Origin of the sequence: Metabacillus niabensis, assembly GCF_020524345.1 — a bacterium.
In the GTDB taxonomy this organism is placed as follows: Bacteria; Bacillota; Bacilli; order Bacillales; family Bacillaceae; genus Metabacillus; species Metabacillus niabensis_B.
Genome location: NZ_JAIVLH010000016.1, coordinates 1 through 57,671, shown reverse-complemented (window position 1 = coordinate 57,671; position 57,671 = coordinate 1). Strand labels below are relative to the sequence as shown.

At 35.5% G+C, this 57,671-nt stretch carries 58 protein-coding genes; 21 read left to right on the top strand and 37 right to left on the bottom strand.

Annotated elements, in window-relative coordinates; all coding sequences use genetic code 11:
- Nucleotides 1-54: 54 nt before the first annotated feature.
- The 17 genes from LC095_RS17480 to LC095_RS17400 form a co-directional block, all read right to left on the bottom strand.
- A complete protein-coding gene (locus LC095_RS17480; protein ID WP_226529359.1) occupies nucleotides 55-1,125 on the bottom strand; it encodes an AbrB family transcriptional regulator in 1,071 nt (356 codons plus the stop codon).
- Between the two features lie 135 nt (nucleotides 1,126-1,260).
- Nucleotides 1,261-1,416: a hypothetical protein gene (locus LC095_RS17475; RefSeq protein ID WP_226529358.1), complete on the bottom strand. Its 156-nt coding sequence runs from the start codon at nucleotides 1,414-1,416 to the stop codon at nucleotides 1,261-1,263.
- A gap of 156 nt (nucleotides 1,417-1,572) precedes the next feature.
- Entirely contained in the window at nucleotides 1,573-2,532 is a 960-nt protein-coding gene (locus LC095_RS17470) for a tripartite tricarboxylate transporter substrate binding protein (RefSeq protein WP_226529357.1), read from the bottom strand.
- 17 nt (nucleotides 2,533-2,549) lie between these two features.
- Nucleotides 2,550-3,230 (bottom strand): response regulator, encoded by a 681-nt coding sequence (locus tag LC095_RS17465; RefSeq protein WP_226529356.1) that lies wholly within the window; start codon nucleotides 3,228-3,230, stop codon nucleotides 2,550-2,552.
- Nucleotides 3,223-4,848: a sensor histidine kinase gene (locus LC095_RS17460; protein ID WP_226529355.1), complete on the bottom strand. Its 1,626-nt coding sequence runs from the start codon at nucleotides 4,846-4,848 to the stop codon at nucleotides 3,223-3,225. Before LC095_RS17460 ends, LC095_RS17465 begins: the two co-directional genes overlap by 8 nt.
- An 89-nt stretch (nucleotides 4,849-4,937) precedes the next feature.
- Nucleotides 4,938-6,248, bottom strand: coding sequence for a CitMHS family transporter (locus LC095_RS17455; protein WP_226529354.1), 1,311 nt, complete (start codon nucleotides 6,246-6,248; stop codon nucleotides 4,938-4,940).
- Nucleotides 6,249-6,519: 271 nt separating this feature from the next.
- The gene (locus tag LC095_RS17450; RefSeq protein ID WP_226529353.1) at nucleotides 6,520-7,287 is read right to left on the bottom strand and encodes a hypothetical protein; all 768 of its coding nucleotides are present in this window, start codon (nucleotides 7,285-7,287) and stop codon (nucleotides 6,520-6,522) included.
- A gap of 22 nt (nucleotides 7,288-7,309) precedes the next feature.
- Nucleotides 7,310-8,071, bottom strand: coding sequence for a methyltransferase domain-containing protein (locus LC095_RS17445; protein ID WP_226529352.1), 762 nt, complete (start codon nucleotides 8,069-8,071; stop codon nucleotides 7,310-7,312).
- 24 nt (nucleotides 8,072-8,095) lie between these two features.
- A complete protein-coding gene (locus LC095_RS17440; protein WP_226529351.1) occupies nucleotides 8,096-9,589 on the bottom strand; it encodes a YcdB/YcdC domain-containing protein in 1,494 nt (497 codons plus the stop codon).
- A gap of 221 nt (nucleotides 9,590-9,810) precedes the next feature.
- The gene (locus LC095_RS17435) at nucleotides 9,811-10,989 is read right to left on the bottom strand and encodes an MFS transporter (protein WP_226529350.1); all 1,179 of its coding nucleotides are present in this window, start codon (nucleotides 10,987-10,989) and stop codon (nucleotides 9,811-9,813) included.
- Nucleotides 10,979-11,395 (bottom strand): MarR family winged helix-turn-helix transcriptional regulator, encoded by a 417-nt coding sequence (locus tag LC095_RS17430; protein WP_226529349.1) that lies wholly within the window; start codon nucleotides 11,393-11,395, stop codon nucleotides 10,979-10,981. Before LC095_RS17430 ends, LC095_RS17435 begins: the two co-directional genes overlap by 11 nt.
- Before the next feature lie 213 nt (nucleotides 11,396-11,608).
- Nucleotides 11,609-11,863, bottom strand: a complete 255-nt coding sequence (locus LC095_RS17425) for a DUF4190 domain-containing protein (RefSeq protein WP_226529348.1) — start codon at nucleotides 11,861-11,863, stop codon at nucleotides 11,609-11,611.
- Between the two features lie 10 nt (nucleotides 11,864-11,873).
- Complete coding sequence (locus LC095_RS17420; protein WP_226529347.1) at nucleotides 11,874-12,311, bottom strand: DUF4275 family protein; 438 nt, start codon at nucleotides 12,309-12,311, stop codon at nucleotides 11,874-11,876.
- A 25-nt stretch (nucleotides 12,312-12,336) separates the two neighbouring features.
- Entirely contained in the window at nucleotides 12,337-13,500 is a 1,164-nt protein-coding gene (locus tag LC095_RS17415) for an FtsW/RodA/SpoVE family cell cycle protein (protein ID WP_226529346.1), read from the bottom strand.
- Between the two features lie 176 nt (nucleotides 13,501-13,676).
- Nucleotides 13,677-14,570 carry a carbohydrate ABC transporter permease gene (locus LC095_RS17410; protein WP_226529345.1) on the bottom strand — a complete coding sequence of 298 codons (894 nt, stop codon included), beginning with the start codon at nucleotides 14,568-14,570 and terminating at the stop codon, nucleotides 13,677-13,679.
- A gap of 14 nt (nucleotides 14,571-14,584) precedes the next feature.
- Nucleotides 14,585-15,439: an ABC transporter permease gene (locus LC095_RS17405; RefSeq protein ID WP_226529450.1), complete on the bottom strand. Its 855-nt coding sequence runs from the start codon at nucleotides 15,437-15,439 to the stop codon at nucleotides 14,585-14,587.
- A 154-nt stretch (nucleotides 15,440-15,593) separates the two neighbouring features.
- A complete protein-coding gene (locus LC095_RS17400; RefSeq protein WP_226529344.1) occupies nucleotides 15,594-17,276 on the bottom strand; it encodes an extracellular solute-binding protein in 1,683 nt (560 codons plus the stop codon).
- Nucleotides 17,277-17,470: 194 nt separating this feature from the next.
- On the opposite strand from LC095_RS17400, the gene LC095_RS17395 reads away from it, so the two are divergent.
- Nucleotides 17,471-19,027, top strand: coding sequence for a response regulator transcription factor (locus tag LC095_RS17395; RefSeq protein ID WP_226529343.1), 1,557 nt, complete (start codon nucleotides 17,471-17,473; stop codon nucleotides 19,025-19,027).
- Nucleotides 19,027-20,754, top strand: coding sequence for a sensor histidine kinase (locus LC095_RS17390; protein ID WP_226529342.1), 1,728 nt, complete (start codon nucleotides 19,027-19,029; stop codon nucleotides 20,752-20,754). The genes LC095_RS17395 and LC095_RS17390 overlap by 1 nt, the downstream gene beginning before the upstream one ends.
- A gap of 56 nt (nucleotides 20,755-20,810) precedes the next feature.
- Here LC095_RS17390 and LC095_RS17385 read toward each other — a convergent pair whose 3' ends face one another.
- Nucleotides 20,811-22,247 carry a glycoside hydrolase family 1 protein gene (locus LC095_RS17385; RefSeq protein WP_226529341.1) on the bottom strand — a complete coding sequence of 479 codons (1,437 nt, stop codon included), beginning with the start codon at nucleotides 22,245-22,247 and terminating at the stop codon, nucleotides 20,811-20,813.
- Between the two features lie 306 nt (nucleotides 22,248-22,553).
- On the opposite strand from LC095_RS17385, the gene LC095_RS17380 reads away from it, so the two are divergent.
- The 3 genes from LC095_RS17380 (at nucleotide 22,554) to LC095_RS17370 (ending at nucleotide 25,246) form a co-directional block, all read left to right on the top strand.
- Nucleotides 22,554-23,693 (top strand): YibE/F family protein, encoded by a 1,140-nt coding sequence (locus tag LC095_RS17380; RefSeq protein WP_226529340.1) that lies wholly within the window; start codon nucleotides 22,554-22,556, stop codon nucleotides 23,691-23,693.
- A complete protein-coding gene (locus tag LC095_RS17375; RefSeq protein WP_226529339.1) occupies nucleotides 23,690-24,454 on the top strand; it encodes a YibE/F family protein in 765 nt (254 codons plus the stop codon). Before LC095_RS17380 ends, LC095_RS17375 begins: the two co-directional genes overlap by 4 nt.
- 138 nt (nucleotides 24,455-24,592) lie before the next feature.
- A complete protein-coding gene (locus LC095_RS17370; RefSeq protein WP_226529338.1) occupies nucleotides 24,593-25,246 on the top strand; it encodes a hypothetical protein in 654 nt (217 codons plus the stop codon).
- A 56-nt stretch (nucleotides 25,247-25,302) separates the two neighbouring features.
- On the opposite strand, the gene LC095_RS17365 is transcribed toward LC095_RS17370, so the two are convergent.
- From LC095_RS17365 to LC095_RS17355, 3 genes are all read right to left on the bottom strand, one after another.
- The gene (locus LC095_RS17365; RefSeq protein WP_226529337.1) at nucleotides 25,303-26,217 is read right to left on the bottom strand and encodes an NAD(P)/FAD-dependent oxidoreductase; all 915 of its coding nucleotides are present in this window, start codon (nucleotides 26,215-26,217) and stop codon (nucleotides 25,303-25,305) included.
- A 78-nt stretch (nucleotides 26,218-26,295) separates the two neighbouring features.
- Entirely contained in the window at nucleotides 26,296-26,736 is a 441-nt protein-coding gene (locus tag LC095_RS17360) for an Rrf2 family transcriptional regulator (protein ID WP_226529336.1), read from the bottom strand.
- A gap of 88 nt (nucleotides 26,737-26,824) precedes the next feature.
- Complete coding sequence (locus tag LC095_RS17355) at nucleotides 26,825-27,376, bottom strand: PadR family transcriptional regulator (RefSeq protein ID WP_226529335.1); 552 nt, start codon at nucleotides 27,374-27,376, stop codon at nucleotides 26,825-26,827.
- A gap of 266 nt (nucleotides 27,377-27,642) precedes the next feature.
- Here LC095_RS17355 and LC095_RS17350 point away from each other — a divergent pair, with 266 nt between their 5' ends.
- The 4 genes from LC095_RS17350 to LC095_RS17335 all read left to right on the top strand — a co-directional run bounded on the left by LC095_RS17350 (nucleotide 27,643) and on the right by LC095_RS17335 (nucleotide 31,120).
- The gene (locus tag LC095_RS17350) at nucleotides 27,643-28,875 is read left to right on the top strand and encodes a cytochrome P450 (RefSeq protein ID WP_226529334.1); all 1,233 of its coding nucleotides are present in this window, start codon (nucleotides 27,643-27,645) and stop codon (nucleotides 28,873-28,875) included.
- Nucleotides 28,876-28,982: 107 nt separating this feature from the next.
- Nucleotides 28,983-29,450 carry a hypothetical protein gene (locus LC095_RS17345; RefSeq protein ID WP_226529333.1) on the top strand — a complete coding sequence of 156 codons (468 nt, stop codon included), beginning with the start codon at nucleotides 28,983-28,985 and terminating at the stop codon, nucleotides 29,448-29,450.
- A 155-nt stretch (nucleotides 29,451-29,605) separates the two neighbouring features.
- Nucleotides 29,606-30,262 carry a GntR family transcriptional regulator gene (locus LC095_RS17340; RefSeq protein WP_226529332.1) on the top strand — a complete coding sequence of 219 codons (657 nt, stop codon included), beginning with the start codon at nucleotides 29,606-29,608 and terminating at the stop codon, nucleotides 30,260-30,262.
- 87 nt (nucleotides 30,263-30,349) lie between these two features.
- Complete coding sequence (locus tag LC095_RS17335) at nucleotides 30,350-31,120, top strand: SDR family NAD(P)-dependent oxidoreductase (protein ID WP_226529331.1); 771 nt, start codon at nucleotides 30,350-30,352, stop codon at nucleotides 31,118-31,120.
- A 52-nt stretch (nucleotides 31,121-31,172) separates the two neighbouring features.
- On the opposite strand, the gene LC095_RS17330 is transcribed toward LC095_RS17335, so the two are convergent.
- Genes LC095_RS17330 through LC095_RS17320 form a run of 3 tightly spaced genes read right to left on the bottom strand, consistent with a single transcriptional unit; the run spans nucleotide 31,173 to nucleotide 33,099 of the window.
- Complete coding sequence (locus LC095_RS17330) at nucleotides 31,173-31,961, bottom strand: ABC transporter permease (protein WP_226529330.1); 789 nt, start codon at nucleotides 31,959-31,961, stop codon at nucleotides 31,173-31,175.
- Nucleotides 31,958-32,863: an ABC transporter ATP-binding protein gene (locus LC095_RS17325; RefSeq protein WP_226529329.1), complete on the bottom strand. Its 906-nt coding sequence runs from the start codon at nucleotides 32,861-32,863 to the stop codon at nucleotides 31,958-31,960. The genes LC095_RS17330 and LC095_RS17325 overlap by 4 nt, the downstream gene beginning before the upstream one ends.
- Nucleotides 32,860-33,099, bottom strand: a complete 240-nt coding sequence (locus LC095_RS17320) for a PLD nuclease N-terminal domain-containing protein (RefSeq protein ID WP_226529328.1) — start codon at nucleotides 33,097-33,099, stop codon at nucleotides 32,860-32,862. Before LC095_RS17320 ends, LC095_RS17325 begins: the two co-directional genes overlap by 4 nt.
- Before the next feature lie 124 nt (nucleotides 33,100-33,223).
- Here LC095_RS17320 and LC095_RS17315 point away from each other — a divergent pair, with 124 nt between their 5' ends.
- Nucleotides 33,224-33,766: a helix-turn-helix domain-containing protein gene (locus tag LC095_RS17315; RefSeq protein ID WP_226529327.1), complete on the top strand. Its 543-nt coding sequence runs from the start codon at nucleotides 33,224-33,226 to the stop codon at nucleotides 33,764-33,766.
- 794 nt (nucleotides 33,767-34,560) lie between these two features.
- Nucleotides 34,561-35,550 carry a glycerophosphodiester phosphodiesterase family protein gene (locus LC095_RS17305; RefSeq protein WP_226529326.1) on the top strand — a complete coding sequence of 330 codons (990 nt, stop codon included), beginning with the start codon at nucleotides 34,561-34,563 and terminating at the stop codon, nucleotides 35,548-35,550.
- 202 nt (nucleotides 35,551-35,752) lie between these two features.
- Here the strand turns inward: LC095_RS17305 and hxlA are convergent, their stop codons facing one another.
- The 9 genes from hxlA to LC095_RS17260 all read right to left on the bottom strand — a co-directional run bounded on the left by hxlA (nucleotide 35,753) and on the right by LC095_RS17260 (nucleotide 43,228).
- Nucleotides 35,753-36,364: a 3-hexulose-6-phosphate synthase gene (gene hxlA, locus LC095_RS17300; protein ID WP_226529325.1), complete on the bottom strand. Its 612-nt coding sequence runs from the start codon at nucleotides 36,362-36,364 to the stop codon at nucleotides 35,753-35,755.
- Between the two features lie 71 nt (nucleotides 36,365-36,435).
- Nucleotides 36,436-37,386 (bottom strand): sugar kinase, encoded by a 951-nt coding sequence (locus tag LC095_RS17295; protein WP_226529324.1) that lies wholly within the window; start codon nucleotides 37,384-37,386, stop codon nucleotides 36,436-36,438.
- An 85-nt stretch (nucleotides 37,387-37,471) separates the two neighbouring features.
- Nucleotides 37,472-38,143: a ribose-5-phosphate isomerase RpiA gene (gene rpiA, locus LC095_RS17290; protein ID WP_226529323.1), complete on the bottom strand. Its 672-nt coding sequence runs from the start codon at nucleotides 38,141-38,143 to the stop codon at nucleotides 37,472-37,474.
- 17 nt (nucleotides 38,144-38,160) lie between these two features.
- A complete protein-coding gene (locus LC095_RS17285) occupies nucleotides 38,161-39,447 on the bottom strand; it encodes a TRAP transporter large permease (protein ID WP_226529322.1) in 1,287 nt (428 codons plus the stop codon).
- Nucleotides 39,447-39,932, bottom strand: coding sequence for a TRAP transporter small permease (locus LC095_RS17280; RefSeq protein WP_226529321.1), 486 nt, complete (start codon nucleotides 39,930-39,932; stop codon nucleotides 39,447-39,449). Before LC095_RS17280 ends, LC095_RS17285 begins: the two co-directional genes overlap by 1 nt.
- A 17-nt stretch (nucleotides 39,933-39,949) precedes the next feature.
- Nucleotides 39,950-40,972, bottom strand: coding sequence for a TRAP transporter substrate-binding protein (locus tag LC095_RS17275; protein WP_226529320.1), 1,023 nt, complete (start codon nucleotides 40,970-40,972; stop codon nucleotides 39,950-39,952).
- Between the two features lie 20 nt (nucleotides 40,973-40,992).
- On the bottom strand, nucleotides 40,993-41,625 hold the full coding sequence (locus tag LC095_RS17270; protein WP_226529319.1) for a bifunctional 4-hydroxy-2-oxoglutarate aldolase/2-dehydro-3-deoxy-phosphogluconate aldolase: 633 nt from the start codon (nucleotides 41,623-41,625) through the stop codon (nucleotides 40,993-40,995).
- Between the two features lie 16 nt (nucleotides 41,626-41,641).
- A complete protein-coding gene (gene hxlB / locus LC095_RS17265; protein ID WP_226529318.1) occupies nucleotides 41,642-42,199 on the bottom strand; it encodes a 6-phospho-3-hexuloisomerase in 558 nt (185 codons plus the stop codon).
- Between the two features lie 24 nt (nucleotides 42,200-42,223).
- The gene (locus LC095_RS17260; protein ID WP_226529317.1) at nucleotides 42,224-43,228 is read right to left on the bottom strand and encodes a LacI family DNA-binding transcriptional regulator; all 1,005 of its coding nucleotides are present in this window, start codon (nucleotides 43,226-43,228) and stop codon (nucleotides 42,224-42,226) included.
- 250 nt (nucleotides 43,229-43,478) lie between these two features.
- Here LC095_RS17260 and LC095_RS17255 point away from each other — a divergent pair, with 250 nt between their 5' ends.
- The 3 genes from LC095_RS17255 to LC095_RS17245 all read left to right on the top strand — a co-directional run bounded on the left by LC095_RS17255 (nucleotide 43,479) and on the right by LC095_RS17245 (nucleotide 45,692).
- Entirely contained in the window at nucleotides 43,479-44,189 is a 711-nt protein-coding gene (locus LC095_RS17255; protein WP_226529316.1) for a sugar phosphate isomerase/epimerase family protein, read from the top strand.
- Nucleotides 44,190-44,484: 295 nt separating this feature from the next.
- The gene (locus LC095_RS17250) at nucleotides 44,485-44,820 is read left to right on the top strand and encodes a PadR family transcriptional regulator (protein ID WP_226529315.1); all 336 of its coding nucleotides are present in this window, start codon (nucleotides 44,485-44,487) and stop codon (nucleotides 44,818-44,820) included.
- Between the two features lie 2 nt (nucleotides 44,821-44,822).
- Nucleotides 44,823-45,692 carry a permease prefix domain 1-containing protein gene (locus LC095_RS17245; protein ID WP_226529314.1) on the top strand — a complete coding sequence of 290 codons (870 nt, stop codon included), beginning with the start codon at nucleotides 44,823-44,825 and terminating at the stop codon, nucleotides 45,690-45,692.
- A 242-nt stretch (nucleotides 45,693-45,934) separates the two neighbouring features.
- Here the strand turns inward: LC095_RS17245 and LC095_RS17240 are convergent, their stop codons facing one another.
- A complete protein-coding gene (locus tag LC095_RS17240) occupies nucleotides 45,935-46,816 on the bottom strand; it encodes an aldose 1-epimerase family protein (protein ID WP_226529313.1) in 882 nt (293 codons plus the stop codon).
- Nucleotides 46,817-46,961: 145 nt separating this feature from the next.
- Between LC095_RS17240 and LC095_RS17235 the strand changes: the two genes are divergently transcribed.
- From LC095_RS17235 to LC095_RS17220, 4 genes are all read left to right on the top strand, one after another.
- Nucleotides 46,962-47,342, top strand: a complete 381-nt coding sequence (locus LC095_RS17235; protein WP_308222715.1) for a group-specific protein — start codon at nucleotides 46,962-46,964, stop codon at nucleotides 47,340-47,342.
- Nucleotides 47,343-47,358: 16 nt separating this feature from the next.
- Nucleotides 47,359-47,874, top strand: coding sequence for an RNA polymerase sigma factor (locus LC095_RS17230; RefSeq protein WP_226529449.1), 516 nt, complete (start codon nucleotides 47,359-47,361; stop codon nucleotides 47,872-47,874).
- Nucleotides 47,855-48,097, top strand: a complete 243-nt coding sequence (locus LC095_RS17225; RefSeq protein ID WP_226529312.1) for a hypothetical protein — start codon at nucleotides 47,855-47,857, stop codon at nucleotides 48,095-48,097. The genes LC095_RS17230 and LC095_RS17225 overlap by 20 nt, the downstream gene beginning before the upstream one ends.
- A gap of 272 nt (nucleotides 48,098-48,369) precedes the next feature.
- The gene (locus LC095_RS17220; protein ID WP_226529311.1) at nucleotides 48,370-48,633 is read left to right on the top strand and encodes a DNA polymerase V family protein; all 264 of its coding nucleotides are present in this window, start codon (nucleotides 48,370-48,372) and stop codon (nucleotides 48,631-48,633) included.
- A gap of 63 nt (nucleotides 48,634-48,696) precedes the next feature.
- Here the strand turns inward: LC095_RS17220 and LC095_RS17215 are convergent, their stop codons facing one another.
- Nucleotides 48,697-49,068 carry an iron chaperone gene (locus LC095_RS17215; protein ID WP_226529310.1) on the bottom strand — a complete coding sequence of 124 codons (372 nt, stop codon included), beginning with the start codon at nucleotides 49,066-49,068 and terminating at the stop codon, nucleotides 48,697-48,699.
- A 470-nt stretch (nucleotides 49,069-49,538) separates the two neighbouring features.
- Here LC095_RS17215 and LC095_RS17210 point away from each other — a divergent pair, with 470 nt between their 5' ends.
- Entirely contained in the window at nucleotides 49,539-51,287 is a 1,749-nt protein-coding gene (locus LC095_RS17210; RefSeq protein WP_226529309.1) for a dihydroorotate dehydrogenase, read from the top strand.
- Nucleotides 51,288-51,392: 105 nt separating this feature from the next.
- Here LC095_RS17210 and LC095_RS17205 read toward each other — a convergent pair whose 3' ends face one another.
- Together LC095_RS17205 and LC095_RS17200 are read right to left on the bottom strand one after the other, a co-directional pair.
- Entirely contained in the window at nucleotides 51,393-52,181 is a 789-nt protein-coding gene (locus tag LC095_RS17205; protein WP_226529308.1) for a MerR family transcriptional regulator, read from the bottom strand.
- A gap of 226 nt (nucleotides 52,182-52,407) precedes the next feature.
- Nucleotides 52,408-55,494 carry an efflux RND transporter permease subunit gene (locus LC095_RS17200; protein ID WP_226529307.1) on the bottom strand — a complete coding sequence of 1,029 codons (3,087 nt, stop codon included), beginning with the start codon at nucleotides 55,492-55,494 and terminating at the stop codon, nucleotides 52,408-52,410.
- A 228-nt stretch (nucleotides 55,495-55,722) separates the two neighbouring features.
- On the opposite strand from LC095_RS17200, the gene LC095_RS17195 reads away from it, so the two are divergent.
- Both LC095_RS17195 and LC095_RS17190 read left to right on the top strand, forming a co-directional pair.
- Nucleotides 55,723-56,574 (top strand): TetR/AcrR family transcriptional regulator, encoded by an 852-nt coding sequence (locus tag LC095_RS17195; RefSeq protein ID WP_226529306.1) that lies wholly within the window; start codon nucleotides 55,723-55,725, stop codon nucleotides 56,572-56,574.
- Between the two features lie 367 nt (nucleotides 56,575-56,941).
- Nucleotides 56,942-57,508, top strand: coding sequence for a VanZ family protein (locus LC095_RS17190; protein WP_226529305.1), 567 nt, complete (start codon nucleotides 56,942-56,944; stop codon nucleotides 57,506-57,508).
- Nucleotides 57,509-57,671 lie beyond the last annotated feature (163 nt).

Genomic DNA, 57,671 nt, shown 5'->3' with positions numbered 1-57,671 from the left:
TTGTTTTTAATTTATTTCAGATATTTTGTTCATTTTGTTTATGAAGTTTCATTTTCAGCCAACATTTGCCTCTTTATGCTGATGTTCATCTTTACCGAAGTATCCTCTTAGAAAAATCGGAACAATAAATAAGATAAAAAACACCCGAAATAACTGATAAGCAGCTACTAATGACACATCTGCTTTGACAGTATGAGCGGTGACACCCATTTCAGGCAAGCCGCCTGGAGCAATACATAGAAAAGCAGTAGCCATTGTCATCGGATAAAAAATTTGTAACACATAGGCAAGGAAAAAGGCGAATCCTACAATTGAAAGACCTGATAATAGTGTAATAGGTAGTAGCCTTTTCCAATCTCCCAGCATATTTACCTTCATACTCAAGCCCAGGTAAATCCCTAAACAGAGCTGAGCTATAAGGTTTACAGAAGCAGGTAATATTGACGGTTCCATACCTGTTATTGATAAAATTGCTACTGATAGGAGTGGTCCAATAATCCATGGAGTTGGGCATTTATAGTGTACGGCTATTTTTGTCACGATAAGTATGAGAGAGAGATAAAATAGCGTCCCCAAACCCACAATAGACTGCTCTGCTCCTGCAATCTCTTCCATAGGTAAAACTGCTTCTGCACTTGAGAACGTATGAATAGCCAAGGTTGGAACAATAAATATGACCGTCAGCATTCTAATCGTTTGCATGAACGTGACAATGGTAGGTTCTGCCCCTTTTATTTCTTCACTTAACACCACCATTTGTGATAAACCACCTGGGGTTGTCCCCATTACAGCACTTGGAAAAGAGGTAGTGGTGAATTTTGAAATGAGCGTTGCCATGACTAGCCCAAAACCGACCATAAGTGTCGTACTAAGCACCATCGATGGAAACTGATGGAGAATTTGTCTTGCACTTTCCGCTGTAAATGATAAACCCATACTATATCCCAGAACGAACTGACCTCCATTTTTGAATCCAACCGGCCAATTCAACTCCCGTTTGGTAAAAACTCTCCATACTATCACAGCTGTAAGTGGACCTAACATCCATGCCAAAGGAAGCTGAAGCATATGAAATAAAAAGCCTCCGACCATCCCGATGATGACTGTTTCTAAAAACTTGAACAACTATATCTACCTCCGCACAAAAACAATTCTAATCTTTTAACGTACAAAAAAGCCGACTCCAAGAGATAAGTCTCCCTTTGAATGAATGGAGGAGAATTGACAATCTCTTTAAAGAGTCAGCCTATGGCTCAATATTTAACTAGCTTCTTCTATAAACTGGTCATTGAAATAGATAACATGTGAGAGAATTTTACTGCCTTTTATCTTTTTGATTGATTCTTTTGCTTCTTTCTCATCTTCAAATTCAAACATTTTAATACGATCATCAGCATAAACAGTTATAACCCACATTTACCATTTCTCCCTTTGTAAGAATCATTAAAAGTCTGCATGGAAAGATAGCCCTCCAAAGACTTTCATCCATATCATAAGTCCTTCTCATTCCAATGTAAATAATACAACTAATTATTTCATTTTGTTCATTTCGTTCATAAAGACGACTTTTACCTATTGAACGCCCATGAGCTGCTCATACATCATACTTTGCTCCTCAAGATACTTATATGTTTCTTCACTATCTTTATAAAAGTCTTCCCACATATAATGTTCCAACGTTTTTTTCCATGCTTCTGTTTTCATCATTTCCCCAAATACATGGTCCCAAAATTCAATTTCTTCTTTTGACATATTAGGGGGACCCATAATGCCCCTCCAATGTTGAAATACATTATCGATTCCTTCTTCTTTCCAAGTTGGGAGTTCGGGTAATTCCCTTAGTCGTTTATCTGATGAAATAACGAGCAGCTTTACTTGATCGCGATCATAAAATTTTTTCGCTTCGGAAATGGACATTGTCGCTACTTCTATTTCCTTGGATATGAGCGCCTTGACAACCTCGTCACTATTTTCATAGATTCGAAAATGTAAGTTTTTTGGTTGAATTCCATATTGTTTGCTTGCTAAAACAAAGGAGAGCTGATCATCATTTCCCAGTCGCGGAGATATCCCGATTTTATACAGCTCAGGAGCTTGTTTTATTTCAGATAATAATGTTTTCGCACGATTAATACTGGAGTCTTTTGAAACGATGACGACTTCCCATTCTTTTGCTAAAGTGGCAATAGGGGTAAAATCTTTAAACGTTAATTTGCTTTGACCTAATAAATGATTTGTAATAATTAAGCTTGAATTCATTGCCAATACATTTTCTTGTTGTTGATAGGTATATTTCCAACCTACCTCTCCTCCGGCGCCAACCTTATTGATGACTTCTATATCATCTACTATGTTTTCCTGTAGAAGAATCTTCTTAATGGCTCTTGCCGTCACATCCCAGCCTCCCCCTGTAGAACTGGGTGCAATGATTGTGACCTCTTTATCAAATTCACGTTTTACACCTTCTTCATTTGCACAACCGATTAAGAGCAAGAAAATGAATGTGGATACAAGCAACGGTTTTACCTTCATGTTAGTACCTCAATCATCTATTTTTTTAAATAGTATTTCCTCTCAGGTCTACCTACAATGCCATATTCATGCTTTGCAATACAAATATTAATAGAGACAAGATATTCCAGATATCTCCTTGCGGTTGTTCTAGAAGCACCCATTTTTTCTCCCATCTCCTCAATTGAGATTCCAGAATCAAGAGTATGTAACACCTCTTTTACTTTTTGAAGTGTTAAACGGTCAACTCCGGATGGAAGGTCTTTTTGATTGATTGACAACTGATTTACTGAAGTACCAAAGTACTGATCTATAATAGATTGATCTACTTCTTCACGATTATGAAGCAGGTTTTTTCTCTTTTTATAGCTTTCAATTGTTTCGATAAATTTTTCCATTGTGACCGGTTTTAACAAATAATGAAATACTCCTTGGCGAATCGATGTTTCAAGCATTGCCTTTTCGGTTGCTGCCGTTATCATAATAATATCAATTTCCGGGTAATTCTCCCGTATATAAGGTAATAAATCAGTACCAAGACGATCCGGCAAATAAATATCTAATAATATAAGATCAACTGTTTGTTTTTTTAACGAGTTGATCGTATCCTCTGCATTCAACGCTTTGCCGACTACTTGAACGTCTGGTATTTTTTGTAGAAACCCTTCTTGTACTTGAGCAATACGAAAATCATCCTCTACAATTAACACCTTAATCATGTAGATTGTCTCCTTCTCTATTTTGTATCTTTTTTGGCAGAAACACAGTAAAAATCGCTCCACCATGTTTACGATTCGTTACTTCAATTGTTCCATTTAATGCTCTCACAATTCGCATGACATTAAATAGCCCAAACCCTCTATGACTGCCTTTTGTGGAGGACCCTATCGTGAACAACCTTTCAAACTGTTCAGAAGATATGCCGGGACCATTATCCGTCACCTCAATAATAATTTCATTACCAATGCCCATTATAGAGAATGTAACCATTTTTTCTTTTTGTGACATAACAGCTTCAAACGCATTGTCAATTAGATTTCCTATAATGGTTATACTATCTGTTATTTCAATATGATCTGGAAGTGGGTCCACATAACTATCAACATCTATGTTCAGCTCTATTTTCTTCTCTGATGCTTTTCCGAGCTTACCCAATAAAATAGCCTGTACATTAGGATCTTGTATCTGATTGAATAAAATTTTGGTCTGGTATTGATGGACAAATGACTCTTTCTGAATAAAATCAAGGGCATCTTGATATCTTTCTAATTGCATAAGACCAGATAATAAATATAATTTATTTGAGTACTCATGAGTTTGAGCCCGTAATCCATCGGAATATTCCCGTACTTCTGAAAGAGTTTCAACCAATTTTTTCAGTTCTGTTTTATCTGTGAAGCTTGCTACAACACCACTGACCTGTCCGTTTTCTAAAATAGGAATAAAATTAAAAATAAACACCTTATCATTAATCGCAACCTCAGCATGATGAACGATTTCACCTGTTTCAAGACCTTGGTCAATTTGTAATGAAGGCAGGACTTCACTAATATGTTTGTGAATGTAATTTGAATCATCTAAATTCAGCATATTCTTTGCTGAATGATTAATCATTGTAAGAAATCCCTGCCTGTTGATAGCAACAATACCTTCTTTTATTGAAAGTAAAATCGCATTTCTTTCTCTGTACAGGGAGGCAATTTCATGTGGTTCTAGCCCTAATGTATCTTTCCGAATATTTTTTGTTAAATATACTCCACCAATGATTCCCAAACATAGCACAACCAAAGATGTAAACAAGATAGTCTTCAGTTTTTGGTACAAATTTTTATAAATATTTTCCTCCGGAAATTCAACAGCCACTGTTCCAATCACTGAATCATACTGTTCAAAACTTGCGATAATTGGTACTTTTCCGACAAGTACATCACCATTTTCACGAGCGACCTCAAAGTTATAAGATCCCCCAAAAGTAAGCACCTGTTCATTTGCATCATGATGATTTCCAGTACCAACCTCACTTGGATCAATATGAGAATAGATGATCGTTTCACGATCTTCTACTATGATATTTGATGCATGGATCTGATCTTTTACCTGTTCGGCAATGGGCCTAAAAGTCTCCTCTAATTCTTTTTTTTCAATGGCTTCATGAAGTTCAGGCATCAGCGCGATTGTTTTAGCTGTTTGAAGAACAAGCTGTTCCACCTGATTTCTGGAATCAACGAACAATACATAAGAAGAGATTCCGACTAATAAAAGGATGATCATGATGATTAATCCTGTAATTAATGACAGTATTTTAAATTGTAAAGGAATTTTTTTGTGCGTTCTCATCTTTCGCAACCTTTTTTTGATGTTGTCTAAAAGAGCAAAGGGTCAGACTCCGTATTATGAGCCAAACCCCTCAAGTAATTATTTATATATTATATGGAAATGACTCCAATTAGTATAGATACAACTAACATGACAAGAGACGTACCAACTGTCCACTTAATTGTGAATTTTTGAAAGTCACCAAATTCGACCTTTGACATTCCTACAAGTAAATATGTTGAAGCAACTAACGGGCTTAATAAGTGGACCGGCTGACCTAATAAGGATGCTCTGGCAATCTCAACCGGGTTGATTCCATAGGCTGTTGCTGCTTCAGCGATGATCGGAAGCATACCAAAGTAATACGCATCATTGGACATAAAAAAAGTAAATGGCATACTTGTTAAAGCAGTGATAATTGGAAGATAAGAACCTAAAGCATCCGGTATTAATGCAACTAAACTATTTGCCATCGCATCGACCATTTCCGTTCCTGACAGGATACCTGTAAATGCACCAGCTGCGAAAACAAGAGACACTACAGCTAAAACATTGCCGGCATGTGCTTTAATTCGTTCTTTTTGTTCATCTAAATTAGGATAGTTGATCACGATAGCAATTGCAAATCCGATCATAAATAAAGCAGGCAATGGCATCACACCTAAAATAAGTCCGATGAGAAGGAGAACTGTCAAAGCAAAGTTTACCCAAATCAGCTTTGGCCTTTTTTCACTCGGTACCTCCAATGTTGCTGCATGTTGAGTAAATGGTGAGCTTTGGTGACCCGGCAGCTTATCCAGTTCCAGGATACCTACTCTTTTTCTTTCTTTTATACCAAATAAATAGGCAACAAAAATAACCCACAGTGCCCCACCAACCATTGCCGGGATCAAAGGTACAAACACATCAGACATATCAAGACTTAATGCGCTTACAGCTCTAGCCGTTGGACCACCCCATGGTGTTAGATTTGTTACTCCAACACCCATGATCGCAACACATGGAAGAATTAACGGATTCATTTTTAACCTCTGATAAAGAGGAAGCATTGCCGAAATGGTAATCATATAAGTAGTCGTCCCATCTCCATCAAGTGACACAACTAATGCAAGGACAGCCGTTCCAACAACGATTTTCATCGGGTCTCCTTTTACGGCCTTTAAGATGGTTCCTACAACAGGATCAAATAAACCCGCATCTATCATTATACCAAAATACAAAATAGCAAACATTAGCATTACGCCGGTTGGAGCTAACTGATTAATTCCGTCGATTAACATAGGACCCAAATCAGCCCCAAACCCGCCTATAATCGCAAACAATACAGGAATAATGATCAATGCAATTAATGCAGATAGCCTTCCTGTCATAATCAGAAACATAAATACAAACACCATGAGAAAACCTAATATCGCTAACATAATAGCCCCCTTTATTGAACACGCTTACAAAGTTAATTGTTAGAATAATTAAAATGTTATTTCAACTATAAAGGAAGGGCTACTAAGCGTAAATATTACGTATTATTTAGACTTAAAAAACTATATGAATGTATTATTCTTTTTGTCTCTTTTATTCTTTTTGAACATTTTGTTCATGAAGATTTTACTATCTATGACTACAGATACTAAAAAGCCTATAGGGGATCCTATAAGCTTAAAAAGATACTCAATTATCAATTTAGACCGTTATTTAAAGTTTACTTTGTATATCCCTATACCTGTTCAATGCATCAAACAAAAAACCCTTATGATATCCTGTCTTTTGATGAATTTTTTCTACCCACTCTTCTATTCCAGTTAATTTAGGCTCTTCTTCTAAGCCTTCAGTTGTACTTAAAAAGCTTTCCCAATTGTAAAATTCCCAATGAGCAGTTTCAGATTTAAGAGGTATTCTACATTCAAGCAAAGGGTTAGGATGAATGAGATTTTGACAATACTCCGCTGCTTTTAAGAAGGAAGGAATATCTATTGGCACTGTCTGAAACATTTGTGATGAAACCTTGCCATTTGGTCGATGGTAATGAATTTGAAGATGATGATATTTCTCTTGAACTTGTACCTTTGCTGCCGGAAAAAAGCCTTCTACTTTTTCATTCGTATAATCCTGGCTATTTGTATCAATTAAAATAGGACAAAGCCATTGATCACCTAAATCACAAAAATATCGGTTACCATGCTCATTGACTGCGATCACTGCCACATGTGCATGTTCAGAATTTATATCATGACCAATTGGATATGCTTCAACACCATCTCTTTTAAATTCATCCAGTAGCCAAAGAGCCAGATCAAAGCAATTGCCTGTTATTCCATACTCATGGCGATGCTCCCGCATAAGAGATACATCCCGTTGCTTCTTATCAAGTCCTTTAGCGTTATACCAAACTTTTGTTAATGTTTCCATCGGAAAATCCTGAAACTTATCCCAAGTTGAAAGAATACTTTGTGTTGGTTGCATATGAACACCTTCTTTTCAAAATTTAAGTAGCTCTGGCTTTTAAAATAAAACGATGTTGTTTCACATCAAAGAAACCGTTTGTTTGAATAGACTTGTGAATATCTAATAATCTCTTTTCATATGTTAATACATCAAAATCCGGTATTTGCCAGGGTATTGCCTTTAAGTAGTAAACAAGTGCTCCAACATCATAAAAACGCTGAATCGGGTATTCCTCTTTACTAAACAATATTTCAAATCCACTGTTCTCAAGCTCTTCCTTTGCAGTCATTACATTCCAGTTTTCAAACTCATGGTTGTAAGGTGCCTCTAATCCTTCGTTGATCCCCAAACAATCTGTACCCCCAACTTGTTGTGTTAAAAACACACCATTTGTACTCACCACTCTTCTAACTTCTTTCGGGGAATATGATTCATGTTTGTTTAATAGTAGATCGAATTGATCATTAGCAAAGGGCAGGCTGTTGTCATCTTCAATAGCTACCACCTTTACCCCCAAAGGTTCTAAACGTTTTTTCGCGATTTTTACATTAGGCTTGTAACCCTCAGTTGCGAAAATTGTTCTAGGAAATGGTCTCAGCAAAGATAAAAATTCGCCTCCACCAGTTCCCATATCCAACATTGAACTAGCAGCCCCGATTAAATGCTTTGCCATACTCCCGTAAGACCATGAAAGTAAATCACTTTTCACACGGTCTGTGTCCGTTATATATGAAAAATCCCATCCTGAAAAAGACTCACTTCCATCTTGTATTAATTTTGAAAATTGAAGATCTTTATTCATCACTTTTCCCCTTATATCTATATTCTACAAAAAAGTCGCATCACCAACATCCACAAACATAGCTTCTCCTGTCATTGCATCAATGGCTCTTACGTGGCCAACCGTCGTCGGGAATGATGGTGAATAGCTTAACTTATAAATCGCTTTTTCATTTTCATCATACTCACGAGTAAAGACCAGCTCCATTTCAAGCTGATTTTTATAAATTTCCTTTGCTTCATCATATGAAATCTTTGAGCTTGTTAGAAGATGTGTGTATAACTCTGGAGCTGGAATATCCAAGTCAAAGTTTGTGATTTTCCCGGTAAATTTTCCTATGTCCAAGGTGGATACATGCTGATCGACTCTAATGCCCTGATGATAGAGATGGAAATAGAATGTGTAGGTTTGTTCATGTTCGATATATTCTTCCTCATCCACATCTTCGTCTTCCATGTCCAAATCACCTTCAAATTCCTCTTCTAGATCAGATTCGCCTTCGTATTCCTCATCCACTTCGTCATCTTCAAACTCTTCCTCATCATCGAATTCCTCAAGAACTTCTAAGCGGAATCTCTCATTCGTATTTGGGAATAGGTTAAACATAAAATCTATTGCCTTTTTCTTAGCATCCTCCAAGCTAATTTCTTCTCCATCATTTTCAGATTCTTCTCCACTTATAACTCCAAGAAGATCCCCTGTTTTTTCATCAAATGTAAGCTTTACAACATGATTATCAGGTTCATCCATTTCAAAAGAACTTGAATCAATTGACTCCAGCTTTGTCCATAGTTCCGTTTTCTTCCCTTCTTCTTTTAAGACATCTATAAGTTTACATTCAGGTGTGATGCCGACTAACTCATATACACTCTTATTCGAAGGTTCCTGTAAAGGAATTTTAGACTCACCGATATTTTCCTCTAGAATACTAAAAGGCTCAGAGCCATCTACAGGTATATCTGTTACATGCTCAATTAAACTGTATGATAAATGATATTTTGAATCTCCATTTTTATAAACTTCATGATCATAATGTTCGATGACAAGTGCAAAGTCGAGCTGATCTATGTATTGCTCTAAGGCCTCTTCCTTTGTTATAACTTGATCATCGTTTTGAATCTCGTACTCTTCCTCTGTAAAATGAAATTGGGTTACTTGTCCGGCTGTTGAAACGGAAACGACGAATCCCATACTATGCAAAAACAATCCATAGGTTTCATCTCTTTTTTCATAGACAACCATGTATGGATTTTCTAAATCCAAAATCGCTGAAAGCTCGTACTCTTTCTTTGTTGGATGAAAGGTTTTGAGAAACTTTTCAGCAATACCTGCAATTTCACCCTTTACGACATCGCCTTGTGTCGTTTCATCAAAAAGAGAAAAACTCACAAGCTCACCATGTTCATTAACTGAATAAGATCCAATCTCTTCGTCGGTTTCTTCATCAATGATGTCATAAGTCATTTCTTCATATTCTGATACTCTAGCAATAGCTTTAGAAGGTAAATAGGGGTTTAGTTGTTCAATTATGTTATTCATGGGCTTCTCCATTCACATAAAATTTTCCACTTCCTGTCTTACGAATTTTGCCTGTTAAAAGTTTCAATTAAATTAGAGAAACGCGACTTACCGCCAAGAATGGCGGAAGTCGATGTCTTTTCTTATACTATCATCCATAAAATTTTTATACTTTCTGATAGTATAAAAAAGATGACTGCTCATAGTGAACAATCATCCGTTGAATTCCTATTCTTATTCCATTAAATATATAATTTCGCTTTTCGCCCATGTAAGACATAATATAGAGGAATACATACTAAAATAACCGGCAGCATCCATAGGAAAATGGCGCGATACCCGACAAAAGGAATGAGTAACCCTAATAAATATGGACCTAATCCAAGACCTATATCATAAAAAATAAAGTATGTTGATGTCGCAAATCCGAAACGATGGGGCTCTGTTACTTTAACCGCAATCGTTTGTGCAATAGAATTAAAGTTACCGAATCCAAGACCGATTAAAGCCGCAGCAACTAATAGCATCCAACTGCTGCTGGCATCACTAAACATATACATACCTACGGCAAATAGTATGAAACAAGGATAGACAATGATATTAGGCCCTTTTCGATCCATTAAACGTCCGGTAAAAGGACGTGTTAAAATTGTCGCTACGGCATATACGATGAAGAAAAAGCTTGCCGCATCAACTAAATGAATTTCTTCTGCAAAGAAAGATAAAAACGACATAACTCCTGAATAAGCAAAGCCTATTAATAGGGCAATAAAAGAAATTGGTATCGACTTAGGTTCCATGAATTTTGCAATAAATGATTCGTTTGTTTCTTTCTGCTCACCTGTACGAAACATAGCTGAATCTAATTTCATAAAAACTAATGCGAGAATCATAATAGCTGATAATAATACATTAAGTCCAAAAATATACGTATTCCCATTCTGGAATTTCATTAAAAATATTCCGATAAACGGTCCAATTGCTGTTGCAAGAATAACGCTTAAACTGTAATATCCAATCCCTTCCCCTTTTCTGGAAGCAGGGAGGATCGAGGCAATAATCGTTCCTGCGGCCGTTCCTATTATTCCAACAAAAATCCCCTGGATAAAACGGTTAAATAATAAAAATCCAATATTGATTTCAATAAAGTACAAACATGCACTAATGAAAAATAATATAACACCCATCGTCAATATTTTTGATGGACCCAATTTGCCGATGAATCGTCCTGTAAAAAGCCTTCCCACCAATGCTCCAATTACATAAATACTTGAAACCAGACCTGCAATACTTGTTGATACATGATAGGTTTCAATTGCATAGCTGGCAATTGTTACGATTAATAAGTAAAACATTAAAATCGATAAAAAATTAATTAATGAGATCACAATAAAATTTCTTGACCATATCTTATCCTTCATATTTCTTTAATCGCTCCTCCAACACCATTACCTGTTCTGTCCATTCTTTGATCATTTCATCCGGGAACGGCTCTGTGACGAATGATTGAAGCTGCATCACTTTTTCTGATACTTTTTGGCATAGAGAATGACCTTCGTCAGATAGTGATAAGTATTTTTGTCGTTTATCTTCACCACTTGTGAATTCTAGTAAACCTTGTTCGTTTAACTTACGGACTAATGAAGATACAGTTGGTTTTTCAACTGACCATTCTTTGACAATATCCATACTAGTACAGCCTTCATTTTTATAGACATGTTGCAACACAAGCCATTGTACGGCTGTGATGCCATTTGCTGAACAAATCTCTTGAAGACGAAGTACATACAACTTATTAAAACGGTAGATGGTTGAAAATAAGTTCATATTGGCCTCCTTAATAGTTAGTATCCCTAACTAACTATATGATAACATATCTTTTTTGTAAAGTTTTTAGCTTGATATGCAAATTTTATAAACGTTGTGTGACGTAAGGAACAGGTCCGTTCCATTGCTCTCCACTAACATCCAAAACTGGTTTCTAGTGCACAAAAAAGACATCTTCTCATCATTAATGAAAATGCCTTTAAGGTAACTGATTTACATAAACATGGCTGACAAGCCAAGAAACACTAAAAACAAAATAATTAGCTGAAGAACAATCCCAACTATACTGCAAATTCTTCCTGCGATCGCAAGTCCATATCCATTTTCATGGCGGGCTCTTATCTCAGATAATGCCTTTGATGAAAAAATGATACTAATTATACCTAATATAAAACCTATATAAGGTATAACAATTGCTAGTATTCCTAAAGTTAAGGCTGCTATTGACTTACTATTTACCTGCTCCATAAATGACCACCTATTCTTTATCTTTCCTTGTAAAATAAGGACCACACCAGCCCTTTTCATGTGTTACAACAAAGGTCCATGTAAACTCTTTGTCTACTATGTATACATCTTCTTCTTCAATTAAATCCATTGCTTTTATAACTGAGGCATTTTTAATAAGGAGAGCATGGTCGTAGTGTTGATAAAACAGGTAACAGAATTTTTTGGGTTCCATATTAAAAGCTTTCTCCGCTTTTTCCTTCTCTAAGCATTTCTTTTTCTCATAACTAAAAATATGCCAGAGGTAACCACATAAACCACCATCATCGTAGAGAAAGATTGATTCTTTCTCCTGATGAGTAAGATGTGCTGCAAATTCCTCATCCCAACGATTTCGTAAATAGGCACCCCAAGCAGGGATTTCTTTTGCTTGTATCTTTTTGTTTTTAAAAATCTCGACTATATCCATAACTTCCTCCTACATACCTGAAAGACTAATCATCATTTGAAAACAAGTAATCTTTTTTCTTCAAAGAAATATTTAACACCAATCCTAATGCTATCATGCATGACATGACCGAGCTTCCTCCATAACTAAGTAGGAGTAAAGGAATACCCGTAATGGGCAAGAGTCCTGATACCATCCCAATATTCTGGAAAACATGAAATGTAAATAACGTTGCAACCCCAATACAAATCAATGTATTAAATAGATCTCCTCTTGAATAAATTGCTATTACTATTAATCTATATACAAGCAAAAAATAAAGGGCAATAACAATACTTGCTCCAAAAAAACCAAATTCCTCAGACACAATCGTAAAAATGAAATCTGAATGGGCTTCTGGTATATAGACCTCACTATTCAAATACCCTTTTCCATCTAACATACCTGATCCAATCGCTAATAACGATTGTTTTAATTGATATCCAATATCTTGTGAGTTTTCAAACGGATCAAGCCATGAGTATATTCTGTTTAACTGATATTCTCCAAAGAAGTTCAATAGAAACTCCGGATAAAATATAAATAAAACAACAAGTAAACCAATCCCAGTTATGGCGATCCCTATAAATGCCATTATTATTCTCCAATTCATATCAGAAGCAAAAACAATACCTGAAGTAATGACAAGCATCACAAGTGATGAGCCAAAATCATTTTGCTTCAACACTAATAAGATTGGTACTAAGGCAACAAACGCAATTTTTAAAAGAAGGAAAAAATCTTGCTTAATATGATGGTTTGGGGCATTTTCATCGTGTTTTTTTATAACATGTGAAAGCATTAGTATTAAAAATATTTTCATATATTCCGAAGGCTGTATAGAACCTATTCCAGGTACAATATACCACGACTTTGCTCCATTGCGATAAGGTGCAATTGATTCCGGTGCAATGAGAATTCCGAGCAGCAAAACCACTCCTAATCCATAAAGATAAGGGGTGATCTTTTGAATTTGTTCACTATCAAAGAGAAAGATAAACATAGCGATCACCGTACCTAGAACAAACCAAATCAACTGTTTCATCATGAAATCTTCACTGTATTGAGCGTATTTTTCAGCACTTGAAATGGCCACACAGCTACAAATCATAATAAGGAAAATGAAAAATACAAGTGTATAATCGAAATAATTTCTATCTTTTGAAAACATAACATCACCATTATTCTATTTTACTAAATTATTACATAACCTTACAAATTTTAACATAACTCTTATTATTTTTGTTCAATATTTTATAACTGATAGAAAAAAGCACCTACAAATTTTGTAGATGCTTTTCATAATTAGTTAGTAGCTTTTTCACCGTTAGTCGATGTTACAGACCTTTATTCCTTTACGGAACCAACAACAATACCTGTAATAAAATATTTCTGTAAAATTGGATAGATGAGTAATAATGGAATAGTGGAAATGACAATTTTTGCAGCATTTAAATTTCTATTTGAAACTTCCATTACATTCTCCAATTGACTTGAGTTTGCACCTGCTTTTAACATATCTTGAATATCAATTGATAGTGCTTGAATATATGTCATTAACGGGTAATTGCTCACCTTCGTCATATAAATCAATCCTGAGAAAAAGTCATTCCAGTTTCCAACAATACTAAATAATGCAACAGTTGCTAGTGCTGGCAGAGAGACAGGAATATACACCTTTACCAACACTTGCCATGGGTTGGCGCCATCCATTATCGCTGCTTCTTCTAACGATTTTGGTACACCTATGAAGAAATTCATAACCAGAATAATACTAAAAATCTGGACTGCTCCAGGTAATACCAAAGACCAGATTGTATTCAGGAGATCTAGGTTTTTCACGACTAAGTAAGTAGGAATCATCCCCCCATTAAACAACATGGCAAAAATAATAAGATTCATATAGATATTTCTGCCTCTAAAATGCCTTTTAGACTTAGAAAGCGGGTATGCCATTAAGACAATTAAAATCATATTAATAATAAGCGAAAGAATCACTCGTTGAATGGAGATAGAAAATGAGCGCCAAAATTGGCTATCTTCCATGATCATCGTATAGGCTTTTGTTGTAAAATTGACAGGTGTTAAACCTACAGCATTTGCGGCAACCGCCTCACTACTGCTAAAAGAAATAGCCACAATATTCCATAATGGCAGGAGACAGATTAGTCCTAAAAATAGGACGATTGTATAGATGATCACTTTTCCTATACGCCCTGAAAAAGTCTTATTCTGTACCACAATCCTCTTCCCCCTTAAAATAACTTTCTATCTGTGTATTTTTTAGCAGCATTGTTCGCTGATAAGATTAATATTAATCCTATTAATGACTTAAATAAGCCTACAGCAGTACCAAAGCTATATTCACGGCCGAGTAGTCCAATCCTGTAAACATATGTGTCAAGAATATCTCCTGTTTCATAAACCATAGGTGAGTAAAGATTGTAAATTTGATCAAAACCAGCATTTAATATATTAGGAAGACTTAGTATTGCTAATAATAGAATGATAGGCAGCATTCCGGGAAGTGTTATGTGCCAAACCCGCTTCCACCAACTGGCTCCATCCATACTTGCTGCTTCATGAAGCCCGGGGTCTATTGCTGTTATTGCAGCTAGGTAGACAATGGAATTAAATCCAAATTCCTTCCAAACATCTGTCCCAATGATTAACGGTTGAAATAGCTTATTACTTCCAAGAAAGTTGAGCTTTTCAAAACCCAGAAAGGTTAAAATTTGATTCACCGTTCCATCAAGGTTAAACATATTTACCACTACCGATGCCAATACAACCCATGATAGAAAATGAGGTAAATAAACAACGGTTTGAATCGATTTTTTTAACAGCTTAACCCTAACTTCATTTAATAAAATGGAAAACACAATTGCCATTAAAGTTCCTATTATGATTTTTCCAAGTGCGATGACAAGTGTGTTTGAGAATATTTGACCGATATCTGGTAATGAAAACATATACGTAAAATGATCAAATCCAACAAATTCAGACCCTAGCATTCCTTTTGCTGGAATATAATCTTGAAAGGCCATGATGATCCCAAACATTGGGATATAACTAAAAATGAATAAAAAGATCATCCCGGGCAACAGCATAAGATGATACGAAGCTTCTATTTTAGTCAATCTTCTTCTTTTTTTCTTTTGATAGATGGGCTCTAGATTGGTATTTGCATGCTCTATCTGTTTCATAACATATTCTCCCTCCTTAAAGAATAAGAGCTGCCAAGCAGCCCTTATTTAGGATTCCTTACTCCTCTTCAGCAAGGACTTCTTCTATTTCAGCGATGATTTCATCTCCACCTTGACTTTTCCAATTGGATACAAAGGTATCAAAATAATCAAGAGGCTCTGCACCTGTGACAATTTTAATGAAATCTTCTTCTTCTAGTTTCAGAAGGTTCGCTCCTTTTTTCTCTAATGTCTCCGTATTTCCGAAGTATACAGGAGTTACCCAATTGAATTTATCCTCTTTTGTCAGTTTATCGATCAAGCCCATACCTTTTACCCGAGAATGATATTTTGACCAATCCGCTGTATCAGCTTCTGCAGGATTTTCTGTATATTTCATAATACTTGTCGCTGCGTCTCTTGCCTCAGATGACGCGATTTCTTCCATCTCAATTTCACCATTAACTGCACCCATTATATTTGAATAGTCGAATAATAAATTATCAGATTTTAACACTTCGATATTAAACGGTCTTGTTGAACCATCAACACCAAGTTCTTTGTATTCTGCAACCTCTGGATAATCAGATGCTAAATCTTTCGAATTTGCAAGCTCATCATAGAAAAGATTCAAAATCTCAATGGCTAATTCAGGATGTTCATAGTCTTTTCTAACAACGATAAATGCGCCAGTTGGGTTCGTATGAGCAACATTTACTTTTCCATTTTCATCTTCTAGTGCATACGCTTCGAAATTTGCATTCTTATCCATTTCTCTTACAGTCGATAATCCCCAGTCAGGAATATGCCATGGACCAGTTACAATACCTGTTTGTCCGTTTGTTACAAGAGCCATGATGTCATCCCATGTTCTAGTTCCAAACTGTGGATCAAGGATTCCTTCTTTATACCAATCAGACAAGACACCTAGTGCCTGCTTTGTTCCCTCTGTTATGGAGCCATTTGTGATATTTCCATTTTCATCTTCAATCCAAAATCTAGGATACGCATTAAATATTCCGGCAATGGATGTCATATTAAGCGCAGAGCCTCCGTAGCTTCCGGAATTTAACCAGTAAGCCATAGGAATTCCGATAGGATTGCCCGTTCCTCCAGGATCTTTTTCAATAAATGCCTTTGCCGTTTTTTCTAGTTCATCTAATGTAATGAGACGGTCCCCATCAGCATCAATTTCCAGTCCCAGCTTTTCTGTCCAGTCTTTACGAATCCACATCATATTAGGAGCTTCATCCCCAATTGTCGCTGGAAGCGCCATTAGTCGCCCGTCAAATGATGCATCTTCCAAGCTTCTTCCATCATATGAATTGTATATATCTTTAATGTAATCGCTTGCATTTTCATCATAAACATCCGATAAATCTGCTATTAAGTCATTCTCAACCAACTCTTTCAATTCTTCTCTTGAATCAACCCGCATCATATCCGGGAGTTCTCCAGAAGAAATAGCAAGTGCAACCTGTCTTGTATAATCTTCTCCTTCACCTTCAAAAGCATTGACGATTTTTGCCCCAAATTCCTCTTCTACTAGACGAGTATAGGCATTATCCTCATACGTATCACCTTCAGGTAACTTTGGATTTGCTGACGTTACACGTCCCATTTTAATGACTTTTTCTCCATTCTTTGATGCAGAATCTGCTGCATTAGATGGCTCTTTTTCTACACATGCTACTAAAGAAACTGTCATAACAGATACTATGGATAGCATGGTAATCCGCTTAAATATTGAGTTACGCTTCATTGTTCTCCCCCTCGTATATCCCTTTTGTATAAGCCACGTCTTTGGCACACCTTTAGTGTAATGGTTTTAGCTTTCTTCAAAAATATTAAATAAACCGTTTTCATGTACTTTTTTCCGGAACATTTTTCACTAATTGGCTTCCCAAAAAAACTCAATGATATAATGAACAAATATTATATCTCGGAGGGAAAAATATGTATCGAATTTTAATTGTAGATGACGAAAAAGACGAACGAAACGTTATTCGTTTTCTTCTCAATAAATACCGTTTTCAACTTGATATAATGGAAGCAAGTAATGGAAAAGAGGCTCTTACTCTATTAAGGAAACAGCCTGTTCATATTTTGTTTACAGATATTAAAATGCCTTTTATTGATGGGATTGAGTTAGCTACAAAAGCGCGAGAACTTTATCCTGCTATTCAAACCATTTTTTTTAGTGGTCATGATGATTTTGACTATATAAAAAAAGCTCTATCATTACGAGCTGTTGACTATATTTTGAAGCCAGTAAAACCAGATGAATTTCGACCAACACTTCGTTCAGTCATACAAAATATTAAAACTATGGAAAAAGAACTAGCAGAAATAGAAGCAAACACAGAACTCTTAAAAACCCATATTCTTAATCGTCTTATAAATAAGGTTCCTTTGCAAAATCTTAAAAATGAATACCCTTCCACCAATTTCGACTTTTTATGCGATTATTCACACATGGTTTTAATGCAGTTTGATGAACCTTTTTTCGATCGACTTCCTAAGGAAAAAGATACTCTATTTTTCTACCAAACAATCGAAAAAGCTATTCCAAATTTCTCATGTAACTTTATTGATCTTAATCCATTTCAAATTTTATTGTTAGTTAAGAAAAACGGAGAGAACTCCATAAACACTGAGCAGACTGCAACAAGAATTCAAAAACAAATTCATGAAGAATATGGTATAAACTGTTTTACCTCGATCAGCACGAACCTGTCATCACCTAGTGAGATGCCAAGGTTCTACGAGGAGTTGGAGAAGGATATCGAAGACCGTTTTTTCTATTCTGACACCTATGTATTTCCAAAAGAAGCCATACAAATTGAAGATAAAGGATATCCTGAAGGAGATGATGACCTCCTTCAGTCCATAAAAAATGCTGTTACATTTGCTGATATTGTTAGTTTTAAACAAAATATGAACCTTTTGTTCGAAAAGTACCGTTTAAATTTGGAAATATCTCATATCTATGTCCGATTTTTATTTTCAAAACTATTACAACTGCTAGTGTGTGATCTGCCCTTATATGATAAAAAAACCATTAATAAAAAAATGGAGGATATATATTCCTGTCATCATTTTTCTGATATTGAAGAGATTTTAACATCCGTACAAAATGAGATCGTAAAAAAATTGGACGATGAGAGAAAATCTCCAAAACATGTGATCCAAATTATAAAAAAATATATACAAGAACATTACCAGGAAGATTTATCTTTGAATTTATTGTCTGAACAAGTCTACTTATCACCAGGATATCTAAGTGAAATATTCATCCAGGAAACAGGTTGCGGGATCAATAAATATATTAAAAATCTAAGAATGGAAGTTGCTAAAGATCTACTTAATACTACAAACATGAAAGTGATTGATATATGTCATAATGTAGGCTATCAAAATCTCTCATACTTTGTTCGAAGTTTTCGGGAGCATTTCGGAGCAAGTCCAGAAAAATACCGACAAATGGATAAAAAAATGAAAGAGAACTCATAATGATGCACAATATAAACAATTGGTTTAAAAACCTAAAATTTAGAAATAAAATCTTATTTATCTGCCTACTATCAGGTTTACTCCCAGTTATTACATTAGGAAGTTTCTGGTATAACCAGGTACAACATTTATTCATTACACGCGAAAATGAAGTGTTAGATGAATCTCTTAATCAGGCAATCTCAAGCCTTGATTATAAAGTAAATACTTATTTTGATGCAATGAATCATATTGTTTGGAATGAAGATGTAAAAAGAGGTGTTACATCTACTTATGATAATAACTATGAAATGTTTTTATTTTATCACGATACACTTGATCCTCTATTAAACACGTCGAAGTTTTTGCAAACAGATATTAATAGAATTACGATTTATAGTAATAATGAGATGCATTCACACGGTGAGAGCCTCAGACCTTTATCAGATATTGAACAATACAGTTGGTTTGAAAGCGTTTCGGAAGCATCCACACCTACATTAATCGTATCAGCTAAAGAGAAATCATTCGAAGTTGCCAGTCAATTATTTGATCGTCACCATAATACAACCAATATCGTTTACATGGATATCGATTATGAAAATGTGTTTGAATCAATGTCCACCTTATATGAAGATAATTACGGACTCATGATTCTTGATGAACAAGATAAACCAGTGTTTCAAGTCAACCAATTTTCAGAAACAAATATGTCTTATGCGCTAACAGAAAACGAATTGTTAAAACTAGTACGTGAGGATACATTAAACGAACACTATATCTTTAAGAAAGCTGAACTTACCCCTTATAACTGGACAGCCTATCTTTATCGTCCGTATAGTGCAGTCTCTGCTTCTTCTTTCGGACTTGAGCTTACCTTTTTTATCGTTGTTCTGTCTTCTATCCTGATTCTGTTTTTATCTATTTATTTTCTTTCAAAAGTGGTCGTACGACCGTTAATCATGTTATCTAAAAATATGGAACAGGTTGAAAAAGGGGAATTGGTCGTAACTGTGACCAACACTGCATCTGATGAAATTGGTCACTTAATTCAAAAGTTCGGGAATATGGTTCATAAATTAAACACCATGATTAATGAAGTATACAAAAGTAAAATTGCTCGTCAAGAATATGAGATGAAAGCATTACAAGCCCAAATTAATCCTCACTTTTTCTATAACAGCCTGTCTCTGATTAACAGCAAGGCAATTATGGCTGATCAAGAGGATATTAGTCAAATGGCTCAATATCTTTCAACATTTTACCGTACGACATTGAATCAAGGAAAAAACACTATTTCTGTTAAAGATGAACTTAAAAATACAACTTCCTATATTCAAATTCAACGAATGATGCATTCGCATTCATTTGAGGTTCATTGTGAAGTAGAGAAGGATATTCTTGATTACATGATGATTAATCTTCTCTTACAGCCGTTAGTGGAAAATGCTATAGATCATGGGATTGACCACAAAACAACGCCCGGTAAAGGTATCTTAACCATATCAGGTAAACAAACTAAAGATCGCTTAATTTTCAAAGTTTCTGATAATGGTTGTGGAATAGAACCTGAAAAGCTGGAAACCATTTTAACCAACAAAACAAAGGGTTATGGAGTAAGGAATGTCCACCACCGTGTACAACTTTCATACGGTGAAGAGTTTGGTTTATCTTATCAAAGCGAAGTCAATAAAGGAACAACAGTAACCCTTACGATTCCTAAAAAAGCGGTAAGGATTACTAATTAAGTATTGCTGTATTATTAATAACGCCTCACACCTTTACTTTGTGAGAGGCGTTATTTTTATAATTTTTCTCCATTACTTTCAATCACGTCTTTATACCAATAAAAAGACTTCTTCTTTTTCCGTTCTAATGTTCCGGTGCCATCATCATGTTTGTCAACATACACATAGCCATAGCGTTTGGAGAATTCACCCGTTGACATGCTGACCATATCAATACAGCCCCAGCTTGTATAGCCCATTAACTCCACGCCATCTTCGATTGCTTCACCCATTGCTTTAATATGTTCACGTAGATAGTCAATTCTGTAGTCATCATTGATTGAGCCATCTTCTTCCACCTTATCATACGCTCCTAATCCGTTTTCCACGATAAATAGAGGCTTCTGATAGCGATCATATAATTTGTTTAAACTGATACGCAATCCTTCTGGATCAATTTCCCAACCCCAGTCACTTGCTTCTAAAAATGGATTTCGAATTCCACCGATTATATTTCCCTCAGATGATTCTTCATCAGATTTCACTTTCTTCTCCGTGCGGGACATATAATAACTAAAACCGACATAATCGACTGTCCCTTCCTTCAATAATTCCAATTCACCATCTTGAATATCTAATTCTATATTATGTTCTTTAAAATACCTCTTAATGAAAGCTGGATACTCGCCACGGACTTGAACATCTCCACAGAAGTAATTGAATAACTGTTCTTCCTGTAAAGCATGCATTACATTTTGCGGGTTGCTATCAAATGCATAAACAGGTGCAAAAAGAATCATGCAGCCAATTTTGGAATCAGGAATCATCTCATGGCATGCCTTAACAGCAATTGCACTTCCAAGAAATTGATGATGATAAGCTTGGAATGTAGGCTGGTATTTATCCTCTTCATTTTGAATCGAAAACCCCAGTCCATTGATAGGCATAACTAAGCCACTATTAATTTCATTAAAGGTCATCCAATTTTTAACCTTGTCTTTATAACGAGTAAAAATGGTATTCACATATCGTTCAAAGAACGTAACAACTTCACGGTTTCTCCAACCATCATATTCTTTTACTAAATGCAAAGGCATTTCGTAGTGTGAAATTGTCACTACCGGTTCGATTCCATACTTATGCAATTCATCAAATACACGGTCATAGAATTCCAGTCCTTCCTGATTAGGCTCTACTTCATCACCATTTGGAAAGATTCGGGTCCACGCTATTGACATGCGAAACGCTTTAAATCCCATTTCGGCAAATAGAGCAATATCTTCTTTATAACGATGATAAAAATCGATTGCTTCGTGATTTGGATAAAAATATTGATCCGGGTGGATTTCAAAGTCAAAGCCTGGCTTTACTAAAAATTCATATCGGGCTTTACCTCCCGGAAGAACATCTGCAATATTTAACCCCTTATTCCCTTCATTATATCCACCTTCAATTTGGTTAGCTGCTGTAGCGCCGCCCCATAAAAAATCCTTTTGAAAAGGATAACGTTTCATGTTGTTTACCTCCAAATTATATTCCATATTAATATTGGCTTTTCTTATAAATTTATAATTAAGCTATTCTATAGTTTGTTTTTCTAATTAGTTCTTTGAAAAAAATGGTCATAAAAAAGAATACTACTTTTAGAAAAATAGTAAACGAGTTAAAGGAAAGTAGTTATTTGTCACACAAATTGAAACTTGTTCCATATATGTAACACAGCGTTTCTCCCAAAAACAGCAAGGAGCCCAACTTTACTTTAAGTGAGAGAATATACTAAGATGGAGAGTGATTATTTCATCACAGTTGGAGGCTTTACCTTGAATGTTATAGAAACAAAAAATAAAAAAATACCATACAAAACTATTTTTTTGTACCTGCTTGTAACACTCGCGTTTGTAGTATCACTTATTTTTGTGAACAATAATGATTCATTTTACGACCGTCCTATTGCTGTAGTGATAAAAACAGATATCACGGACTCTAGTGAAATGATAGACCAGTATGATAATAAAGATCATCTTTTCACACAGCAAATCCTAGCTGAGATAAAAAACGGGGATGAAAAAGGACAGGTTATTCAATTAACTAATGAATTTTCCACTTCAAAAGCATATGATCAAGAATATGAAGTTGGTCAAAAACTATTCGTATCTATTGAGAAAAATAAAGGAGAACAAACCTATTTAACCGGCACGATTAAAGATCTAAAACGTGATACTTACGTATTAATTGCCGCTTGGATTTTTGCGATTATCGTATTAGTTGTCGGCCGGAAACAAGGTTTCTTCTCTCTCATTAGTTTAGTAGTAAATGCCATGATACTCTCATATGCCTTAGACCTTTATCTCGATCAACTCGATCGAAACCTAATCGTTATTTGCAGCATAGCCGTCATTTTATTTACGGTTATATCTTTATTACTTGCTAACGGCTTTAATGAAAAGACCTATGCAGCCATCATTGCAACATTGCTTGGTACGTTTCTGTCACTGTTCATATCCTATCTTGTTATTTGGCTGACCTCTGAAGAAGGACTTCGATATGAAGAGCTTCAATTTATAACCCGTCCTTACCAAATGGTGTTTATGGCCGGATTATTTCTAGGTTCGTTAGGAGCGGTAATGGATGTAGCCATTACAATGTCTTCTTCCATATTTGGATTGTTTGAAAAAAATAACAACATTGCTGTAAAAGCACTGAAAAAATCAGGAATGGAAATAGGGAAAGATATTATGGGGACGATGACAAACATCTTGTTTTTCGCTTATATTAGCGGTTCACTCCCAATGTTGATCTTATATTTAAAAAATCACTCACCATTGGGATACACTCTTTCCATGAATCTTTCACTAGAATTAGCCAGAGCACTGGCTGGGGGGATTGGAATTGTCATCACCATTCCTATTGGTTTATTTATTACGATATTTTTCATTAATAGAAAGAGGGCAAAATTATGAATGCATTAGTTGTACTCGCAGTCATCTTATTTCTTTTAATGGCGCTCATTGGAGGAAAAAAAGGGGTACGATCTTTCTTAGCATTGTTCTTCAATTTTGCTGTCATTTTTATCCTTCTTTTCTTTTTGAATGACCCAAATATCGATCCGATCATATTAACGATTATGGCAAGTATTGCCATTAGCTGTATTAATCTCTTTTATATTAATAAAGTGAATAATACAACGATACCTGCATTTATTTCGACGATTATATCGATTGTAATTCTTCTTTTATTTATTATCTTTCTTACTAAAAATGCAATGATTCAAGGATTCGGTGAGGAAGAAGTAGAAGAGTTAAGTATTTTTTCTCTTTATATCGGAATTGATTTTACCAAACTCGCTGCATCTGTCATGATCATGAGTACAATCGGTGCTATTACGGATACAGCAATCGCTGTTTCATCTCCAATGCGGGAAATCCATTTTCACAATCCAACTATCACCCGAAAGGATTTATTCACATCAGGATTAAGCATTGGAAAAGATATTTTAGGCACAAGTACAAACACACTGTTTTTTGCTTTCTTCGGTGGATATTTAGCCCTGCTTATTTGGTTTAAGGATTTAACATACTCTTTTGGTGAAATTGTGAATTCAAAAATATTCAGTGCTGAGATGCTTACATTGCTTTGTGCCGGCATCGGTGTGACAATGGTTATACCTATTACCTCCTGGATTACATCATTGTATTTACTTAAAAATCAAGAAAAAGCGTGATTAAAATGGCGGTCTATCTCAATCAATGAGGTATACCGTTTTTTTTATGATAAAACGTTCCGGACAGAAAATACCTTTCTTCACCTTATATATATAGTAAAGAAATCTTATCTAAAAAGAGATAAGAGGAAAAAAAGGGTGACGATATTGAAGATGAACGAAGCAGTAGAGATGCTCACAAAAGCAGGAGTCTCTGAAAATATAAGAACACTCACCATCAGAAAATGGATAAAAGAAGGAAAAATTACGTCGGATGATACAAATGGAGCCAGCATTGATCACCAAAGACCTGAACCGCTACACCATAGTTTACGAGATGAGAAAAAAGAAATGATTAGACAGTTTCAATCACAATTAAAAGTACAAGAAGGATATATTGAGGGGATCAAAGCTCTTCATGAAAATTCTATAAAGCAAAGAGAACAGTTGCATCAGGAAATTTCACTTCTCAAAAAAGAAAAGAATGATCTACAAAAGGAAGTAAATTCTTTGCTAAAAGAAAATATCCGACTAAGAAATGAAATAATTAAGCTCAAAGAAAATTCCATACATACTAATTCTAGTAAAGCTCAAGAGCCAAAAAAGGAAACAGCCCCTCTACAAATACGTTTTCCATTACAGGATTATCGCGATAAATTAGGTCTATCAAAAGTGTCTGGAAAAAAAGAAGTAATGACTGCCTATAAAGAATTATTGAAGCTGTCCCATCCCGATCACGGCGGGCAACTTAAATCCTTTCAATACATTAAAGCAGATTTTGATCAGTTTAAGAAGGATTTTAAAACTAGATAAGGACTCAAAAAAGAATGGGAAGCAGAGTTATATATTGCTTCCCAAGTCCTTTAATTCTAGAATTCCGTTGAAGTAAATTCCTTCATTATCAAATCATGATTGATGCCAGCTGCAGCTCGAACACCTTGGCCTGCTGCGATGATTAGCTGTGAAGGTCCGGAAAATGTGGTATCTCCTGCAGCATAGACTCCCTCAATATTTGTTTTGCCAAAATCATCAACAATAATTCCATTCGTATTATTCAGCTCACATCCAAGAGAGATAGCAAGGTTATTTGGCTGCTGAAGATCAGTTGTAACAAAACCGCCCACTCGGTTCATCGTTGTACCGTCCTCAAAAATTACTTTTTCTAATTTACCGTTTGTCCCTGATAATGTTTCTATTCTCTCTTTCTTTATGATCAATCCTTTCCTTTCAAGTAGGAGTTCATCATCCTCTTTTAGAACTGACTTACCGTTTGTACACACGACTAAGTCATGACTCCATTGATAAATCATTTTTGCCAAATGAGCGGTATTGCTATTTTCACCGATTAATATTAAAGGTTGATCTCTCAATTCCCACCCGTCGCAGTACGGACAACTAAAGAGGCTCTTTCCATAGTACTCGTTTATTCCTTTTATACTCGGTAAATTCTCTTTAAGACCTGTTGTTAACATTACCTTTTTACTTGTAAACATTTTTCCTTCTTCAGTCGTTACTGTAAATAGGTTGCTGCTTTCTTTCTTGATGTCAACAACCTTTACTCTCTCTATTTTTACTGATGGATATTTACTAATATCTTGATGTGCCAACTCCCTGAATGCACTAGGTGAAACACCATCTCTCGTAATAAAGCCATGTGATTCCTGAGTAACATTATTTCTTGCTTGATTATTGTCAAACAATACAATCTTTCTCTTTGCTCTCCCTAAGACAAGAGCAGCATTTAAGCCTGCAGGTCCTCCACCGATAATTACACAATCTAACATTTGTTTTCCTCCTCGTATTAAATATTCCTCTATTATAGATATTATAGATATTTATAATCTATAATTAGATTAAAAAAATTAATTTGCGATAGAATTTATATTTTCAGCCATTTTTCCATCAACCTTTTTGACCAGATCTTCAATCGTTTGTGACCCTAGATAATCCTCCATCTTTCGTTCAGCTTTATTCATTACTTTTTCAATTAAGCAATTTTCCCGATTGTGCTGGGTATGATCTAAACTGCAATTGAATAATGATGATGTTCCTTCTATGGCATGAATGATATCCAGGAAAGAGATATCTTTCACATCTTTTATTAATTTATATCCACCGTTTACACCCGTAACAGATTCAATAAAACCGGATTTAACTAGAGTTGTTAATACTTTTGACAAATAAGTTGGCGAAACCTTTTGTACCTCCGCTAAAGGCTTTACCCCAATTGTTTTTCCAGACGGTAATAGCGCCAAATAAACAATTGTATGGAGGGCATAATTCGTTGCTTTGGAATATTTCATGTTCTTCCACCTTTAATTAAAGACTTAATAAATCTATAATATCTGTGATATTATGATATGTCAACGTTGAAGCTCCTCTATCATGTAATCAGTTTTCGATTTCCTTTAGAAAAGATAAAAGCTTTTCCATCCATCTTATATTCTCTTCTGATTGACTAAAAGCATGTTCACTAATAAAATGCACAGCTTTCTTTTGTTTATCATCTAATCGTTCCATTCGTTTTTTTATTTTTTCACTATTTTTTGAATCCCTAAATTCAGCCCAACGCTTCTTTTCCTGCTTAATAGCATCTTCAAGCAAAAAGACTGCTTTAAGAGGATCAATGAACTTAATTAAATATATGGATATATATAAATCTTTCAGATTAGATACTTCTTTAAAACTATGATAAATCTCTTGTTCAAGAAACTCTCTTCCAATTTTGGTTATTTTATAAAGAGTCTTATTTGGACGGTTTTCTATTTGAATGGTTTCTACTGGTTCTATATATCCCTTTTTCTGCAGTGCCTCAAAATTATAATAAAATTTTCCCTCACTCATTCTATTTATAGGTAATGCATCAAGTAAATCTTTCTTTAATTTGTATGGGTGACTATTTTCATCGGCTAAGCTCCCTAGTATAAATAATGAAACAGACAAGAGACATTCTCCTTTTTGATCATAAATTCCTTCTCATATCCTATCTGATACAACTGGTTCTATTTTCACTCTATTCATTATGGCATAAAGTGACTGTGAGATAATAGTCGGTTAAAGAATTGTCTATTGAAATCAAAAATGTTGATTAATAGGATGACTTCCCTATTATGTATTACTCTTTTTAAAATACTCTAATTAGAGTAAATTTATAAATAGAAAGATGATCAACATTTATAGACGTATTCATTTTAAGGAGGAATAAAACGATGATTAAAGAAGTTATTCCAATTAAAGAAATTACCAATTTCCGTTCACGTACAGAAGAGTTTTTCCCTATTAATTGGTACAAAGAAATGCTGCAAAAACATCCTGTATACTATCATGAAAAAACGAATACATGGAATGTATTTAAATATGAGGATGTAAAACAAGTATTAAGCAACTATAAATATTTCTCAAGTGAAGGATCGAGAACAACTATTTTTGTTGGATCCAATCATAAACAGGCAAATCCTTCATCTATCACAAACATTACAAATGTGGATCCACCTCAGCATAGAAAAAGCCGCTCTTTGTTAGCAGCAGCTTTCACTCCCCGCAGTTTAAAAAATTGGGAACCCCGTATTTATCAGATTGCATCCGAACTCGTTGAAGAAATAAAAGAAAATTCAGTTGTTAATATTGTCGATGCTCTGGCTACTCCTTTACCAAGTTTTGTTATAGCTGATCTTTTTGGCGTACCAATTCAAGATCGTTATCAGTTTAAAAAATGGATCGATATCCTTTTTCAGCCTTATGATGAAGAAAGACTTGAAGAAATCGAACTGCAAAAACAAAAGGCCGCACAAGAGTACTTTCAATATCTATATCCTATTGTAGTTCAAAAGAGGATGAATGTAACTGATGATATAATATGTGACTTAATTCGTGCTGAAGTAGATGGAGAAAGATTTACAGATGAGGAAATTGTACAGGTCACCATGTTGTTATTAGGTGCAGGAGTTGAAACAACAAGCCATGCGATCGCCAATTCTTTCTATTCATTACTCTATGACGATCCATCGGTATATGGAGAACTAAGAAACCATCCAGAACTCATACCAAATGCTGTCGAAGAGATGCTTCGTTATCGCTTTCATCTTTCGAGGAGAGACCGCACTGTAAAACAGGATAATAATTTATTAGGTATTGAATTAAAAAAGGGAGATGTCGTCATTGCTTGGATGAGTGCCTGTAATATGGATGAAGAAATGTTTGAAAACCCGTTTTCTTTAGACATCCATCGCTCAAACAATAAAAAACATCAGACATTCGGAAATGGTCCACATTTTTGTTTAGGAGCACCGCTCGCACGATTAGAAATGAACATTGCACTTGAGGTCTTCACACAAAAATTTTCCCACATTAAACCAGTGAACGGGTTTGAATTGGAAAAAAATCTTACAGTTTCCGCTACAGGACAATCCCTTACGAATCTACCGATGAAGGTTCATAGGTAAACAATAAATGGAATGATGAAAAGAGAACAGCATATCCTTGTTGTTCTTTTTATTGAATAAAACCGCTCATCTATCACATCCTAAGAAAAAACCTAAGGATGAGTAAGTTGATAGCTACTTTTTTTAGAATTGTAAACGCGATCTTTCTGTGGGCAGGTGTCATCAAGTTTCTTCCCAAACAATCTTTTAAACGATATTTACCTGTTACATTATTCTGTTCTTGTCTTTTATTAATCCAAACGCTCCTTAACCCCATTTTCAATTGGTGGAAGGTAAAAGGCGGAACAAAGTATATGGTATTTGATGCATTAGCGTTTATTTTCGGACCCTTTTTTACTATTAATTTGTGGGTATTTCATTTCACATACGGCAAATTTCCTTTGTATGCACTTTGTAATTTTATCATGGATGTGATTTTTGCTTATTTCTTTAATCCAATTTTTCAAAAGATTGGACATTACAAATTAAAGAAATTCAATTCCACAACCCTTTTCTGTATTTCTTATTCACTTGCTCTTGTGAATTATGGTTTTCAAAAATTAACTGAAAAAATAGATTCCAGCGACTCAGTTTAGTTAGACTATCTATACTTATCTATCAACCGTCTTGGTATAAGGCGGTTTTTTATTATCGCTATTACAATAGCTTACCTCATACTCCAAACTACTTTATAGGATTAAATATGTTAAAATTAACCTTATAGATCATAATTTGTTATGGAGTGAAAAATTTGTCAAGAAACACCTCCCATTTATATAGTGCTGATAATCAATTTGGTGAATCATTACCAGAGCAGATTGCTAAATATATTTTAGAAAAAATAATGAAGGGTGAAATTGGTCCAGGAGATAAAATTGTCGAAGAACATTTTGCCCAAGAACTTAAAACAAGTCGTGCTCCTGTAAGGGAAGCTTTATATTTACTGCAGATAAGTAATATTGTCGAGAGGATTCCAAGGAAAGGAACTCTCGTTAAATCTTTTTCTAGCATTGAAATTCGTGAATATACTGAAGTCATGATTGGGCTTATCCAAATGGCATTAGAGTTTTCTAAAGGAAAATGGACACCGGATTCTCTCCAATCACTAGATGAAAAGCTTAACCTTATGTCGAATAAGTTTTTTGCTAGTGAATTACTCGCATATCAAGAGTCATCATCTATCTTAACGAAATATCTTTTTGATGTTTCTAGTAATAAGGCTCTTAGCAAGTTTTATGATGAATCAGTATATATTCTTAATGTGTTTGCTAAAGTTAAATGGACCATTGAAACGATGAATCATTTTCACCCAAAGATGTTAGACATGGTATCCTGCATAAAAGAAAATAACATTGATCAAGCCAAGGAAATCATTCCAGCATTATTACTCGATACCTTAACAGAATAGAAGGTTTTACCTTCTAAAACAAAATTGTCGACAATCGACATTAATAGCGTTATCATATTTATAACAAACCTAAAGGAGGAAATAGACATGAGTTTTAAAGAAAAAGTTGTATTAATTACAGGAGCAGCTAATGGAATCGGACTTGCGGCAGCAAAAGCTTTTGCCGCTGAAGGAGCTAAATTGGCTCTGGTTGATCTAAAATTAGATGCATTGGAAAAGGCTGCTAGCTCCATTAAAGCAGATGATATTTTATTATTGGCGGCTGATGTATCCAAGGAGGAAGAAGTTCAACAATATGTTGAAAAAACAAAAAATAAATATGGACAAATCGATGTTTTTATTAATAACGCCGGTATTAACGGAAAATTCGGCTTGTTAGATGAACAAACTGTGGACAATTATCAAGCAGTCTTTGGTGTTAATGTTCTTGGAGCCTTCCTTGGATTGAAGTATGTCTTACCTATTATGAAGGAACAAAGAAGTGGTGCAGTTGTAAATACAGCATCAAACGGTGGTTTACTAGGAGCACCTGGTATGGGGCTTTATGTTGCTTCTAAACACGCAGTTTTAGGCTTAAACAAAACAGCAGCACTAGAAGCTGCCGATTATGGCGTTCGGGTAAATGCTGTAGCTCCATCAGGAGTCGATACACAAATGATGAAATCGATTGAAACAAATGCTATGCCAGGAAAAGAAGATGAAGCGCGCACTGCATTTGAAAACAGTGTTCCTTTGAAACGCTACTCAACTCCTGAAGAAATTGCAGATCTCATGGTTTTCCTTTCTTCTGATAAAGCTTCCTTTATCTCCGGATCTTATTATCGAATTGATGGTGGACAAGGCGCTACATCGGCTTAAATGTATATATGACAATAAAGCACATCTTTTTTGAGATGTGCTTCTTATATTCTTACTCATAGTGATATTTTTTAGTAGAAATCCAATAATACGTAACATAGAAAGTCAGGAGAATCCCTAAAAACACTGTCACCAAATGAATCCATACATCTGATTTAAGAGATCCGAATATTAATAATTCCATGGCATGACCACTCATACTAGCCGGATTAAATAGATCAATAACTGGATGAATGGTAACTATTATTCTACAGCCAATTAAGAAGACAATTGAAATCAAAGCAATGATACCTTGATTTTGAAAAATTGTACTGACCATCATCGTAAAAGATACGATAAAGAGAACCCATACAAGATAAAATAATAAGGCAATAAGCATAAGGAAAAATGGCACATTTGAAAAAAGATTAAGAACATATAGATACGCAGTTAAATATCCCAAAGCTACACTAATCGTAGCTATTAAATAATTTGATAATAGTTTACCAGTTAAATATGAAAGAACTGAAACAGGTCTTGTTAAGATAAATGGCAACATACCGTTTGTTTTATCTGCTTGAATTATTCCCATCATTGAAATGGCTAGAATCATAAGTCCCATCTGATCAAATTGAGACCCAAATGTGCTTGCGAGTACCTCTCCACCTTTTTGATTAGCCAAGCCCGAATCTATAGTAATCCCCTGACCACCTCCTAATGCTTGTAATATCGATGGCAAATAATAAGTGACAACTGGCTGAGTTATGCCTAAAAAGATAAACACGATCGGCAGCCATATCACTTTAAAATCTCGAACCATTTGAACAAACTCTTTTTTAGCCAATACAATACTATGATTCATTCCTCCACCACCAATTTTAAGAAAATTTCTTCTAACGTATCTTTATTCAGTTCAAATTTAACAATGTCAACACCATGATCTAGTGCATGTTTCAATAATCGATTTTTATTTTTTTCAATATCATCCATTTTGATTTTGACTTTTTGTCCAATTACCTCTACTTCCTTGACATATGAAATCTTTTTCATAATTTCTATCCATTCCTGATCTTTTGCTGTGACTTCCACATACAGTTTATTATCACTATTTCGACTTAACAATCGTGAAATCGTTGTGTCTTCAATTTTTGATCCACCTTTTATCATAACAAAACGTTCACATAATTCTTCTGCATCACTAAGTATGTGGGTCGATAATAAAATGGTTGTATCACTTTTTATTTCTTTTATGAGATTTAGCACTTCTCTTCGTCCAATAGGGTCTAATGCCGATACAGGTTCATCCATGATAATTAGTGATGGCTTATGCAATAACGCTTGTGCAATCCCAAGTCTTTGTTTCATTCCCCCTGAAAATGTGCCAACTCTAGAATTTCCTTCTTCTTTCAGCCCAACTTTTACTAAATTCTCTGGTATTAAATCATTCAATTCTTTCTTTGACAAACCGGATAGCTGCCCCATAAATAAAAGAGTTTCATTAGCAGACATCCAATGATAAAAGTTAGGATACTGTGGCAAATATCCAATTTTCTTTTTCATCTTGGATATGTCCTTTCCATTTAGTAAAACCTCACCGCTGGTAGGATTGATGATATCTGAAATAATGTTTAATAAGGTTGATTTTCCCGCTCCGTTTGGTCCGATTAACCCCACACATTCACCTGATTGTATTTCCATCGAAAATTCGTCTACTGCTGTTTTTCTTTTAAAGGTTTTTGTCACATTTTTAATTTCCAGCTTCATAGTCTTTTACTCTCCCTTCGTCCTATTACGAAATACAGGATAGGACCCAAAGTATTAACAAAAAGAATGACCACCATCCAGGTTAGCGCATTTTCCCTCGTTTTTCTGTGACGGTAAAGATCAAATAACGCCAGGAAAACCAAAATTGCTCCAACTGCCATAACAGGTAATACAATCGGTAAAAAAAACATAAAATCAATGTCTTTAAAGTCATTTATTCCATAGTGTAGTTCCATTTTTATTATTCCCCCTTACTTCATTCTCGTTATCAATAATGATAACGAGTTTTTTCACTCATTGCAATCATTATTCTCATTATTTATAATGAGAATTAAAATAACGGAAATTCAGGTGAGAATCGTGAGTAATAAAGTTGAGATTTTAATGCATCCTGTTAGAATGAAAATTTGCCAAACTTTAATGAGACATAAAGAAAATGGGCTAACCCCATTGGAAATGGTTAAATTAATAAAGGATGTCCCTCAAGCAACTCTCTATCGCCATATTCAAATTATGGCAGACGCAAATATTATACGGATTATAAAAGAAAAGAAAGTAAAGTCTGTTTCAGAAAAATATTATACTTTAAATGAAACAGAGGCAAAGCTTGATGTTGAGGAGTGGAAGAGAATCTCCAACGAGGAAAAACTGGACTATCTCTCTTACTACCAATTATCTCTAATGACACAATATCGAGCTTATTTAGAAAAATCAGATGAAAATGGACAGGAGGATCAAGCCACTTTTACTGTTGTAGAATTAAACTTATGTGAGGAACAATTTCAATCATTTCAGAGCGAATTAAACGATTTGATGAATAAATACTACAACACTTCTAGCGAAAGTAACGGAACAGAAGCCTCTGTTCGTACGATTGGGATTACAATTATTCCAGATGCATAAATGATCGGACCCAAATGGTGAATAGGCGTGAACTTCCTAGGTTCACGCCTTAATAGAATTTCATTCGTCTTACACGGTTTCCTGAGTCTGTCTGTATGAGCGAAAGCTTTTTATTTTCTCTACCAAATACTGAAAACCATATAATAGATATGCCTTATAGTGTATGTAGACAAAAAACTGTATACGGTTCAACCTCCTTAGGCGTATGATCTTGACCTTTTTTAAAATATCCATAACAATAAAAGCAAAAATCCCATCTGAAATGGCATTAAGCATAATATACTTTTTAAAGTCTTCATATGAAACCTTTAATAACCACATGGATAGAGGCATATAGGGACCAATACTAAAAGGAAGCTCATTTTTTATGAACAACTTCCGCTTATCATAAAACTTCCACCAGCCTCTCTTATTCCCATACAAATGATTAATGATTTCAAACAGAACAACAAAAATCTGCCCATGAATACCTCTTAAAACTTTTCTTACCTATGAATAACAATGTTAACCACGGAAAGATGATAATTGATAGATTAAATAGTAAATCCCTCTTAGTCATAGATAACACCACCTCAACTCCTTTTCACTCTCATACAGAATATCCAAAATCCACTAAAAACAACGCTTGATAAAGGATTTAATACAAAAAAGAAAAAGTCAGATCCAAGATTAGGCCATATCTATAATTATCATAAACTTATTATTCTTCAGTCATTGAGAAGTAAATAAAAATCGATATCATTATATAAGAGGACCGACCTATTATCTTACCCATATGATGGAGGCAGAAAAAAGTGAAATTCAAAAGAGCATTAAAACGAATTGCTATCTTTTTGATTCTATTGGTTTTATTTATTTTTCTTAATAACAGTTCAATGTTTACAAAAGATCGAGAAGATGTCGATCCCTACTTGCTTGCCCACAGAGGACTTGGACAAACATTTAGTATGGAAGGAATTGAAGGGGATACATGTACAGCAGAGCGAATCTTTGACCCCGAGCATCCTTACCTTGAGAACACCATTCCTTCAATGGAAGCAGCATTTGATGCCGGAGCCGATATGGTTGAGTTTGATATAAAGCCCACAAAAGATGGACAGTTTGCTGTTTTCCATGACTGGACACTAGAATGTCGAACAAATGTTGAAGGAACAACGAAAGACTATACGATGGCAGAATTGAAGAAAATTGATATTGGCTATGGATACACAGCTGATAATGGAAACACCTATCCGTTTCGAGGAAAGGGGGTAGGACTCATGCCTTCTTTAGAAGAGGTCTTGTCCCACTTTCCAAATGAGTCATTATTAATTCACATGAAAAGTAATGACCCGGAAGAGGGAATTCAACTGGCTGAATATCTATCTAAGCTACCGAAAGAACGCTTAAGCCAATTGACCATTTACGGAGGAGATGAACCGATTGCATCTGTAAAAGAACAAATTCCTGAGGTACGTGTCATGTCAATAGCTACCATGAAAAGCTGTATGATTCCGTATATTGCGATTGGCTGGACAGGTTATATTCCTTCCTCTTGTGAACATACACAGTTACATTTACCTGAGAGTATTGCTCCTTGGATTTGGGGTTGGTCAGATAAATTCTTAAACCGAATGGAAAGCGTTGATACAAGGGTTATTATTGTTGCAGGTGATGGCGGCTGGTCAGAAGGATTTGATCATCCACTGGATTTGGAAAGACTACCTTCCGACTATTCCGGCGGCATCTGGACAAATCGCATTGATAAGATTGCTCCCGTTTTTGAAGATGGATCAATACATTAACCGCTGAAGATCAGCCTAACTATTTACATCCAAACTCTTACTTATATGTCTAGTAGGAGTCTTGGTGTTTGAGTTCCATTGCTCTTACTGTACTTAATCCAATAGGGAATTGTATAGCAATAAAAAAGTCCTGTAGAACAGAACTTGCTCTACAGAACCTGTCTAAGAATCCATTTTACTGGATAGTTTCTGGCACCAGCATCTATATTCCCTTCATTTTTGCGGCTGCGAGTGCTGGTTTTTCTGCTCCTGTGATGGAGCTGCCGGCAATGATAATATCGGGTTGATGTGAAGAAATCACATGTATGTTTTCTAAATTAATTCCCCCTGCAACGGCCACTTCAAAATCGAAGCCCTGAACAAGGGAAAACAATGTTGTATTAAACGTTTCTTCCGTTTGCTTATCCTTACCAACATGAAGACTGACAAGCTTTACACCGAGTTCTTTGAGCTCTTCAATTCGATTTCTAGAATGAACCTCTAATAAATCAATCATGATTTGCTTTCCCATTTCTTTTGCAACCTGTAATGTATCTTTAATCGTCAAATCAGATGAGAAGGCCATAACGGTCGTCATGTCGGCTCCTGCTTCAAATGCTTGGCGTGCTTCGTGTTTTCCAGCATCACATGTCTTCATATCAGCAAGGATTAGCTTGTCAGGGAAAAGTGAACGCATTTCCCTGATAATTGACATTCCGTACTCTTTAATAACCCCTGTTCCTATCTCAATGATATCAATGCTGTTTTCTGTTTCCTTCGCGATGCGAATGCAATCCTCTTTGGTTAGGCGATCTAATGCTAACTGTAAGTTCATTTTAACACCTCATTTTATCTTTTGTCCCAAGTCCGTCATCCAATTTTCAAATGGAGCTGCCACCTAGTTCTTTATCTTTCAATCCGTTCTACTTCCCCAAGCCTTGCTTGAACATCTACCAAATATGGCAATCCCTCATTATCACCCTTGACACTGACAACCATCGAACCAATCGTGTTCGCGAAGTGAAGTGTTTTCTCAAGGGACCAATCATGTAAAATCCCATAAATGATGCCAGCATTAAAGCCATCCCCTGCCCCAACCGTGTCGACCACCTTAGATGCCTTTACAGGTGCTGACGTTACTATTTCACCATTAAAATAACCGACAGAACCTTTATCACCTAGTTTAATGGCAATAAAAGAAATCCCAGAGTCTTTCACTTTTTCGATAATAGTCGCCGGATTCTTTTCACCGATAATAATCTCCATTTCTTCGTCACCGGCAAGTAAAATATCAACATGTGGCAAAATCTCTGACAATACTTTTCGTGCTTCTTCCTTACTCCACATGCGAAGTCGGATATTAGGATCGAAGGAGATTTTTAACCCATTCCTTTTCGCAAGCTCAATAGCCTTGTGAATAACTTCAATATTCCTCTCCCCAATTGCAGGATAGATGCCTGTAATGTGTAAAATTTTTGCTTGTTTGATATAAGCCTCATCTAAATCATCGGGTGTCATCGTGAGAGTCGGAGATTTATCCCGGTAATAAAAGGTCCGGACATTTCCATCCTCCATAATCTCTTTAAAATTTAAGGAAGTCGGATACCCGTCAACAAACTCTACTTGGGATACATCGATTCCTTCTCCACGGGTAAAATTGAGAATGTATCTACCAAACTCATCGTTTCCTAACCTGCTAATATACCCTGCTTTTAATCCAAGGCGCGCACAGCCAATCGCTAAATTTAGCTCCGCCCCGCCAATTTTTTTTTCAAAACCATTAACAAACTTCATCGGTCCCGTTGCAGTTGGGTTAAAAACAACCATTGCTTCTCCAACCGTGATGACATCCTTCATTGTGATTCCTCCAAACACTTTTTCCGATTATTAAGAAATGAAAGCAGCTCTATTTCGCACGATTGAGGCGAAAGGAAACTGCCTATTAAGTTCTTGAATACAATTCTATTTCTCCATTTCGGGCAACAATCACTTTATCTGCCATTCCAGCAAATATCCCTGTATCTATTACACCAACCATCTGAATCAACTTTTCATGTAAGGTTACAGCATCATCGATTGGTCCAAAGGAGCAATCGATAATGTAATTTCCGTTATCCGAGACAAAGATTTGATCGTCTTTTCTTCTTAAAGTTGGAGTCCCTCCAAGCTTTTTAATATTCTCTACGGTCACTTCAAACCCAAATGGAAGAACTTCTATTGGCAGTGGGAAAGTTCCTAGCTGTGAGACCATTTTCGATGCATCGCCAATGATGATCAATTCATCGGCACAAGCATCGACTACTTTTTCTCTAACTAGTGAACCTCCGCCTCCCTTTATTAGGTTTAAAGAGCGATCAATTTCATCAGCTCCATCAATCGCCAAATCAATATGAGTAGTTGCCGAAAAATCGATTAGCGGAATGCCAAGTTCTATCGCCAACTTTTCTGTCTTTTTAGAGGAAGGAATTCCTTGAATCTGAAGTCCTTCTTTAACCCGTACGCTCAGCTTCTGAAGAAACCAATTGACCGTAGAACCTGACCCCAAACCAAGCGTCATTCCATTTTTTACGTATTTTACGGCTTCTTCTGCCGCAATGACTTTATCAACCTTCATAAAAAAATACACCTCTTTTAAAATAATCCTGGATTAATAGCTTTTGGAATGAAAAATGCAATATCCGGGAAAAATGCGATAAATAATAAGACGATAATAATAATGACAATATACGGAATGACTGCCACAAAGGACTTTTCAATTGACATGTCACCAATTTTTGCTGCAAGTAAAAGACAGAGACCATATGGCGGTGTAATCAAACCAACAGCTAGAGTAATAACAACAATTAATCCTAAGTGGACCGGGTCAATTCCAAATTCCAAGGCTGTTGGCAAAATCACAGGGACGAATAAAATCATAGCTGGTATCGCATCCATAAATGTTCCAATAAACAGGAAGAACGCAATAACAATAACGATAAACAACCATTCTGCACCAACATTATTCGTGAAGAATTCCTGAGCCATTGTTCCTAATTGGTAATAACTCATTAATTCTCCAAGTGCGCTTGCACAAGCCAAGGCAAATAGTGACAGAGAACTTAATGACAACGTATCCATTAAAATTTTCGGTAAATCTTTGACTTTTAACGTTTTATAATAAAACATACAAACAATTAAGGTGTACAGTGATGCAACAGCTGCAGCTTCTGTAGCAGTAAAAAATCCTGTAATAATTCCTCCAATAATAATAATTGGAGTGAGTAACGCAGGGATTGCTTCAATGAACAACTTTACAAATTTTTTCACTTCTACACGTTCTGAACGCGGAAATTTTTTCTTCACAGCAAGGATATAAACAAAAACCATCATGCCAACCCCAATTAAGATTCCTGGTATAATCCCGCCAAGGAATAATGCACCAATGGAAGCATTTGTTAAACCCGCAAAGATAATCATTGGAATACTAGGAGGGATGACAACACCTACCGTGGAAGATGCAGCAGTAACCCCAACAGCCATTTCTTTGTCATAGCCTTTTTTGAGCATGCTCGGAATAAGAATCTTACCAACACCTGCTGTATCTGCTTGCGACGCTCCGGATACGCCTGCAAACATCATCGATACAAGAATATTCGCATGGGCCAATCCCCCGCGAATTGGTCCAACAAGTGCAAGTGCCAGGTTAATTAGCTTTTCAGAAATTTTCCCCGAGTTCATTAAATTTGCTGCAAGAATAAATAATGGTACCGCTAATAAGACGAATGAATCGAGACCATTGACCATTTTCATTGGTACAGTGGCTTCAGGAGTGTAAGGGATTCCAAATATACCAAGTAACGCTACGATCCCAATGACAAAGGCAATTGGTACGCCAATTAACATTAAGACAATAAATAATCCAAGAAGTAAAAATCCCATTATCCTCTTACCTCCTTCGCATTTTGTGATTGGATATGATGAATCAAATGAGAGACAGAGTAAATAATCATAGTCCCAGCCATAGTCGGAATGGCTATCCAAATGTATCCCATTTTCATTTCAGGAAGTGTCGCCCATGTGTAATTCCAAAACTCTTTTACGACGATCAACCCAAGGAAGAAAATACAAACATTAAATGCAATTAAAACAAGGTCATTAAAAACATTGAGGGATACTTTCTTTTTTCCCGTTAATTTTCTGATGAAAAAATCAAAGTTAAAATGTTCACGACGATTGACCATCACTGCCGCTCCCATGAATATTGCCCAAATAAAGGAATAGTTTGCAACCTCTTCGGTCCAGAGTATCGATATTCCTAAATGTCTTGTAATGATTTGCAGTAAAATCACTAAAAAGAACACTGTTAAGAATAAAATACCGATCGTAATTTGTAGTTTTTCAAGTGCCTGCACAAAACGCTTCATCCCTATACCCCCTTAGATTATTCCAAATCAATAATCTTCTGTAGTAAATCTTCTACTTCGATTTCTTTAGCCAAATCTTCTAAAATAGGTCTAGCGATATCAATAAATGGCTGTGTATTAATTTCATTTACAACCGCTCCTTCGGCAACGGCCTTTTCCTTATATTCTATATCTTGCGAATTAGTAGCCTCACGCTCTGCTTTCACTGAAGCTTCCGCTGCATTTAGTAAAACCTCTTGATGTTCTTCAGAATATTGATCAAATTTTTCCCCATTGATTAACAAAAATCGGGTAGTGTAGTCATGTCCCGTTTCGGTAATGTACTTCCCGTTTGGTGTTGTGTGATGAGATTGTTGGACAAAAAACGGGTAAGCGTTTTCAGATGAATCAACAACATCCTGTTGTAATCCTTGATAAAGCTCTCCCCAAGAGATCCCTGATGGAATCGCTCCAGTTGCTTTCCAGAAGTCGGAGACAACACCTGATGTTTGTGTTCTTAATGAAACACCCTTTAGGTCCTCTACGCTGTTAAGCGGTTTCTTTCCATAATAATGTCGAACACCTGCAGACCAATAACCTAATAGTTTAAAAGAGTTATTAGATTTCTCGTTAATGATTTCTGCCATCTCTCTACCCACTTCTCCATCGACAGCGCTTAGCCAATGGTCATAGCTTGTAAACAGATAGGGCGCAGAAAATAAATCTACTTCTCTAATTCCTGTTTGGGTCATAAATCCGGGGGAAACGAGTACCACATCTGCAGCACCTAATTGAAGTTTTTCAACAAGCTGTGATTCCTCTGTTCCAATTGTTCCTGCATGTACTTCGACTTCAATACTTCCATTTGATTCGCGCTCCGCCACCTCTTTAAACTTCAACATTCCTGTTTGATAAGGATTGTCTGGAGACGTTTGATTATGTGCAGCAATTATTTTAATTTTGCCATCTCCATTTGTTTCAACTGCTGTATTATTACACCCAGTTAATAGTCCAATGGTTACAATAACGAGTAATAGAAAAGTATATTTAGATTTCAGCATGCTCCCATCCCCCTTATGCTTTAAAGTTCTGCCACCTTAGCAACATATTGTTTTGCGCGTTCCGTTAATTGAGTGTAATCACCTTCAGAATTTAACGCTGGAGCATTCACCAAATTACTCCCGATTCCAACTGCCTTGCAGCCTTTTGATAAATACTCATTCATATTGTCTAAGGTTATTCCGCCTGTCACCATTGCTTGAACATGTGGAAGCGGTCCTAAAATATTTTTCACATAATTTGGTCCAAACGCATCTGCCGGGAACACTTTTACCATTTGTGCACCGTGCTCATAAGCAGTTTGGATTTCCGTTGGCGTCAAAACTCCCGGAATGTTTAAAACCCCATACCGATTGGTTAATGTCAATGTTTCGAGATTTAGTGTAGGTGATACAATAAAGGTAGCTCCTGCCATAATCACCTGACGAGCGGTTTCAGGGTCAAGCACTGTACCTGCACCAATATTTACTTGCCCCCCTACATGTTTAACGGCAGTTTCTATGACTCTAGTGACATTTGGTGTTTCCGCTGTAATTTCAACAGAAGTGACTCCACCCTTTGCCAACGCTTCTAAAATCGGGACAATGTTTTCTTCGTTTGCTTTACGAATGACTGCAACAATTTTATTCTCTTTAATCACATCTATTAAACTCATTTTTTAACCCCCTTTGCTATTCTAAGTTTGCATGTTTTTGATTTAAGCTAGAATGATTTTTGCCTTCCGGCTTTTGCAGTAAAAGATAAACAATAATAGCATCTAAAAGTAAATGGGCGGATTGGTCAAACTGACTTCCAAGCGGCTGAATCGTATCAGGCTCTGAAGCAAGCCGCTTTTTTGTGGCAGCCGGAATTGTAATCGTGCAATCGCTAAGCTCCCCAATAACAGAATCTTTATTCGTTGTAACCAAGGCTACTTTTGCTTCAATCGCCTTTGCCTTTTTAGCATATTGAAAGAGAGAACCTGTGCTGCCTGAACCAGAAATCGTCAGCAATAAATCCCCTGTTTCAATACTTGGAGTAATCGTTTCACCGACAACATACACAGGATATTCACTATGCATCATTCGCATCGCAAACACTTTTCCGACTAATCCGGAACGTCCTGTACCTGCGATGAAAATACGCTTTGCGTTTTGCAGTTCATTTGCCAATTTAGCGGCTTGATTTTCGTCAACTTGGGCTAATACTCCAGAAATTTCTCCAGCAATCGTTTCAATGATTTTTTTCATCCTTAATCACCTTTCTAATAAAAATTAACAAGATTCTCGTACAATTAATGTTGGTTCAAAACGGTAGACTTTCGCTTGATTGATTATTTCTTTCGTTTGAATTCTTTCGAATAAGAGATTTGCTGCCTTTGCCCCCATTTCAAATGAAGGTTGGGCAATGGTCGTTAATGATGGACTGTAAATATCTGCAAAAGAGACTTCATCAATCCCAATCACCCCGATTTCTTCAGGAATACGCATTTGCTTTTTTTTCACATACGTTAATAGCTCCATCAAAACATGATCATTTGTTGCCAGTATGGCTTTAGGCGGATCTTTTAAATGGATTAATTTTTCAATCAAACTCTGCATTTCTGAAGTCTTGCCACTAACGATATAATCTTCATTAAGTGGAATTTGATACTCCTGTAATGCGTTCTTGTACCCATTAAGTCGTTCCATACGTGGGGTAATCGCATGTTCGAAAGGTGGAGATAACAAGGCTATTTTTGAATATCCATTCTTCACCAATGTTTCAACCGCTATAAATGCAGCTTTTTCATTATCTAGTAATACTGTGTTTGTTTCGATCCCTTCAATTAAGCGGTCGATAAAAACGATTGGATAGTTCTCTCTTACTAAATCCTGATATAATGCTACATTTCCACCTGTTGGAAAAGCGATAATGCCATCGACTTGCTTTGCTCTTAACATATCAATATATTTCTTCTCTTTTTCCGGTTGATTATCGGCATTACAGATAATCACGTGGAAATCCTTTTCATTGCAAACATCCTCGATTGCTCGGATCACCTGTGTAGAGAAGACATGCAAAATGTTTGCAACGATGACCCCAATCGTTGTGGTTGACTTTTGTTTTAAACTTCTTGCTAGAATATTCGGTCTATAGCCAAGAACATTAATGGTTTCTTCGATGCGCGCTTTAGTTTGCTCTCCCATATAATCGTAGCGCTGGTTTAAATATTGGGATACAGTGCTTTTTGAAACACCTGCATGTTGGGCGACATCTGCAATCGTAACCTTTTTCATCTATTGGACTCCCTTAGTAATATGAATATTTTTATATTAGTTTGAGTAAATCGGTTTAGTAAATCGATTTAGTGAAATTATAAACCATATGTAAGCGTTTCACAACCCCTTTTTTTAAAATGAGATAGAAAAGCAAGGAACTGAATAATGAATATTTTTCACATATTGTGGGACGCTTTCCTTCATGTTATAGTGTTGTAAATGCATCTGCTAAACCGGTTTAGTAACGATTCATATAGGAGGTTGAATGATGACGAAGGTTATTTTACCTACACTCATTTTTAATAAACCTATTTCTATTGAGAAACAGGTTCCAAAAATTAAAGAATACGGTGCTGATGGAATAGAAGTACGACGGGAGTGTCTAACAGATGTCTCAACAGAATTGGAGATATTAAAACGATTGATTGCAGCTTCTGACTTGGACCCTGTTATCTATTCGGTTCCGATAGAGTTATGGCAAGATTCTTATTCCTTGAATCCGATTGCAGAGACATCCATTAAGGAGGCTGCGTTTCTAAATGCTACCCATATAAAGTTTTCCCTTGGAAAGTTTGATGCGAACAAGGCTGACACAGACCTTTTTGAGAGATGGCTGAATACCAATCTGCCAAAAAATTTGAAAATGTTAATTGAAAACGACCAATCCACATATGGAGGAACGTTACTTCCAATCTTATCCTTTTTCCAATGGAAGAAAGAAACATCTGTCGGCATGACGTTTGATGTTGGCAATTGGACAGTCAATCAAGAGGATTGGCTTCATGCTTATCATTCATTAAACCAATGGATTGAATACCTCCACTTAAAATCAGTTACAAAGTTGAAAGACGGATGGGAAAGCATACCTCCCTCTAATGAACACTTAAAGATTCCTTTTCCAGCCTTTACAGCTATTGAATTTCCATTAGCCAATCCTAATAGTGAAGCTCCACAATGGGTGAACAAACTCAGAAAATAATGCTAAAAACGCAGAGGTATTACACTAACAGGTTCGGTTACTGGGGAGAAAACATTAAATAACAACCTAATTAGGGACACAATTCACATAAGAATTGGTGTCCCTTTTTTTGTTGTTATATCAATATTTTAAGGGATTTAACACACAAATTAGCATACCAATTGGATACACCGCATAAATTTATGCGGTGTTGTTGAAAATTTTGTTAAAAATATTGCGAATTGGATATATTTTTGAAGGGATACCTTGCATTATTAGGTAATATACTTTATAACTGATTAAGGAGGTGTAAAAATTGGAAATTAACAAAGAGGTTTTAAAAGGACATATTGATACATTAATCCTATCGTTATTACATAGCAGAGATATGTATGGATACGAATTAGCAAAATTGGTTCGTGAAAAAAGTGAAGAACAATTTGAACTAAAAGAAGGTACGCTTTATTTGTCATTAAAGAGATTAGAAAATAACAAATGGATTTCTTCTTATTGGGGTGATGAACAGGGACCAGGCGGAAGAAGAAAATATTACAAACTTACACCATTAGGTGAAGAAGGTTTTGAAGAAAAGCGTAAAGAATGGCAATTTGTTAAAAAAATTATTGATACATTTATAGAAGGGGGAGAATAACTTTGAAACAAATTGATAAATATGTAAATTCAATTTATAAAGATGTTGCAGGAGATAAACAAGAAATAGAAGATTTAAAACAAGAAATGCGTTCGCATTTAGTAGAAGCTGTCGAAGAGTTAAAGGTGAAAGGGAAAACAGAAGAAGAAGCTATCCATATTGCAATCGAAAATTTTGGAGGTAAAAACCAAATTGTAAAAGGATTATCCGAATTCTTCAAAGTCCAAAAGAAATTTACTAATTATGTATTATCGTTTGCACTGATTTTCTTTGTTTTTGGCATGGTAACACTTGTTTCTTCCTGGTTAGAAGCGGAACACTTTTACAAAAAGGGCGAACAATTTGGGACAGTAGAAATAGAAAAAAATGCTATCTTTAATGAAGTTTTCGATGTTCTTGACACTACCAATAAAATAAGCAATGTAGAAGAAGTACAATTGATGGACATTTTTAATAAATATCCAAATCAATTGAATTTATTAGCCGTTTTTCCAATGGAGGATTTAAAAGGATGGTTAGAGAAAAATGAGGTATTGATTGGAACACCAATGACACATTTCCCAATAGAATATAAATATGTAGCCACTGTAATTGGAAACAATAAGATAATCGAAAACAAAGAACAAATTATGCCCAGTGATTATGACTTGGGAACTGTTATAATGGCAAAGGGACATTGGATTGTTCAATATGAATATAAAACTTCATATGAAAATATAATAGAAGAACATCATCAATTAAATTATTATGCTCCAAACACTTGGACTTTTTATCAGTTACCTATTTTATTCTTTGCCTTATTTATTGCACTCGGTATTGTTTGGCTGTTCTTAAAAAAGCAAAACAAACAGTTAAAAACTGTAATGAATTAAAGTGTAAATTTAAAAATTGAAGACTAAGAAATAGCAACTGACTAATTCAGTTGCTATATTTAATGCTATTTAATATCAAAATGTGTGTTAAAACAAATGCGAATTAGGTTGTAAATTGAAGTTTTCTCCCCTTCAACCGAACCCGGTAGTATTTAGTATTACACCTCTGCGCTCACCTTTCGGGTTTTACCCTGTTACGGTAAATCCAAACGTCATTTAACTTATAACAAAAAATTTAAATACTATAGAAACTTCATATTATACTCGGCTTTAAAAATGTCACCCATTTCAAGCTTATTTATTCCAAGTTTCTCCTCCAGTTTTCCGGATGTATGATATGTATCTGCAATGCCATACCATGGCTCAATACATACAAATGGAGCCATCGTACCATCACCTGCCATATATTTTGACCATATTCCTACAAACGGAAATGCTTCAAACATGACTTCTACACCGTGACCCGATTTAGTTGAAATCAATTTAATATGATCAATATTACTGTAAACAAGAGCATCATCTTTAAATAGAGAATCAGTAAGCTTGATCATTGAAATATCATTAGCCGTTCCTTTCTCATGAATAAGGGAATCTTTTAGCTCATATTCCATCACATTCTTATTTGTAGATGGCGTAAAGTGTAAACGATAGTCCTCAATTGCTTCATTTTCTAATAGTGGCACCTTAAATGCAGGATGCGCACCAATAGAAAAATACATAACCTCTTTATTTTCGTTTAGAATTTCCCATTGAACAACGAGTGAATCTTCTTTAAGTTCGTAATGAATAAAAGCTTTAAATTCAAAAGGAAAAATTGATATATACTGTCCAGCAGACTCAAAAACAAAAGAAACCTTGGTTTCCGATTTAGCATGCAGTTCAAATGTGACATCACGCAAAAAGCCATGCTGGGACATTGAGTAGGTCTGACCATTAAATTCATATTTGTCTTCTTTTAATCGTCCGACTATCGGAAATAAGACCGGAGCAACACGTCCCCAGTATTTGTCATCTCCTGACCACATATAATCGAGTCCATTTTTTTTATGCGTTACTTTACGTACTTCTGCTCCATTGCTTAAAAACTCTACTTTCAACCAATCATTTTCTATTCCAATTACCATCTTTAAACCCTCATCTCTATCTCGTATTCATATCCTAATTATACCCTTAACGATATATATCGCTAATAAAGAGATAAAAACTTTTTATTTTTAATGAACTTTTTTTCCTCTTCATTTGTATAGTTAGTAAAGATATTGATGGGAGATGTTACAAATGGATACTGGTTGGATTGTTTCTCTTATTGTTGCAGGTTTTTTAATGATTTTTATTTTAGTGATTGCGATTCCAATGGATCGTAAATATGTTGTTCGTGAAAATGGTAAAATCAATTATAAGAAAACGAAAATATATTTAAGGTGGAACGTTTTTGATACACTAACCCTAGGACTATCAATATATTCCATTATTTGTGTTCAAGCTCTTAATTTCTTGGTTTCTAGTGGTGAAACGATTGAAAATGATTTTGTACAATTTTTTACAAACCAGGGACAGGTTTGGACACTTGTCTCAATATTGTACTTAATAAGTAGGGTATCTATGACATTGAAAGCTATTAAGGAACGCTGGGGCGATGAGATTGAGTGAACGAGAAGAGGAATTGATGATCGCTTATCAAAATGGTGATGAAGAAGCGTTAGAAAAGATCTATATCCTATTAAGACAGCCTCTTTATTCGTTCATTTTTCGTTATTCTAGAGATGAGCAATTAGCCATTGATATCGTTCAAGACACATTTGTTAAATTACAACGCTATAAGCATGACTACAACCCAAGGAAAGGCAAACTCAAGTCTTATCTTTTTCAAATTGCCTATCGATTAATGATCACAAAATTAAACCGACGTAAAAAATGGAGATCTCTATTACCCTTTCTTACTCCAATACAAAAAGAGGAATTTCGTTATATTGAAAAAATGACAATTCGGGAGGCCGTTGCAAAGCTACCTGAGGGACAGCGTGCAGTTGTATTACTTTTCTACTATCACGATATGCAGCAAGAGGAAATAGCCAAAATCCTGGGAATACCAAAAGGGACAGTAAAATCAAGATTACACATGGCAATCAAACGATTAAGAGAAGAATTGGAGGAAAAGGAATATGAGACAGGATCTAAATAAGGATCATCATCTGCGTAAGAGATTAGATGAATATCATGTAGATATACCCGATTTTCCCATGAAACCTAATCGGTGGGAACGATTCTTACACTTTCTTGCTTCACCTGCAAAAGATCCGCTTGATCCATTAATTTCAACTCCTAACGGACTATTAGTTCTAAAACTTGTTCCAATAATCGGAACCACTGCAATTGCATTCATACAAGTTTTATTTATTTTATAAAAGATACTAAAAAATTTCATCTTAAAGGAGTACACATCATTAACCTAAAATGGTGTACTCCTTTTAAAAGATTACATACATGTAAAGTCTCCCTCTCACGATACACGATGATTTTCCTCTCTCCTTGCCCATACATTACTCCTGCCAATGATATCCCTTTATATCAGAACGATAAATATTTTGACATATTTTTATTAAAAACGGGAAAAGTAATCAAGATGTTAATTATACTTTTTGAAAGGGGATTTCCCATGAATAATAAGTGGATTCTTATGTTAGTAGGAATAGTTTTTTCAGCGATGATTGCTGCGGGTTGTAATGCTGAGCCAGATCCAGTACCTCCTGCAGATGATCAAAATCAGGTAGATCAAGAAAATGGGACAACCGATAATGATGGTAATACCGATGACAATTTACCTGGCGTTGATGAAGATGATACGATGATGAAAGATGATGAAAAAGATACAGATCCTGATCAAGAAGATGTAATTGAAGATGTAGAAGATATGGGCGATAAAAATAATAAAGACGAATAGACGATAGTGGTTGGAAAAAACGCATGACATTTTTTTATGTCATGCGTTTTTACATAAATCGTACTATTCCCGCCAAAATTTCGTATATTCCGCTTTATCCTGGATATTAAATTCAATCATTTTCTCAAGCAATTCGTAATTCACCGGCTTTTTCCAAGGAATTCGAAATAACCCTTTGGTAGCACTGTAGCCCGCTTGTGCAATGTCATCAGAAAAGCGTGCAATACCTACTTCTTCTGGTGAAACGCTCATATGTTGCTTCGCTGTGGAAAAGCCGATAATATATGTGCCATGATCTGTAAACATTGGGGTATTCCACTTTATTTGCCCTTCTAAATTAGGAAACCTATCCACAACCCATGCTAAAACTTCCTCTGTTCGCTCACGGTGGTCGGGATGATCAATACCTGCTAAATATTTTACAAAAACGTCCATATACTTCCTCCTCTATTACTATCACAATTGCTACATTTCAAAAAGTTGAGCCAGCATTTAATGTTTCCGTTCTACTACAGTGCTTTATGAAACATAATTATATCATGATTCCTCATGTATTAAATATTCTGCTGATCATTTCTGAAAATTAATTACATATTATGGCCGCTGTTTTTGATACTTTGTTTTTTAAAAATGTAAAGATAAAGGTAAAAATGAGTTCGTTCCATTGCGCTCCACTATAAAGTAATAAAATATTATAAGCAGCGATGTGTGTGAAACCATTCTAATTATAAAACGCACCGTTTATTCTTAGTAGATTTACATGCTAGAATTAAAGATACCCTTATAAAAAAATTAACTAGATTTAGAAGGTGCTGTTTATGCCGGACTGGTCTTATCATCCAATAAAAAAACTCTTACTCAATAAGCTCCATGCAAAAACAAGTCGGGAGTTTCTTCATAAATCAATGAGTACAATAGCATCCACTCCTGGAGGTAGGTCTGTTATTGGCTTTTTGGGACATATGAACCCTCCACAGGAACTTCAAAAGAATATGTATCATACAAAATTTTCTTCTCCTGTAGGGTTAAGTGGTCATATTGATCCAAATATGTCAGGTTTAAATGCCTTTCAAGAATTAGGTTTCGGATTTTTAGAAATAGGACCCATTGTGTTATACGGGCCTTCGGATAAAAAAGAACCGAAGTGGGAAAAAGGAAAACTTCTGTTTTCAAATCAGCAGGAAAAGGTTCCTCTCAAACTGGTGATAAAAAAATTAACAAGGCTAAATATCCGTATTCCTATCATTGCTAAAATAGATGCACAAGTTACTAGAAATGAATGGGAAATCATTGTGCAACATTTAACCCCATATGTAGACGCATTTATTGGAACAACCGAGCAAATACACTCATATATCCAAAATAATAGGTCACAGTGTTTGGATCGTTCTTTTTATGTGTCTTTTTCTCCTGATGAACTAGATCATATCAACAGACAATTGAATGATTTAACACAACATTCATGTATTGGTGGCGCAGTGATAAATGCACCACGTCAAACTGACGGCAGCTATTGGTATGAAGCCACACTTGCAAATGAGCTTTTAGCAAAAACACTAAAACGGGTTAAAACTCTATTTCCTGATCTAATTGTTATAACCTCAGGTGGAGTGGAGACACCAGAAGATGCTATTTCATTAGCTCGTGCCGGTGCAGATTTGTTCATGTTAACAGATGGCTATGTAAAAGCTGGACCAGGGCTGCCGAAGCGAATTCATGAACGATTATTATATGAAGAAATTCAACAAGAGAATAACCAAAACTGGTATTGGTCATTTCTATTTGGACTCTCTATCTTAATTGGTGGTATCATCGCCTTATATTTTGCCTTTACAAGTATTATCCTTCCTTATGATGAAGCCTTTATTGGACTGACTAAAGCAGATATCTTACAAGTAAATCCACTTATCCTGGCATTTATGTCCCATGATAGAATGGCATTAGCCGGCACGATGATATCCGGCGGAATCATCTATATCCAGCTTGCACGACATGGAATAAAATATGGTATGCATTGGGCTAAAATTACGTTTCATAGTGCAGCAATCATAGGTTTCCTTGGAATTTTTCTTTTTATCGGCTTTGGGTACTTTGATTGGCTACATGGTTTGTTTTGGCTTGTCTTATTACCTATCTATTATTTTAGCTTCAGAGAAGGAAAAAAGATTACCGATTTCCCTGCTTCTAGTCATGGTAAGAATGATAGAACATGGAAACTCGGTCTTTATGGACAACTCATGTTTATTATTCTGGGCTTTTCAATCATTGTTGGAGGTATCGTTATTTCCATAATAGGTGTTACAAATGTGTTTATAACAACAGACGTAAGCTTCCTGTGTATGTCTCCACAAATGATCGATACATTAAGTAACAATTTAATTCCTGTTATCGCACACGACCGAGCTGGATTTGGAAGTGCACTAGTAAGTGTTGGTTTGCTTGTTTTAATGATCTCATTATGGGGGTTTAGAAAAGGAGAGTACTGGATTTGGAATACCCTTGCGATTGGAGCATTACCTGCATTTATAGCTGGTATTGGGACGCATTTCTATATCGGTTATACAACCTTTATCCATTTACTGCCTGTTTACTTTTTAATCATCTTATATTTTACAGGTCTAGTATTATCTTATCCTTTCTTAAAGAAAAAATAAAAACTCCCCTTAAGATAGACAGTTGTTTATGTTTAACCTATCTTAAGGAGAGTTTAACAAGCTTTATTCATTGCATTACACTTTACGTATACCCTTTTTAACATTTCAACCGTCATTTTCATTATATAAAGCTTCCATCACTCTTCCTATTTCCAATAAGTAGGCTTCTTCTTTAGGTGTTAATAAAGTAGGAAACTGAAAATTCATGACATCTGATTCCATTCCTTCCTGTGCTTGTACAAGTTGATCTGCAAGCTCTTCTTTATTTTCGACATGTTTTGTTGCCAATTCAGTTAGTTTAACTAGAACATCAAATGCTTCTGGCGATTGTAGTGAAACTTCATCTTCTATCAATTTTTTCACCGTTGCCAACCAATCTAACATTTCGACATCTAATTGTTGACGATGCTTTTTGGGAAGAGAAAAAAATTGTTTCGCAATGTCTTCTGAAAAATATTCTTTTACCCATTCCATTTGGTCTTGTTCATGTTCCATCTGAAAAAGTAAAGAACTTAAAACCGTCCACGTGATCGACTTTCCATTTTCGATTAAGAATTGAACACGCTCTACTGCTTCAATTGCACGATTTAACTCGTTTCTCTTTTCTGTCAGAAGATTATGCTGCAAGGGTAAAGATTTATTCAGTTGAGTAGCAGCATCCGTATCATTTTCAATTATTTTTTTTATTTCCTGTAATGAGTATCCTAAAAATTTTAGAGACTGAATTTGTTGCAGTTTCGCTAATTCAGTTAACCCGTATAACCTATGACCAGAGCTGTTTTGTTGTGTTGGTTTCAGTAAACCCATTTCTTCATAAAACCGTAATGTTCGTACCGTGATCCTTGCTCGTTTTCCAAACTCACTAATTGTAAAAAAAGATTCTTGATTTTCCATTATTCAACATCCCTCCATAAATTTAGGTTAGCATATGACGTACCGGAGGGCGCAAACCGAAAATGAATTGTGCGAATAAAATTGCACTAATTAGTTGAAAGACCCTCACAACCTATCCGTATTAGATTCATGAATAGTGTAACATTAGTGTGGATTGCGATTTTTTCACTTTGTCTGTACATTAAAACCCTCAATCCAAAGATTGAGGGTTCTCGTCATTCAAAGATTAATTTTCTTCAACTTCTTTACGATTTTTCTTCAACATTTTTGAAAGTACCTCATATACAATCGGCACAATGACTAATGTTAAAATGGTTGACGATGTTAGACCACCAATTACTGTGATGGCTAATCCTTTTGATATTAGGGCTGATCCTGCACCCTCAAATACCATTGGAATCATCGCGCCAATCGTAGCAATAGCTGTCATTAAGATCGGGCGTAGTCTTGTAGCTCCTGCTTCAATAATCGCATCACGTAATGACATTCCATCGCGTTCCATATGAATAATACGATCTACAAGAACAATCGCGTTTGTCACAACAATACCGATTAACATCAATAGCCCCATCATAACCGATACAGAAATTGTTTCACCGGCGATCCATAGCCCTACAAAGGAACCTATTACGGCAAATGGTAATGAGAAAAGAATCGCGAATGGTGCTAAACCTTCACCAAATGTGACAACCAAGATAAAGTAAACAATGAGAATTGCTGCAATCATTGCAATACCTAGTTGTGTAAATGTTTCTTGCATGTCAGCCGCAACACCAGCGACTCCAGTTTCTACACCTTTAGGTAAATCCAAATCATTAATTTTCTCATCTGCTTCAGTTGTTGCCGTTGAAACATCTTCAGTCGTTACTGTACCAGAAACAGTTGCATAAAATTCCCCTTTACTACGGGATAGTGTGTTATAAGTTGTACCCTCTTCTGTTTTAACTAGCTCAGATAAAGGCATTGTGGAACCTGTAGCAGTAGGAATTTCTGTTTCAAGTAGTTCATCGATTGATGTTGCGTCCATTTTTTCTTCGCGTTGAACGATAACATCTATTTCTTCTCCGTCATTTTCCACTGTTGTTAACACTTCTTCAGAGCCTGTAGCTGATAATGCTCCAACGATTTGTCCAGTTGTTAAACCATATTGCATAATATCATCGTGATCTATTTTCAGCACATGTTCAACATATGGATTTTCCATATCAGATTCTACATCTTCAAGGTTTTCTACCTCTTTTAATGCGCCCTCTACTTGATTAACTGCCTTATTTAAATCTTCTAAATCTTCACTATACAGTGTATAGCTTACTTCGTTTGTTGCCATTCCTCCGCCCATCATGTCCTGGGATTTCCATTCACCTGATTGGTCAATGTTAAAGACATACTCTTCAACTTCTTCTTTTACATCGGAGAAATTTTCCGTATCTTCATTAAAGAATAGATACATTAATGCACCGTTTCCTCCACCCATCATCATCGTGGATGCGTCTGCACCATCACTATTGTTAAATGATAATTGAACAGTCTCCAGATCATCACGCTTCATTAATTCTTTTTCAACTTCTTCAAGATTTTTTAACGTTTCATCTTCAAGTTCACCTGTAGCTGGTGTATAAGTCAAATACAGCACTTTTTCTTCTTCAGACCCCATAAAACTGAAACCAATTAGAGGAGTCAGCGCAAGTGAGCCAACTAATAATACGATCGCAATTAAGGATGTAATGATTTTATGATTTAGTACTTTTTCTAAAACACCTTTATACCAAGTTGCAATTCTTCCAACCTCTTTATGCTTCGATGCTTTTTTCTCTCCGTATAATTTCTTACGGAATAAGAAGTGAGAGAGCGCCGGCACAATTGTAATCGCAACAAGTAATGATGCACCAAGAGCAAATGTCATTGTTAAAGCAAATGGTCTAAATAACTCACCAACCATCCCGCCCACTAACATAAGTGGTGCGAAGACCGCAACCGTTACAAGTGTAGAAGAAAGAATTGGTTTAAACATCTCAATTGTTGCTTCACGAATCAACGCACGTCCTCGAAGCTTCTCTTCTTCAAGGTGCATCCTTCTATATATATTTTCCACTACAACAATCGAGTCATCGATAACCCGTCCAATCGCAACCGTAATCGCACCCAATGTCATAATGTTTAATGTTATATCAAGCCAATTTAAAAGCAAAAATGCCATAAAAATAGAAACTGGAATTGATATGATGGAAATAATCGTTGATTTAATATCACGAAGGAATAAAAGAATAATAATGATCGCGAACAAACCACCGAATAATGCTTTTTCTACCATCGTGAAAACGGAATCTTCAATTGGTTCCGCTTGGTCTAACGTAACATCGATTACTAAACCATCTATGTCCTCTTCTTGTTCCGCAATTAAATCTTTCACAGCATTCACAACGTCTACTGTGTTTGCCTGTTGTCCTTTTGTTATTTGGACAGAAATAGCTTCTTCCCCATTTGTACGCGAAATAGATTGTACCTTACCAACTGTTTCTATCTTTGCAATATCCCCTAATTTCACAAATGGATTTGGATTTTTCTCTGATGGTGTAACAGGAATTAGCAGCTCTTTTAATTGCTCAACCGTTTTAATATCACCATCAATAGAAAGAGCTTGTTCACCTTCTTTATATTCCTGCAGGCCTAGAGATAAGGCCATATCACTTGCTTGAACCATTTGCTTAACAGTATCCTCAGTTAAGCCTAACTCTTCCATTTTTGCATGGTCGTAAGTGAATTGAACTTCCTCAAGATGTTGACCGGTAATCGTTGTAGATCCAACTCCATCTATTTTTTCTATTTCCGGGAGGATTGTTTCTTCAACGGTTGTAGATAAGTCAACAATATCACCCTCTGTGCTGCTGATAGATAACGCAACAACCGGCATCATATTCATACTAAGAGCCATTATTGTTGGTTCTTCAGCATCCTCGGGTAATGAAATATTATCAATGGCTGCTTCAAGTTCACGTTTTTTCTCATCCATATCTACGCCATATTCATACTCAACCTGGACTTGAGCGACGTTTGCTGAAGAATTGGAATAAACAGCCGCAACATCTTCAAGGCCCTCAATATTCTGCTCCATTGGCATCGATATTTCATCCATTACTTGCTCGGCCGTTGCCCCTGGATAAACCCCCATCACAATTAAATACGGAATAGATACATCTGGTATACTTTCCATTTTCATTTTTGTCCCGGAATATAAACCTGCAACAGTTATAATGATCGTTAATAACCATACAGCAAGTTTATTTTTCAGGACGAAGTTGACTAAACTTTTCAAAAATGACACCTTCCTCTTCCTTTTGATTAAGGTCGATTACTCTGATATAATGTAAATGCTAATGACCAGTTAGTCACAATAAACTAAATATAACTGACCAGCCAGTCATGCGTCAATTTTTTTGTTAGGCCATTTGTCATTATTTACGGCTATGATTAACAAAAGTTTCACATTTATTCCGTATTCGTTATAATATAAGTTCGAACTTGGGATCCGGGGGTTATTTTTATGAAAGCGAAAGATATGCAAATTATAGAAGTTGGGATGAGACTTTTTGCGAGTAAGGGATTTTCTGCAACCTCCGTTCAAGAGATTGCTTCAGAAAGTGGCATTTCCAAAGGTGCTTTTTACTTACACTTTAAATCAAAAGATGATCTATTGTTAGCCATACTACAACATCATTTTGATATGATTCATAAAGCATTTTCCGAAGTAACAAAAGACATTCAAAATCCTCGCGATAAGTTAATCCGGGAACAAATGGCTCTGTATTCTCATTTTATTACCCATCGGGAACTTCTCGTCATGCTGGCTAAAGAGCAGGCTATCCCAAGAAATGACACGATTAAACAGCTTCTATTTGAAAAGCAAATGGAATCAAATCAGCATTATCGAAAAAGAATCATTGAGATTTACGGACCGGAAGTTGAGCCGTTCTCATGGGATATTACCATTATCCTTGAAGGAATAGTTAAATCGTATATGGGTGTTCTATTGTTTTCAACACATGATTTTGATTTGAAAAGCCTGACCGAATTTTTGCATAATAGACTGGACAGTATTGTAAAAGACATTCATAAAGACAAACCCTTCTTAACAAAGGATAAAGCAGAATCCATTTTGGCTAATTTTTTATTCTCTGATCATCCATCCATGTCAAATGTACTGAAGAATCTTGAAGAAGAAATAGAAAAACTGGGGTCAGATGAATTAGTCATTACTCTTCAAGTATTAAAAGAGGAAATCGGAAAGGAAAAACCTAGATTACCAGTTATTCATGGTATGTTATCAAATTTCGATGGTTATCCAACTCTTGATTCATATCGATCTTTTATTTCAGAATATTACTCAACTAAATAAACTTACTTATCCTCGTTTGACTGTACTGGTCATGGTGATCTCACTCACTATGTACTTAGTTACGGTCTATTTTTATTGGTATTAACTCTATGGAGATACAGATTTATTGATCCCCTACCCCCTCTCGTTAAATCATTCAAATGAGGCCTTCCTGATAAGAGTTCCTTTGTTATTAAAGAACGTAGCACATCAACATTCTCTTCTTAGTTGAATGGATACTTTTTAAGAAATTTATACTAGAAGATTAATAAATCCTTGCACATTTCTTAATAAAAACTTAAAAATGATTGACTATACTGTAAATATTCCAGAACGTAATACATTCTGCTCACATATAGATTTTAAATTGAAATATGGAGGAAAAATAGTGGAAGATTCGATTATGTTTACAATTCATTCGTGGTATATCCTTGTCCCAACTTTTATTGGTATCTTACTATTTATGATGTTTGAAACGTTTCTTAAAAATAAAAACAGCTTGGGGCAATTTTTCCTTTTAACATCCTTTTTTCTTTATTTTTTATGTTTGGTACATCTAGTTTTCTTCCCTTTAGATGTAAATATAGGAAAATACGCAAATCTAATTCCCTGGTATATGTCTATTAATTTTATTCCGCTAGTAACAATTGATCTCAAAACATTTCTACTAAATATCATCATGATGGTACCGTTTGGCATGTACCTGCCCTTACTTAATAAAAAATATCATTCATTGAAAAAGGTTGCCTATCATGGATTATTGATTAGCTTATCTTTTGAAGTGATTCAAGCAGTCATTAAAGCAACACTAGGAAATGGGAGAAGTTCGGATATTAATGACCTTATTGCCAATACACTTGGTGCTGTGGTAGGTTTCTTATTATTTAAAAAAGTAACGAAGGTAGCTCCGCTAAAGGGTTTAGTTAATAAGGTAAGTCTAGTTAAGGAAGCTTAAAAGAGGAGCATGTAAAAACCACACATCTTTTTAAGATGTGTGGCCAGGCTGTCGAGAAACCTCGGCAGCCTATTATTTTTATCTGAATACTTTAACTTTTCACCGCGTTAATTTGGTATAATATAGATAACTAATTGGGAGGGTGATATTTATGTTCAATACA

Bases quoted from the DNA above. Each gene is read 5' to 3' on its own strand.
- LC095_RS17455 (WP_226529354.1), bottom strand. From the start codon at position 6,248: ATGTTAGCGATATTAGGTTTTCTCATGGTGTTTGTATTTATGTTTCTG.
- LC095_RS17475 (WP_226529358.1), bottom strand. From the start codon at position 1,416: ATGTGGGTTATAACTGTTTATGCTGATGATCGTATTAAAATGTTTGAA.
- LC095_RS17215 (WP_226529310.1), bottom strand. From the start codon at position 49,068: ATGGACGTTTTTGTAAAATATTTAGCAGGTATTGATCATCCCGACCAC.
- LC095_RS17430 (WP_226529349.1), bottom strand. From the start codon at position 11,395: ATGAACTTATTTTCAACCATCTACCGTTTTAATAAGTTGTATGTACTT.
- LC095_RS17405 (WP_226529450.1), bottom strand. From the start codon at position 15,439: ATGCTGTTGCCCGGGATGATCTTTTTATTCATTTTTAGTTATATCCCA.
- LC095_RS17450 (WP_226529353.1), bottom strand. From the start codon at position 7,287: ATGCAACCAACACAAAGTATTCTTTCAACTTGGGATAAGTTTCAGGAT.
- LC095_RS17360 (WP_226529336.1), bottom strand. From the start codon at position 26,736: ATGAAATATTCCAAAGCAACGAATTATGCCCTCCATACAATTGTTTAT.
- LC095_RS17415 (WP_226529346.1), bottom strand. From the start codon at position 13,500: ATGTTTTCAAAAGATAGAAATTATTTCGATTATACACTTGTATTTTTC.
- LC095_RS17375 (WP_226529339.1), top strand. From the start codon at position 23,690: ATGAATGCATTAGTTGTACTCGCAGTCATCTTATTTCTTTTAATGGCG.
- LC095_RS17470 (WP_226529357.1), bottom strand. From the start codon at position 2,532: ATGAAGGTAAAACCGTTGCTTGTATCCACATTCATTTTCTTGCTCTTA.
- LC095_RS17285 (WP_226529322.1), bottom strand. From the start codon at position 39,447: ATGGGATTTTTACTTCTTGGATTATTTATTGTCTTAATGTTAATTGGC.
- LC095_RS17240 (WP_226529313.1), bottom strand. From the start codon at position 46,816: ATGGTAATTGGAATAGAAAATGATTGGTTGAAAGTAGAGTTTTTAAGC.
- LC095_RS17260 (WP_226529317.1), bottom strand. From the start codon at position 43,228: ATGAAAAAGGTTACGATTGCAGATGTCGCCCAACATGCAGGTGTTTCA.
- LC095_RS17395 (WP_226529343.1), top strand. From the start codon at position 17,471: ATGTATCGAATTTTAATTGTAGATGACGAAAAAGACGAACGAAACGTT.
- LC095_RS17420 (WP_226529347.1), bottom strand. From the start codon at position 12,311: ATGGATATAGTCGAGATTTTTAAAAACAAAAAGATACAAGCAAAAGAA.
- LC095_RS17195 (WP_226529306.1), top strand. From the start codon at position 55,723: ATGAAAGCGAAAGATATGCAAATTATAGAAGTTGGGATGAGACTTTTT.
- LC095_RS17365 (WP_226529337.1), bottom strand. From the start codon at position 26,217: ATGTTAGATTGTGTAATTATCGGTGGAGGACCTGCAGGCTTAAATGCT.
- LC095_RS17445 (WP_226529352.1), bottom strand. From the start codon at position 8,071: ATGAATAAAGATCTTCAATTTTCAAAATTAATACAAGATGGAAGTGAG.
- LC095_RS17220 (WP_226529311.1), top strand. From the start codon at position 48,370: ATGTTAGTAGGAATAGTTTTTTCAGCGATGATTGCTGCGGGTTGTAAT.
- LC095_RS17335 (WP_226529331.1), top strand. From the start codon at position 30,350: ATGAGTTTTAAAGAAAAAGTTGTATTAATTACAGGAGCAGCTAATGGA.
- LC095_RS17235 (WP_308222715.1), top strand. From the start codon at position 46,962: ATGTTACAAATGGATACTGGTTGGATTGTTTCTCTTATTGTTGCAGGT.
- LC095_RS17275 (WP_226529320.1), bottom strand. From the start codon at position 40,972: ATGCTGAAATCTAAATATACTTTTCTATTACTCGTTATTGTAACCATT.
- LC095_RS17210 (WP_226529309.1), top strand. From the start codon at position 49,539: ATGAGTACAATAGCATCCACTCCTGGAGGTAGGTCTGTTATTGGCTTT.
- LC095_RS17425 (WP_226529348.1), bottom strand. From the start codon at position 11,863: ATGGAGCAGGTAAATAGTAAGTCAATAGCAGCCTTAACTTTAGGAATA.
- LC095_RS17325 (WP_226529329.1), bottom strand. From the start codon at position 32,863: ATGAAGCTGGAAATTAAAAATGTGACAAAAACCTTTAAAAGAAAAACA.
- LC095_RS17390 (WP_226529342.1), top strand. From the start codon at position 19,027: ATGATGCACAATATAAACAATTGGTTTAAAAACCTAAAATTTAGAAAT.
- LC095_RS17330 (WP_226529330.1), bottom strand. From the start codon at position 31,961: ATGAATCATAGTATTGTATTGGCTAAAAAAGAGTTTGTTCAAATGGTT.
- LC095_RS17230 (WP_226529449.1), top strand. From the start codon at position 47,359: ATGATCGCTTATCAAAATGGTGATGAAGAAGCGTTAGAAAAGATCTAT.
- rpiA (WP_226529323.1), bottom strand. From the start codon at position 38,143: ATGAAGGTTGATAAAGTCATTGCGGCAGAAGAAGCCGTAAAATACGTA.
- LC095_RS17435 (WP_226529350.1), bottom strand. From the start codon at position 10,989: ATGAAGGATAAGATATGGTCAAGAAATTTTATTGTGATCTCATTAATT.
- LC095_RS17255 (WP_226529316.1), top strand. From the start codon at position 43,479: ATGACGAAGGTTATTTTACCTACACTCATTTTTAATAAACCTATTTCT.
- LC095_RS17350 (WP_226529334.1), top strand. From the start codon at position 27,643: ATGATTAAAGAAGTTATTCCAATTAAAGAAATTACCAATTTCCGTTCA.
- hxlA (WP_226529325.1), bottom strand. From the start codon at position 36,364: ATGAACTTACAGTTAGCATTAGATCGCCTAACCAAAGAGGATTGCATT.
- LC095_RS17280 (WP_226529321.1), bottom strand. From the start codon at position 39,932: ATGAAGCGTTTTGTGCAGGCACTTGAAAAACTACAAATTACGATCGGT.
- LC095_RS17385 (WP_226529341.1), bottom strand. From the start codon at position 22,247: ATGAAACGTTATCCTTTTCAAAAGGATTTTTTATGGGGCGGCGCTACA.
- hxlB (WP_226529318.1), bottom strand. From the start codon at position 42,199: ATGAAAAAAATCATTGAAACGATTGCTGGAGAAATTTCTGGAGTATTA.
- LC095_RS17205 (WP_226529308.1), bottom strand. From the start codon at position 52,181: ATGGAAAATCAAGAATCTTTTTTTACAATTAGTGAGTTTGGAAAACGA.
- LC095_RS17460 (WP_226529355.1), bottom strand. From the start codon at position 4,848: ATGAGAACGCACAAAAAAATTCCTTTACAATTTAAAATACTGTCATTA.
- LC095_RS17465 (WP_226529356.1), bottom strand. From the start codon at position 3,230: ATGATTAAGGTGTTAATTGTAGAGGATGATTTTCGTATTGCTCAAGTA.
- LC095_RS17295 (WP_226529324.1), bottom strand. From the start codon at position 37,386: ATGAAGGATGTCATCACGGTTGGAGAAGCAATGGTTGTTTTTAACCCA.
- LC095_RS17440 (WP_226529351.1), bottom strand. From the start codon at position 9,589: ATGAATAACATAATTGAACAACTAAACCCCTATTTACCTTCTAAAGCT.
- LC095_RS17320 (WP_226529328.1), bottom strand. From the start codon at position 33,099: ATGGAACTACACTATGGAATAAATGACTTTAAAGACATTGATTTTATG.
- LC095_RS17225 (WP_226529312.1), top strand. From the start codon at position 47,855: ATGAGACAGGATCTAAATAAGGATCATCATCTGCGTAAGAGATTAGAT.
- LC095_RS17270 (WP_226529319.1), bottom strand. From the start codon at position 41,625: ATGAGTTTAATAGATGTGATTAAAGAGAATAAAATTGTTGCAGTCATT.
- LC095_RS17400 (WP_226529344.1), bottom strand. From the start codon at position 17,276: ATGAAGCGTAACTCAATATTTAAGCGGATTACCATGCTATCCATAGTA.